Raw genomic sequence first — 56,141 nt, 5'->3', positions numbered from 1 at the left:
CGCCTCCAGAGCGGCGGCCCGGGTGGAGCCCAGCAACGCGGCCAGCGGGTCACTCGACGGCAGTTGCTCCATCGACGCCTGCCGCAGGATCCCGGGCGCATGCTGAATGGGGTAGACCAGGATCGGTGTGAGATCCGGGTCCCGCAGCTTGGTCGGTACCTGCCAGCAGAACGCCGAAGGCTGCAACTCGATTCCCCTGCCATCGAGATACAGATCTCGGTCGTTCATGTCCAGCACCTGCAGCACCGGTGGTACCCACCGGACCCGCGGATGCAAGGACGACAACAATCGGTCCACACCGTGCCGGGCCAGCGCCTCCCCGCGATGGGCGTGGTCGGCGGACACGTGCGTCCCGATCGACTTCCAGTACGGCGCGATCGCCGCGTCGTGGTACGTCCGGATGGCCCGGCCGAGCTTCTGCAGCGACGCCCGGCCGCCCTGCGCCAGCTCGCGCGTCCACGGCGACGGCGGCCGGTACTGCGCGAGCAGGTCGAGCTGGCTGCGGAGCTGCTGCGGCGGCGTCGCCAGCGTCTGCTCCAGCGCGGTGTCGAAGTCCGGTGCGGCCCCGGCCGGGGTCAGGAAGTCCGGCGAGTAACCCTTCGACGGGGTCAGCTCGAGCAGCAGCCGCATCTGGTCCGGAGCGACCGTGGCGCGGACGTGCCGCCGCCAGTCCTCGAAGATCAGCCGGCCCTCGGAGTGCTGCAGCATGTGCAGGCTCAGCAGCACCTCCCACAACGGCGCCGGCGTGATCGCGACCGTGACCCGGGTCAGGTCGCGGGGCGTGAAGTGAATGCGCAGCACCGCGATCCCCTCCCGTCCAACGTCAAATGGTCGCGGAAAGTAATCAATTCCTGACCGAATGCGATTCCGGAATTCAATCAAGGCAGCAGAACCCGGGACAACCGTTTGAACATTCCAATCCGGGAGGACTTTCGGCCATGGCAAAAGGTTGCCAAGTCACCCGACCGGCGCGGAGCGAACTCCGGGTTCAGAGCCAGTGGTTCCGCTTGAACAACCGGTAAAGCACGAAACACGCGCCGAGCATCACGCCGAGCACGACGAAGTAGGCGTACTTGAGCCGCAACTCCGGCATGTAGTCGAAGTTCATCCCGTAGATCCCGGCGATCATCGTCGGCACCGCCAGGATCGCGACCCAGGCCGAGATCCGCCGCATGTCCTCGTTCTCGGCCACCTGGACCTGGGCGAGCCCGGCCTGCAGGATCGAGCTGAGCAGCTCGTCGAACGAGATCACCTGCTCCTTGACCCGCTGCAGATGGTCGTCGACGTCGCGGAAGTAGTTCCTGGTCTCCTCGGCGATCAGCGGATGCCGCAGCGTGGCCAGCGCGCGCATCGGGCCGGTCAGCGGCGCCACCGCCCGCTTGAGCTCCAGCACCTCACGCTTCAGCTGGTAGACCCGGTCGATGCTGCGCCAGCCGCGCGGGGTGAACATGGACGTCTCGATCAGGTCGATGTCGGCCTGGACGGCGTCCGCGACCTCCAGGTAGCGGTCGACGACGTGGTCCGCGATGGCGTGCAGTACGGCGCCGGGGCCGGTGGCCAGCCGGTGCGGCTCCTGCTCCAGCTCCTGACGCAGCCCGGTCAGCTCGCTGTGCTCACCATGGCGGACCGTCACCACGAAGCCCGGCCCGCAGAACACCATGACCTCACCGGTCGCGACCACCTCGCTGGTCGCGGTCAGGTCGCCGTGCGGGACGTACGTGACCGTCTTGAACACCGCGAACAGCGTCTCGCCGTACCGCTCCAGCTTGGGGCGCTGATGCGCCTCGGACGCGTCCTCCAGGGCCAGCGGGTGCAGGCCGAACTCCGCGCCGATGATGGCGAGCTGATGGGCGGTCGGCTGGAACAGGCCGATCCACACGAAGCCCTGTCCGCGCTGCGCCCGGTCCAAGGCCTCGGTGTAGGAGTTGACGCGCCGGTCGCGGACGCCGTCGCGATACAGCCCCCAGTCGACCAGGGCACCCTCGAGCTTGCCGGTCATCACATCGTCCGGGGGACGGCCGGTGCCGCCGCCACGCCGGGCGAAGACCCGTCCGACACGGCGTGTCGCGCCCATGTCCCATCGTCGCCCGGTCATCACCGGCGAGGCTATCAAGACGCAGTAACCAGCCGTCGGCAATGATGGGGGTGGACGCACGTGGAGAGGAACGACGATGACCACGCAGGGCATGCCCTCGATGGACCCCAGGCCGACCGGCCTCACGATCGGGACGTACGACACCTACCGGGAGGCGCAGCGAGCCGTCGACTACCTCTCGGACGAGAAGTTCCCGGTCGAGCACACGACCATCGTCGGTAACAACCTCCGTCAGGTCGAGAAGATCACCGGCCGGCTCACCTGGGGCCGGGCGCTGACCGCGGGCCTGGCCAGTGGCGCCTGGTTCGGTCTGTTCGTCGGTCTGCTGCTGGGGTTGTTCACGACCGGCAACTGGCTCGCGGCGCTGCTCACCGGCGTCGTGCTGGGCGCCTTCTTCGGGCTGGTGTTCGGTGGCCTGAGCTACGCGCAGTCGGCCGGCCGCCGCGACTTCACCTCGCGGACCGCGGTGGTGGCGACGACGTACGACGTGCTGTGCGACTTCAAGTTCGCCGAAGAGGCCCGCAACCACCTGGCCAAGCTGGCGCTGAAGGGCGAGGTGCACCCGCTGCTGCCGAACCACGTGGACCAGCCGGTCCAGGAGACGACGCAGCGCCCCACCGACTGAGGTGACCTATCTCTCCCGCCGGTGAGAGCCAGGCCACGGTCCGGATCCGCCCGGAGGCGGCAGCATGGGGATTCCAGCAGCCGAGGAGGAACCGCGATGCAGTTCGGGCGCAGTTACGAGGAGTTCGAGGTCGGTGCGGTCTACAAGCACTGGCCGGGCAAGACCGTGACCGAGTACGACGACCACCTGTTCTGCCTGCTCACCATGAACCACCATCCGCTGCACCTGGACACGCACTACGCGGAGGGGACCACGCAGTTCGGCAAGAACGTTGTGGTCGGCAACTACATCTACTCGATCCTGCTCGGTATGTCGGTCCCGGACGTGAGCGGCAAGGCGATCGCGAACCTCGAGATCGAGTCCCTGCGCCACGTCGCGCCGACCTTCCACGGTGACACGATCTACGGCGAGACCGTCGTGCTGGACAAGTGGGAGTCCAAGTCCAAGGACGACCGCGGCGTCGTTCACGTCGAGACCAAGGGCTACAAGCAGGACGGCACCGTCGTGTGCCTGTTCCGCCGCAAGGTCATGGTGCCGAAGCAGAGCTACCTGGACGCCCGCGGCGGCGAGCAGCCGGGCCGCCCGGTCCCGGCCGAATAAGGCCGAGTAGTCAGGACATGACGAGCGGCCCGTCCGGGGAGGGGAGACCGGACGGACCGCGCGCCGACCGCGGACCGGTCGTCTAGAGGAACAGCTCGATCACCGGAACGAGCACGTTCGGCTTCTGGATCGGGAGTTTCAGGGTGAGCGTCTGCGACGAGACCCCGCCCATCGTGGTGTTCTGGGCCTGCTGGTGCGGGTCGTTGACGATCCGCTTGATCTCGGACGCGTCGTTGAGCAGTTGGGCGTACTTGACCTTGCCGGCCAGCCCGTCCAGGTGGATGTGCCCCATCGGCCACGAGAACAGGTGCAGGTAGAGCCGGTCGCCCTTCTGCGTGAAGCGGCAGTCGACCGGAGCCGAGTACTCCGACGACGGACGCGCACCGCGGATCGCACGTTCGTGCAGCCGCATCCACTCGCCGATCGACGCCAGCGTCGCCAGCGCGCGCGGGTCGAACTCGCCGCGGCCGGTCGGCCCCACGTTCAGCAGCAGGTTGCCGTCCTTGGAGACCGAGTCGACGAGCATCTTCACCAGCGTCTCCGGCGACTTCCAGTCCAGGTTGTCCCGGTCGTAGCCCCAGCTGCCGTTCAGCGTCTGGCACGCCTCCCACAGCACCGGTACGCCGTCGCGCTCCATCGGGCCGTCCGGCTGGTACTGCTCCGGCGTCACGAAGTCACCCGGGATGTCCAGCCGGTCGTTGATCAGGATGTCCGGCTGCAGCTCCCGGACCATCGCCATCAGCTCCTCGGAGCGCCAGTCGTCGCGGCCCTTGCCGTGGCCGTCGCGCCCGTCCTCGTACGTCCGGCCCGGGTAGGAGAAGTCGAACCACATGATGTCGATCGGGCCGTAGTTGGTCAGCAGCTCACGGGTCTGGGCGTGCAGGTAGTCGGCGTACACCTGGACGTCCCGCCCGGCCGCCTTCGCGATCGCCTCCTCGTCGTCGCGCTGCGGGTGCACGAGGTCGATCGGGAACTCCGGGTGATGCCAGTCGATCAGCGAGTGGTAGAAACCGACCCCGAGCCCCTCGGCCCGGCAGGCCTCGACGAACCGCTTGACCAGGTCGTTGTCCTTGGTGTCCTTGCCCCACGCGGTGTGCGCGACGGTGTAGTCCGACACCTCGGAGTCCCACAGACAGAATCCCTCGTGGTGCTTGGTGGTCAGTACGGCGTACCGCATGCCGGCCTCGCGGGCGGCCTTGGCCCACTTGCGCGGGTCGTACAGGTCCGGCTCGTAGTGGTCGAAGTACGGCTGGTAGTCCTCGTCGGTCAGCCGTTCGCGGTTCTTCACCCACTCGTGCCGGGCCGGCAGCGAGTACAGGCCCCAGTGGACGAACAGGCCGAACCGCCAGTCGCGGAACTTCGCAACCGAAGCCGCGGGAGGCGTATCAGTCATGATCAGATCTCCTTCAGGATTAACGGCCGCCGAGGCCGGTGACGAGCAGACCGCGGACGAGATGCTTCTGCAACAGGACGACGAGCAGGACGGTCGGGATCATCGCCATCACCGACGCGGCCATCATCAGGTTCCACTGGGTGCCCTGCTGGCCGATGAACTGCGCCAGGCCGAGCGGGACGGTGCCCTTGTCGGCGACGCTGTTCACGATGATCAACGGCCACAGGAAGCTGCCCCAGAAGCTGATGAAGGTGAAGACGGTCAGTACGGCGATGGCCGGCCGGGCGAGCGGCAGCATGATCCGCAGGAACGAGCCGAACGGCCCGCACCCGTCCACCCGGGCCGCCTCCTCCAGCTCGGCCGGGACGGTCAGGAAGAACTGCCGCAGCAGGAAGGTGCCGAACGCGGTGAACGCCCACGGCAGGATCAGCGCCCAGTAGCTGTCCACCCAGCCGAGCGACTGCATCAGCCAGTACATCGGCACGATCAGGACCTCCTGCGGCACCATCAAGGTCCCGAGGAACAGCACGAACAGTTGCTCGCGGCCCCGGAACCGCAACCGGGCGAAGGCGTACGCCGACATGCTCGACGCGATCACCACGACCAGCGTGCCGGCGACCGCGACGAACAGGCTGTTCAGGAAGTACCGGCCGAACGGTGCGAACTCGAACGCGTCGGCGTAGTTCTGCCAGCGGATCTCGGACCCGAACAGGTGCGGGGTCGGCGTGAACACCTCGTCGGCGGGCTTCAGCGACGTCGAAACGGCGTACACCAAAGGCCCGAGGAACAGGATCGCGACCAGGATCAGCAAGACGTGCGAGACGCTGCTGCGCACCCGGCGAGCGGCCACGGAGGTCTCAGACATCGTAGTTCACCCACTTCCGCTGGCCGACGAACTGGATCGCGGTGATGCCCATGATGATCACGAACAGCACCCAGCCGGCCGCCGACGCCAGACCCATGGTGAGGAACTGCCAGCCCTGGTTGTAGACGTACATGACGATCGTCTGGGTGGACACGCCCGGCCCGCCCTGGGTCAGGATGAACGGCTGCGCGAACACCTGGAACGAGGTGATCAGCGTCATCGTGGTGGCGAAGAAGATCGACGGCGTGATCATCGGCCAGGTGACGTAGCGGAACCGCTGGAACGGCCCGGCGCCGTCGATCTGCGCCGACTCCAGCTGCGACTGCGGCACCTGGTCGAGGGCGGCCGAGAAGACCAGGAAGTTGTACCCGAACCCCTGCCAGATCGACATCGCGACGATCGCCGGCATCGCCCAGCTCGACGAGCCGAGGAAGTTCGGCGCGTCGATGCCGAACCAGCTGTTCAGGCCGGCGTCGAGCAGACCGCCGGGCTGGAACAGCAGCCGCCAGACCATCACGTTGGCGACCATCGGCGTCATCACCGGGATGAAGAACAGCACCCGGAACGCCTGCCGGCCCTTGATCTTCGGTCCGAGCCAGGTCGCCAGCCCGAGCGAGAGGACCACGTTCAGCGGCACATACAGCACCACGAACAGCGCCGTGTTCAACACCACCCGGCGGAACACCGGATCGCCGAACAGGTGTGAGTAGTTGCCGAACCCGAGGAACTTGCGCTCGCCGAACACCGGCCAGTCGAACAGGCTGATCCCCAGTGCCATCGCGGTCGGGAACAACGTGAACAGGGCGAGGCCGGCGAGACTCGGCGCGAGGAAGACCGACGCGTACCGCCCGTCCCTGCGTAACGCGGGCCGGCGCCCCGGCCGGACGCCGCGCGCAGGCGACGTACCGGTCGGGGCGACGGTGGTGTCAGTGGCCATCAGGAACCAGCGCCCGCCTGGTCCTGGATGGTCTTCAGCGCCTGGTCCGGTGGGACCTCGCCGTTCAGCGCCTGGGTGCCGAACCGGGTGAGCAGGTCGGCGACCTGGACCCAGTTCTTCGAGGTGGTCAGCGCGATCGAGTTCTCCGACGCGTACTCGATGACCTCCTTGGCCTCCGGGATCTTCGCCGCGGTGAACCAGGCCGGGTGCGCCGCGGTCCGGGCCGGGTACGCGCGGCCGGCGGCGGCCAGCGTGGTCAGCGGCTTGTCACTGGTCATCGACATGATCGCCTGGAACGCGGCGTCCGGCGTCTTGCAGGACCGGGAGATGCCGAAGCCGGAGCCCGCGGTGTAGGTCTTCGAACCGTCCGCACCGGCGGGGATCGGCGCGATGCCGAGGTTGAACTTGACCTTGCCGAGGGTGTCGATCAGCGACCACGGACCGTTCAGCTGCATCGCGGACTTGCCGGAGACGAACTGCGTGGTCTCGAAGTCGGTGTTGCCGGACGGCACCTGCGGCGCGATCTTGTCGGTCCGGACGAAGTCCGTCCAGCCCTTGAACCCGTCGACGAACTTGGAGTCGGTCAGGTTCAGCTTGCCGTCGGCCAGCGGCTCGGCGCCGGTCATGGTGCGCACCCAGGAAGCCACGCCGAGGTCTCCGGGCGTCGTCACCAGGCCGGTCCGGCCCGCGGTCGTGAGCTTCTTCGCGGCCGCCTTGAACTCGTCCATCGTCCACCCGGGCTTCGGGTCCGCGATGCCGGCCGCCTTGAACAGGTCCTTGTTGTAGAAGATCACCATCGGGCCGGAGTCGTACGGGATCGCGATCTGCTTCCCGTCCGCCTTCAGGCCGTCCATGATCGGCTTGTCGAAGTCCTCGGGTTTCAGGCCGTACTTCGTGATCAGGTCGTCGAGCGGCAGCAGCGCGTTCGCGTACGACGCCAGCCGCAGCGACTGCATGCCGATGATGCAGGGGGCCTTGCCGCTGGCCAGCAGGGTGCCGATCTTCGACCAGTAGTTGTTCCAGTCGGTGCCCTGCAGCTTGACGGTGATGCCGGAGTGGTCGGTGTGCGCCTGGTCGGCGACCTTCTGCCAGGCGGCCTGGTCCTCGGTCCCGCCGACCCAGAACTGCCAGGTCAGGTCGGCCTTGTCGGCCGACCCGGACCCGCTGCCGCCGCTGCCGTCGTTGCCGCCGCCACAGGCGGCAACGGCCGTCAGCGCCAGCACCGCACAGGTGGCGGTGAGCCAGCGGCGCGCCCGAGCTGGTGTTCCTCTCATCCTGACCTCCAAGGAGAGCTGTGAGTCATCCGATCAATATGTCGGGATCTTGACGAGAGTCAACAGTTCGGCCCCTTATTTCAGGAAGAAAATCAACTCTCCACGCTCTAGCGCACTACCCAGACCTCCGATGTATGGTCCAAAGACATCGGAGGTTTCGGGCGAAGGGAGGGGTGCGCATGGCGGTGACCGACGCGGCGATCGACAGCATCAAGCAGATGATCGTGGCCGGCGAGCTGCAGCCCGGCGACCGGCTGCCGCGCGAGGCCGACCTGGCCGCCAGACTCGGGCTGTCCCGCAACTCGCTGCGCGAGGCGGTCAAGGCGCTGGCCCTGATCCGGGTGCTCGAGGTCCGGCAGGGGGACGGGACCTACGTGACCAGCCTCGATCCACCGCTGCTGATGGAGACGCTGGGCTTCGTCCTGGACCTGCACCAGGACGCCTCGGTGCTGGAGTTCTTCGAGGTCCGGCGGATCCTCGAGCCGGCCGCCGCGGCCCGGGCGGCGCTCCGGATGCCCGACGACGAGATCGCCGTGATGCGCGCGCTGCTGGACGACCTCGGCGACGACCCGTCGGCCGACGACCAGCTCGCCTGTGACGTCGAGTTCCACCGGCTGCTCGCGATCGGCAGCGGGAACCGGACACTGGCCTCGATCATCGAGAGCCTGCGGCAGCCGACCTACCGGGCCCGGATCTGGCGCGGCCTGACCCAGACCGGCGCGGTGAACCGCTCGGTCGCCGAGCACCGCTCGATCCTGGACGCGATCACCGCCCGCGAGCCCGAGGTCGCCCAGGCCTGGGCGACCGTGCACATCGCGGGCGTCGAACGCTGGCTCAACGAGGCGGTCAGACTCGAGGTGGACGGAGTTCCAGCAGCACAGCGGCCGGCGTCGGCAGCGTCACCTCGACCGCTGAACCATTCCACTCGAGCGGGACACTGACCAGCTGGGTGCGCTCCGCCAGGTCGGCCATCAGGTAGCCCGCTGCGCCGTCCATCGGCGACCAGTCGATCGTCACCTGGCCGACGCCGCCGACCGCCGTGACCTCCTTCGGCGGATCGAGGTCGGGCATCTACGCGACTCCCGATTCGAACTGCTCCATCGCGATCAACGGCCGGATCCGCTGCTCGACCGTCCGGCTCGCGAAGCTCCGCCGGATCAGGTCGTTGCCGAACACGTTGCCGATCGCACCCATCACCATGGCCTGGTCGAGCGACAGGTACCGCTTCGCGATCAGCCCCGACCGCACCGCGACCGAGTCGTAGAACCCGCCGGCACCGTACGCGTGCAGGGTGCGCTCGATCTTGCTCAGGTTGTCGATCGCCTGCCGCGGCGCGTACGCCATCGCGAGGAAGGCCGCGTGCGGGGTGACCACGCCGTCGCCGTAGGTCGGGTTCGGGTTGGTGCCCTCGCGGCAGCCCTCGAAGCCGCCGTCGAAGTTGGTGCCCTCGAGGTCGGACGGGTAGCCGCCCGGGTCCATGCCGAGCGCCTCGACGCCGTAGACGGCGTACCCGCCCTTGGGATTCGACGCGGGCGAGAAGCCCCAGTAGCCGTACTTCGCGTCGTCCAGGCCGTGCTCGATGTGCGCGCGGACGGTCAGCGGATGGTTGATGCCCCAGCTGCGCGGCGCCCAGGTGGACTCGGGGACGAACAGGTCGGGCATCAGCGACTCGAACATGTCGCCGCCCCAGGACGGGACGATCCGCATGCCGCGGTACGAGTAGGTGCCCTCGAAGACGTCGAGGCCGAGATACGTCCGGTGCACGCCCTCCGGCTTCTGCTCGACCCACGACCAGTCGCAGCTGTCCGGGAAGGTGCGGTACGTCGCGAAGTACTGCGTGTGCGGGACCTGGTTCAGGGCGAACCCGACGTACCCGGCGATCCGGGCCTCGGTGTTGCAGGTGTCGTAGTGGAACTTGCGGTAGTACACGTCCGGGCCGACGCCGGCGTGGTTGCCCTGATCGGTTTCCTCGTCCGGCGGCGGGGTCTCGAAGAAGCCGCCGCGCATCAGGCCGCCCGGGCGGGCCGCGGGGTTGTAGTAGAAGGTGAAGTTCATCTTGTTCAGCAAGGACTCCGCGAGCGCCCGGGCGCGCGGCTCGGCGTTGCGGACCACCATCAGCGCGCAGGCGAGCCAGGCGTTGTCGACACTCGACACGAACGGCGTGATCGGCCTGGTGCCGTCCGGGTCGGTGCGCAGCACCTCGCCGGTCGCCTCGTCGTACCAGTTGAAGTACATGCCGCTCGGCTCGTGGTGGACGACGTTCTTCATCGTCGTCAGCGTCTGCGTGACACGGCGCAGCGACTCCTGCGGCGAGATGATGCCGAGGTGCCGGGCGACGACCGTGCTCCAGAGGTAGCCGCCGATATTGGTGGGGGAGGTGTACTTGCTGCGCACCGGGTTCGTCACGGACTCGCCGATGTTGTCCGCGGGCAGCCCGGTCCGTTCGTCGGTCATCGCGACGAGACTGCGCCAGGTGTCCCGGGCCCACCGGCCGGCCAGAGCCCTGTCGGCCGGGCTCGGCACCCACCCGCCTTTCAGCAGGTCGGCGGGGGCGGGCGTCCCGCCGTACGCGGAGGATCCGGCCCCCGCCAGCGCGAGAGCTCCAGTAGAAGCGAGTAAGGTCCGGCGACTGATGAAGGCGGTCATCTGAGGTCTCCTATTTCAGTCCGGTAATGGCGATGCCCTTGGTCACGTGCCGCTGGAACGCCAGGAACATGACGAGCACCGGTACGACGACCACGACCGCGCCGGCCATCAGCAGGCCGAAGTTCTGCGCGTTCTGCCCGGTCGAGTACAGGGCGAGGGCGACGGGAAGGGTGTACTTGTCCTCGGTCTGGGCGATCACCAGCGGCCAGAGGAAGTTGTTCCAGGATCCGAGGAAGGTGAGGATGCCGAGCGTGGCCAGCGCGGGCCGGGTCAGCGGCAGCATGATCCGGGCGAAGATGCCCAGCTCGGTGGTGCCGTCGACGCGGCCGGCATCGATCAGGTCGTCGGGCAGCCCCTGGAAGAACTGCCGCATCAGGAACACCCCGAACGGCGAGACCAGGAACGGCAGGATCAGGCCGGGGTAGGAGTTCGCGAGCCCGGCGTTGGTGACCAGGACGAACAGCGGGACGAACGTGACCATGCCGGGAATCATCAGCGTGGCCATCACCAGCACGAACAGAGCGTTGCGGCCCTTGAACCGCAGCTTCGCCAGCGCGTAGCCGATCATCGAGCAGAAGGCCAGGTTGCCGGCCGTGACGGCGAGCGCGACCACCGTCGAGTTCAGGAAGTAGCGCGGGAAGTTCGCCTTGCTGAACAGATCCGCGTAGTTCTGGTTCGTCGGCTCGTCCGGCCACCAGGTCGGCGGCACCCGGAGCAGCTCGCCCTGGGTCTTGAAGCTGCCGAGCACCATCCACAGGAACGGCGCCGCGACGGCGACCAGGCCGAGTACTCCGATCAGGTAGATCCACCAGGTACGGCGCATCACTTCTCCCTCAGCAGCCGGAACTGGATGAACGTGATGACCGCGATGACGACGAACAGGATGTACGCCATCGACGTCGCCAGCCCGTAGTTCCCGAAGCCGAACTGGTTGTAGGTGTACATCGACACCGAGAGCGTGCTGTCCAGCGGACCGCCCTTGGTCATCACGAACGGCTCCTCGAAGAACTGCAGGTAGCCGATGCCGGTGGTGACGCTGGTGAACAGGACGGTCGGCCTGAGCAGCGGCAGGATCAGGTACCGGAAGCGTTGCCACGCGCCGGCGCCGTCGATCTGCCCGGCCTCCTCGACCGACTGCGGGATGCCCTGCAGCCCGGCCAGGAAGATGATCATCGCGGAGCCGAAGTTCCGCCAGACCGCCATCGCGATCAGCGACGGCATCGCCCAGGTCCTGGACGCCAGCCAGTTCGGGCCGTCGATCCCGACCCAGCCGAGCACCGTGTTCAGCAGTCCGTTGTCCGGTGACAGCACGAACCGCCAGATCACCGCGATCGCGACGATCGACGTCACCACGGGCAGGTAGTAGCCGACCTTGAACAGTGCCTGGAACCGCTTGATCCCGCGGTCCAGCAGCACCGCCGCGGCCAGCGCCACGACCAGCGTGAGCGGGACGCCGACGATCACGAAGTACGCCGTGTTGAACGCCGCCTTGCGGAACGTGTCGTCCGACAGCGCCTTCACGTAGTTGTCGAACCCGACCCCGTTCACCGAGAACGGCGTCCGCAGGTCCCGCTGCTTGATATCGGTGAACGACATCCCCAGCGACCCGAGCACCGGCCCCGCGGTAAATGCGAGGAAAAGAAGGACGAACGGGAGGACGAGCACCCACGCAGCAAGCGTCTGCCGGTCAAGCCGCCCTCGCTCCGCCCGGCGGCCACCGTCAACCGGACCACTGGCCGGGCCACCTGCTGGTGCGGCTCGCCCTTCCTGCCTTCCACCCGGCGAGGTGCGCAGCGCCTCGCCGGGTGCTGTCTTTTCACTCATCGTGCTCAGCTACCGCCGGTCCCGATGGCAGATGCCTTGGTTTGGATGGCCTTGGCGGTGTCGGCGGGGGACTGGCCGGACTTCGCCATCTTCTCGACCTCGGTGTCGAACGCCTTGGCCACCTGCTCCCAGTTCACGATCGCCGGCGGCGCCTTCGCGTCCTCGAGCTGCTTGCCGAAGACCGGCAGCAGCGGGTCGGAGGCGATGCTCGAGTCCTCCCAGGCGCTCTTCACCGCCGGCAGGTCGGACGACATCTTGAACCACGCCGCCTGCGTCTTCGGGTCGGACAGGAACTTGACCAGCTTCCACGCGCTGTCCTTGTTCTTCGACGACTTGAACACGACGAAGTCCGACCCGCCGACGAACGACGTCGAGGTCTTGTTCTTCGGGATCTGGAAGACCCCGATGTTCGGCTTGATCGCGTCCCCGCCGGCCTTCGCCACCGACCCGGCCATCCACGGCCCGGAGATGAACATCGGCACCTGGCCGTTCACGAACTGCGCCTCGGTCTGGTTCGGCGGCAGGTCGGTGCCGGCCAGCTTCTCGGTGAAGAAGCTCTGGTAGTACTTCAGCCCCTCCTGCATCTCCGGGGTGTCGAAGGTGAACTCCTTCTGGTCGTCCCCGGTGATGTTCGCACCGGCCGACCACGCGAACGGCATCACGGTCTGCCAGGAGCCGTCACCACCCGGCTGCAGGTTGATCCCGTACTTCGCGCCGGCCTTCTCCTTCATCGCCTTGGCCATCGCCTTCAGCCCGTCCCAGTCCGTCGGGGGCGTGCTGACACCGGCCTTCGCGGCCAGATCCTTGCGGTAGTAGACCAGCCGCGTCTCGACGTACCACGGCACGCCGTACTGCGTCCCGCCGACCTTCGTGGTGTCGAGCGCGCCGGGGAAGAAGCCGGAGTTGTCGAAGCCCTGCGGTGTCGGGTCGAGCGCGCCGAGGTCGGCGAACTCGCCCATCCAGGTGGTGCCGACCATGGCGGCGTCGGGCAGCGTGTTCGCGGTGATCGCGGTGGTGAACTTGTTGTGCGCCGCGTCCCACGGGATCGGCGTGACGGTGACGTTGACGCCGGGGTTGGCCTGCTTGAACTGCTCCATCAGCTTCGGCAGGTTCTCGCCCTCGGTGCCCATCGCCCAGACGGTCAGGTTGCCGGTCGCCGGGCCCTCGCTGACGGTGGTGGTCGCCTGGGACCCGCCGCTCGGCGTGTCCGCGGACCGTCCACAACCGGCCAGCGCGAGCGCTGTGGCGGTGAGTGCAGCGCTGCCGATCACCAGCCGGCGGCGGATGCTGTGGGTGAACATGTGGTGTCTCCTCACTGGATTACTTCTGCATCCCCCGCTTGGTGCCACAGCTGTCCCGCAGCACCAGTTGTGTTGCCAGTACGTCGTTACGCGCCCGGGTCCGGACCCCGGTCACCCGCTCGTGCAGCCGCTCCGCGGCCACCCGCCCCAACTCGGCCATCGGCTGCCGCACAGTGGTCAGCCCCGGCGACACGTACCGCGCCGCCATCACGTCGTCCCACCCCGTCACCACGATGTCCCCCGGCACACGAACCCCCTGAGCCGCAAACATCGCCATGGCCGCCAACGCCAACTCGTCATTCGCACAAACCAGCCCATCAGGCCGCACACCCGCGCCGTGCGCTCCGCTCACCGACCCGACCCCGAATCCCCTGCTGTGCGGGCCCTCGTTCTCTTCCCCGCCCGCCCCGCGCGCAGCGCGGGGCGGGCGGGTGGTTGCCTGGAGCACCTTCTCGGCGACGGTCCGGCCGGCTTCCTCCGTCAGGGCGACCCGTACCGGCTTCGGCACCTGCAGCCCGCGGAGCTCGTACGCCTTCGCGAACCCGGCGTAGCGCTCGGACACGTCGTACGAGCTGGCCGGATCGCCGACGAAGACGAGGTTCCGGCGGCCGTGTTCGAGCAGCCGGGTCGTGAGCTGCTCCGCGCTGGCGGCGCTCTCACTCCGGACGGAGTCGCAGCCGGTGACGGGCGGATGCGCGATCAGCACCGCCGGTACGCCGGCCTTGCGCAGGCCCTGCACCGTCGGCAGCTCCAGAGCGTTGCCATGGACAACTATCCCGTCGACCCGCCCGGCCAGGTCCATCACGGTGCGTCGTGGATCGGGGTTGCCGTGCGTGACGGTGATGACGACGCTCTGGCCGTGCTCACCGGCCCACCGCTCGTACCCCATCAGCAGGTCGCCGTAGAACGGACCGGCGAGATCGGGCAGCACCAGCCCGTGCGCCTCGTGCCGCTGGACGGCGAGGCTCCGCGCCGCCCGCAGCGGTACGTAGTTGAGCTCCTGCGCCGCCTGGTCCACCCGCGCCCGCGCCTTCGCCGACACCGGTCCGGTCCCTTGCAGGACACGCGAAACCGTCGCGATCGACAGCTTCGCGCGGGCCGCGACGTCGTAGATCGTCGCCGGCCGGCCGGTCGGTCCGGAAGGCATCGGGGCTGGCTCCTCAGGGGCGGTAACGGCTGAGTGGAAGCGCTTACAGTTTCGATACCCTGCCGTGGATCGTTCAAACGGTCAAGACCTCGGGACCGGTTTGAGAGGATGCGGGGGTGACCGCACAGGAGCGAAAGGACCGGGTCTTCCTCGTCCGGCACGGGGAGACCGAGTGGAGCAGGTCGGGACGGCACACGTCCGTCACCGACCTGCCGCTGACGGCGGAGGGCGAACGTGTCGCGGCGGGTCTGCGCGAGCGGCTGGCGGGGGAGTCCTTCGATCTGGTGCTGACGTCACCGCGGCAGCGCGCCCGGCGTACGGCCGAACTCGCGGGCTTCCCCGACGCGGAGGTCGACGACGACCTGGTCGAGTGGAACTACGGCGACTACGAGGGCATCACGACCGCGGAGATCCGCGAGACCGTCCCCGGCTGGACCGTCTGGGACGACCCGGTGCCGAACGGCGAAACCCCCGCCGAGGTCGCCGCCCGCCTCGACCGCGTCACCGCCCGCCTGGCCGCCGTCCCCGGAGACGTGCTGGTCTTCGGCCACTCCCACGCACTCCGCGGCCTCACCGCCCGCTGGCTCGAACTCGACGTCACCGAGGGCCGCCACTTCGTCCTCAACACCGCCACCCTCTCCACCCTCGGCTGGGAACGAGGCTCCCCCGCCATTCTCCGCTGGAACGCCTGACGGCCTACCCGGTCAGGCGGGAGACGAGGAGGTCTACGCGGGGTTTGGCGTGGGTGGGGCGTAGACGGTTGGTGTGGTTGAGGGTGGCCTGGCCGTGGAGGGCGCTCCAGAAGACTTCGGTGAGGGTTTCGGGGTCGGTGTCCGCGAATGGTTCTACGCCGGCCCGGATCTCGTCGAAGGCGTCCTTCAGCGAGGACGGGCTGTCAGGACTGCCGAACGACAGGTCGGTGGGGCGGACGAAGATCGCCTCGTAGACCGCCGGATGCTCGGCGGCGTAGTCGAGATACGCCTGGGCCAGAGCGCGCAGACCGCCGTCCTCGCGAGCGGTGCGCATCGCCACGGTCAGCTCCTCGACGCCCTGCAGTGCTACCGCGTCGGCGATCGCGTTCATGTTCTTGAAGTGGCCGTAGAGGACCGGCTGGCTGTAGTCGACGGCCTCGGCCAGGCGGCGGGTGGTGACGGCGCCCCAGCCGACGGACTCGGCGAGCTCGCGGGCGGTGCGCAGGATCAGGTCGTGGCGTTCCGCGCGGGCCCGCTCGCGGCGTGACTGGGTCGGCATGGCCGAACCCTAGCACTGCTAGACAATCTAGCGGCGACAGGTCTAGCATTGCTAGGAAAGTTAGCAGTGCTAGATCAGAGGAGCCCCACCATGCGCCGCTTCACCACCGTCCTGACCGTCCTGCTCGGGATCTTCCCGCTGACCTTCGGCTTCCGGTACCTGGTCGACGGGGCCGGCGCCGCGGCCGGGTTCGGGATCGACCCGTGGCCGACCGGCACGGCCGCCGGGTACTTCCCGGTGAAGGGCATCCGCGACATCGCCCTCGGGCTCGTCGTGCTCATCCTGTTCGTCGCCCTGCGGCAGCGCCGCACGACCGGCATCGTGATGGCGGTGCTGGCGATCATCCCGATCACGGACATGATCGTCGTCTTCAGCCACGGCGGCCCGGCCGCGACCGCGCTGGGTGTGCACGGCCTCACGGCCGCCGTCATGCTCGTCGACGCGCTGCTCCTGCTCCGCGAACGCGTCGTCACCACGGAGAAGAACCTTCAGCCGGCCCACTCGTAGAACTCGATGGAGCAGTGCTGGCGGAACCCGAGCGCCTCGTACACGGGCCGCCCGGCCGCCGACGATCCCAGTACGGCGTACTCCGCGTCGACGTCACGCAGAGCGCCGTACGTGATCGCCGCCCCGATCCCGCGCCGTCGCGCCTGCGGCACGGTCATCACGAAGTACAGCCCGGCCACGCCCGCGCCGAGGAACACCGTCGCGGTCGCCACCGGCGTACCGTCCAACCATCCGATGTAGTGCCGCCACGGGTCGTCGTACCCGAGCTTCGCGTAGACCGACGCGACCCACCGGGCCTCCCGCTCGCCCTCGCCGAATCCCTGCCCCAGCGTCGCCTCCCACGCAGCCAACGCGTCGTCGTCGCCGACCCGGGTCAACGACAACCCGGGGACGGCGCGGGGCGGGACCAGGTCCGGGATCCGCACCGCCATCCCCGGCTCCGCCCCAGCTGGGACGAACCCCGCCGCGACCAGATCGGCGCCCGCGACAAGCATCGACGGCCCGACGTGCCAGGTCCCCGGTACGCCGTGTTTCCGCAGCTCTGCCAGGGATTCGGCGATCACGTCCGCGTCGGACGCCCGCACGACCGCGTTGTGGTAGTCGAGGGGCGACCCGCCGATCGTCCACTCCGCCCGCTCGTCCGCCCGCTGCGAACCGCCGCCCGCGGCACCCATCGCCATCAGCAGCTCGGCCGCGTTGTCCTCGATCGCCCGCACCACGTCCATCTCCCCAGTGTCGCGAGTCAGGCGAAGGCGGCGCGAGCCCATTTCCGGAAGGAGCGTGGCGGTCGCCCCAGGACGCGCTCGACGTCGTCGGTCACCGTTTCCTCGCCACCGCTGCGGATCAGCTCCGCGCCCTGCAGCGCCACCGCCACCACCGGCTCGTCCACCCCTGCTGCCCGCAAGTGCTCCGCGTAGACATCCAGCGGTACGTCGGCCACGGCCAAGTCCGTCCCCAGTACGTCGGACAACACCGCGACCTGTTCCGGGACGCTGAGCGGGGAAGGCCCCGTCAGCGTGTAGATCCGCCCGTCGTGCTCGCTCGAGACCAGCGCCTCGGCGGCAACCGCGGCAACGTCGGCCGGGTCGACGAACGCGTGCCGTCCCGCCCCGGTCTGGTTCGGAATCGGTTGCCCGCTCCGGATCGCCGGCAGCCATCGCAGGGCGTTGGAGGCGAACCCGGCCGGTCGTAGGATCGTCCACGCCAGGCCGCTGTCCCGTACCGCTCGTTCGCCGGCCGCGTGCCAGTTCCCAGGACCGGTACTGCCTATCGCCGACAACTTCACGATCTTCCGCACCCCACCGTCCACCGCGGCCGCGACGAGCGCCCGGTCATGCGCCGGGACCCACGGCCCGGGCGCACTGAGCAGGAACACCGCCTCGACCCCGTCGATTGCCTTCCGCAACGACTCCGGGTCCTCGAAATCGCCTTGGAACAAACCGGGAAGGGCCTGCCGCGTCATCCCGCGGACGGGGACGTCGCGCGCGATCAACTGCTTCATGAGCTCACTGCCGATGGTGCCCGTCGCACCCGTGACCAGAATCATCCCGTCACCCTGAACCGGCCGCGCCGCCGCGGGATAGGAACTTTCGGTACTACGGAACCCGCGGACCGCCCGGCTACGCTCGAAGGCGTGCATCCGTGGATCGAGAGCGTCACGCTGCGGCCGGCGACGACGCCGATCACCGTGCTGCCGCCGGATCCCGCGGCCACGATCGTCTGGCGGATGACGCCGGCGGGGGAGAGCGACGTCCTGGTCGCGGGACCGCGCACCACGGCGGCGTACCACGTCACGAAGGATCTGCCCGTCTGTGTGCGCCTGCGGATCCGCCCGGGGCACCTGGTGCTCGCACCCCCGACCGACGAGCTCGTCGACCGGACCGTGCCGCTGGCCGACGTCTGCGGATCGTCGGCCCGGTCGCTCGCGGAGGACCTGGTCAGGTACCGGGATCGGCCCGAGCAGGCCGCCGAGTTCCTCGGAGACTATCTGTGCCGGCGATTCCCCCGCCGTTCGGCCGGCCGAGCGGACCTCGTGACGGGCGCCGTGGCAGAGCTGACCGCCGGGATCGCGTCGCACACCGTGGGTGAGACCGCCGCCCGGCTCGGTGTCAGCGAGCGGTATCTGCGGCGGGTGTTCCGGGAAGCAGTAGGCGTGTCACCGAAGCACTTCGCCCGGATCGCCCGCGTGCGCACGGTGATCGGTCAGGCGGGCCGACCCTGGGCTGAGACGGCGGCGTACGCCGGGTACTCCGACCAGTCGCACCTGATCGCGGATTTCCGCTCGCTGATGCGGGTCACCCCGCAGGCGTTCGCGGCCGGCGACGTACCGCTCAGCACCTGCTAGCCGGGCAGGGCGTTCCACTGCTCCAACGTGGAAACCAGCAGGGTGGTCGTCGGCAGCGACGCGATCTCGGCGCGGGTCACGAAGCGCGCGTCCGACGCGTCGTCACCTGGTGTGAGCCTGCCGCTCACGGCGGTGGCCTCGTAGTCGCGGATCACGTAGAGCTGTCCCCGCGGGCCGGGGCGCTCGATCTCGCCGACCAGGGTCCCGACCTCGACGGTCAGGCCGGTCTCCTCGGCGACCTCCCGCGCGACCGCCGTCGGATCGTCCTCGCCGGGCTCGACCCGCCCGCCCGGGATCGACCACAGACCGCGCCCGGGCTCGTTGGCACGACGGACCACGAGCAGCCGGTGCTGCTCGTCGTACACCAGGGCACCCACACAGTCGACGCGCTCCATGCAGCTGAAGAATAGAGCGTCTGTGCACAAGTGCCAGGTCTCGTCGGTGAACGCGGATAGCATCAGCGGTGACAGTCACCCGGCGAAGGGACCCAGGACCGCTCGTGCTCATCGACCTGCACACCCACTCGAACCGTTCCGACGGCACCGATCCGGTGGACGTCCTGATGAGGCACGCGCAGCAGGCCGGGCTCGATGTGATCGCGCTCACCGACCACGACACGGCCGACGGGTGGGTGGACAGCCGCCGGGCCGCCGAGGAGCTCGGCATCGGCTTCATCCCCGGGCTGGAGATCTCCTGCAAGTTCAACGGGATCAGCGTGCACCTGCTCGGCTACCTGCTCGACCCGGCGTACGCGCCGCTCGCGAAGGACCTGCAGGTGGTCCGCGAGGGCCGCACCGACCGGATCCCGACGATCGTCGCCCGGCTGAACAGCATCGGCGTCCCGCTCACCGTCGACGAGGTGCTGGCCCAGGCCACGGGGACGCCGTCGGTCGGCCGCCCGCACGTCGCGGACGCCCTGGTCGCCAACGGCACGGTCGCGAACCGCGGTGAGGCGTTCGACCGGTTCCTCGCCGACGGCCGCACCGGCCACGTCCCGCACTACGCGCTCGAGCCGGGCCACGCGATCGACCTGGTCCGCCAGGCCGGCGGTGTGCCGGTCATCGCGCACCCGTGGGGTCGGTCGAGCTACAAGGTGATGACCGAGGAGAACCTGGCCGCTCTGGTCGCCGACCACGGGCTGGCCGGGATCGAGGTCGACCACCAGGACCACTCGCCGGAGTCCCGGGAGGCGCTGCGCGCCATCGCCCGCAATCTCGGCATCGTGTACACCGGCTCCAGCGACCACCACGGCGCCGGCAAGATCGACCACGACCTGGGCGTGAACTCGACCGAGCCCGAGCAGTTCGAGCGCCTGCTGGAGATCGCCAAGAGCAACGCCGCCACCTCCGACGCGCAGGTCCCCGAGGCCTACCTTCCGTGAACAGTGTCATCAACCTGGGGTTGCTCAGTGAGGTCGTCGTCACGCTGTTCGTGATCATGGACCCGCCGGGCACCGTGCCGGTCTTCATCTCGCTGACCGCCGGCCAGTCCCGCGCGGTGCGGAAGAAGGCGGCCTGGCAGGCGGTGCTGGTCGCGTTCGGCGTGATCGTCGTGTTCGCGGCGTTCGGCCAGCAGATCCTGCACCACCTCGGCATCACGCTGCCCGCGCTGCAGTGCGCCGGCGGTCTGCTGCTCCTGCTGATCGCGCTGCAGCTGCTGACCGACACCGCCGAGGACCCGGTGCAGACCAAGAACGTGAACATCGCGTTCGTCCCGCTCGGTACGCCGCTGCTCGCCGGGCCGGGCGCGATCGTGGCCACGATGGTGTTCGTGCAGCGGGCGAACGGGTCGCTGCCGGACGTGGTCGCGATCTCGGTCGGCATCATCGCGATCCACCTGGTGATGTGGCTGACGCTGCGGTTCTCCGGCGTCATCATGCGGATCCTGGGGGAGAACGGCGTCCTGCTCGTCACCCGGATCGCCGGCCTGCTGCTGAGCGCCATCGCCGTCCAGCTGGTCGCGGACGCGGTCACCGACTTCATCAAGGCCGGCTGAGATGGACGACATGCTCCCCGGGATGCCGACGCGGCTGTTCGTGGCGACGCCGACGAAGCTGCTGACGTTCGCGGACTGCAAGCGGAAGTACCGCTACACCTACCTCGAGACACCGCGGCCGCCGAAGGGTCCGCCGTGGGCGCACAACACGGTCGGCGCGATCGTTCACGAGGTGCTCGCCGACTTCTTCGGCCGCTGGCCCGCGTCCCGCCGGACGCCGGACGAGGTCGTCGCGAAGATGCGGTCCAGCTGGCGCAGCGAAGGGTTCCGCGACGAGCGGCAGTCGCTGGACTGGCGGGACCGGTCGACCGACATGGTCCTCGGGTACCTGCGGGACTCCGATCCGTACTACGAGCCGCGCGGGGTCGAGCGGACGGTCGCCTTCACCACCGCACGGGCCTCGCTGCGCGGGCGGGTCGACCGGATCGACGAGCGCCCGGCCCGCGACGGGAGCGGCGGGACCGAGCTGGCCATCGTCGACTACAAGACCGGCCGCCGCCCGCTGACGTCCGTCGACGCCCGGTCGTCGCTGGCGATGGCCCTCTACGTGCTCGGCGCGCGGCGCGTGCTGCACCAGCCGTGCACGCGGGTCGAGCTCCACCACCTCCCGACGAACACGATCGCCGCCGCGGATCACGACGAGGCGTCGCTCGGGCGGCACCAGCAGCGCGCCGAGGCGATGGCCGACGACGCGGCCGCCGCCGAGGCCCGCTGGGCCGAAGGCCTCACCCCGGCAGAGGCCGACGCGGTCTTCCCGCCGGAGCCGTCGCCACTGTGCGGCTGGTGCGACTTCGCCAAGATCTGCCCGCAGGGCCGCCGCGAGTCCCCACCCCGCGACCCCTGGGCCGGCCTGGACGAAGGCGAGCAGGCCCCGACCGCCGAGGCCGGCTGACGTCTGCAGCTCGACAGTACGTATGCGCCCACTGCCCGCTCGCCGGGCGGGTGCGCACGCCTGACGGGCGGGGCGATCGGCGGACACCTCCTGTCGAGCTGCCGCCATGCCAGCGCCGTGTGCGTGGGATGCCAGCGCCGCGGTGAACCCTGAGGGTGGATGAAAGGGGCTCGCCTGATGGGTGCGAAGACTGTGAACAAGCTGGCGGTGCCGGGGGCAACGCTGCACTACGAGGTCACCGGCTCGGGGCCGGTGCTGCTGCTGATCGCGGGCGCCGGGACCGACGCCGGCGTGTTCTCCGGGATGGTCGGCCAGCTCGCCGCCGAGTACACCGTGGTCACGTACGACCCGCGCGGCAACTCCCGCAGCCGGTACGACGGTGACGCCGCGGACGAGTCCATCGAGCAGTCGGCCGCCGACGCGCTCGCCCTGATCGACGCGGTCGCCGGTCACGAGCCGGCGTACGTCTTCGGCACCAGCTCGGGCGCGATCACCGGCCTCGAGCTGATCACCCGGCACCCCGACCGGGTCCGGATGCTGGTCGCGCACGAGCCGCCCTGCACCGAGGTGCTGCCGGACGCGGATGACGCGCGCGCGTTCTTCGAGGACGTGTACGAGACGTATCGCGAGGACGGCCTGACCGCGGCCGACGTGGTGTTCATGATGGGCACCGGCATGGACGACGACGCGATGCCGCCGATGGAGGACCTGCTGCCGGAGTACCGCGAGCTCGCGGAGCGGATGCAGGCGAACGCGGCCAACTTCTACGAACACAAGCTGTTGCCCTTCACCCGGTACATGCCTGATCTCGACGCGTTGAAGCAGGTGGCCGATCGCGTCGTGCCGGCCGCCGGGCTGGAGTCGTACGCGCACCTTCCGGGGCGGCCGATCGAGGTCGTCGCGGAGCACCTCGGCTGGCCGGTGGTGATGTTCCCCGGCGGGCACGGCGGGTACTCCAGCCACCCGGCGCCGTTCGCCACCCACCTCGCCCATCTGCTGAAGACCGACACCCTGTAGGTTCCTGTTCTTCCCCCGGGCACCGGTCCGGGCGTGGGTCTGAGGGGTCCCGCGCCCGGACCGGTTATTTGTGTTGACGCCACGGCGGGATCCGGCGTACCGTCCCTCTCCTGCCTTGACAATTCGGCGTGGATTCGCACGCCTTCACAGTGGTGTCCGAACCCCCGGGTCCTTCCAGATCCGGGGCAGTTCCGCGTGCCGCTGTGCTCCTCGGACACCACCACGAGTGCGAGAGGAGGTAGGTAGTGGGTGTCTACTGGGCGATCGCCGTACGGTCCTTCCGGCGGTTCTCGACGTACCGGATCGCCACCGTGTCCGGGTTGTTCACCAACACGGTCTTCGGGTTCATCCTGTGCGGCGTCTATCTGACCCTGTGGCGCGAACGACCCGGGCTCGGCGGGTACGACGTACCTGACGCGCTCACGTTCGTGTGGTTGCAGCAGGGGTTGCTGGTGCCGGTCGGGATCTTCGGCGCGACCACCACGAACGAGCTGGGCGCGCGCGTGCGCAGCGGTGAGATCGCTGTCGACCTCTACCGGCCGACGCAGCTGCTGCTGTGGTGGCTGTCGGTCGATCTCGGCCGGGCGACGTTCGAGATGCTGGTCCGCGGCGGTGTGCCGTTGCTGGTCGGGTCGCTGGTGTTCGATCTCAAGTTTCCGTCAAGTCCCGCGATGTGGCCGGCGATCGCGCTCGGCCTGCTGCTCGGCATCACGATCAGCTTCACGATCCGGTACCTGGTCGCGTTGTCCGGGTTCTGGATCACCGACTCGCGCGGGATGGAGCAGCTGGCGCTCGTCCTCTCGCTGTTCTTCGCCGGCACGATCCTGCCGCTGGTCGCGTTCCCTGGCTGGATCGGAGTGGTCGCGCGGGCGACGCCGTGGGCCGCGACAATGCAGGTGCCGATCGACATCTGGCTCGGCCGGAACCCGGGCGGGACCGGCGCGGCGCTCTTGTTCCAGTTCGGCTGGTTGTCGGTGCTGCTGCTGGTCGGGCAACTCACCACCACGCTGGCGACCCGGAAGGTGGTGATCCAGGGTGGTTGAGCGTGTCCTTCGCGCGCCCTCGCAGTACTGGATGCTGATCGTCTTGTGGATCCGGTCCGCGCTGGCGTACCCGGCGTCGTTCGTGCTGATGCTGGTCAGCTCGACGCTGGTCACGGTGACCGACTTCATCGCGGTGCTGATGATCTTCAGTCACATCAGTTCGTTCGGCGGGTTCTCGCTCGGGGAGATGGCGTTGCTCTACGCAACGGCCTCGACGGCGCTCGGCGTCGCCGATCTGTTCACCGGCTCGATCGAACGGGTCGGTGAGCGGATCCGCACCGGCTCGTTCGACAGTTACCTGATCCGGCCGGTGCCCGCGTTCCTGCAGGCCGCCGCCGACGGGTTCGCGCTACGCCGGCTCGGCCGCCCGCTGCAGGCGACGACCGTCCTGGTGCTGGCGCTGATGAACGTCGACATCGACTGGACAGTTGCCCGCGGCATCGTATTGATCGGGTCGCTGATTGCGGGCTCGGTGATCTTCGGGACGCTGTTCGTGCTCGGCGCCGCGTTCCAGTTCATCTCGATCGACTCCGCCGAGCTGGCCAACTCGGTCACCTACGGCGGGCAGGCGATGGCGCAGTTCCCGCTGACGATCTTCGGCAAGGAGATCGTGCGGGCCGTCACGTTCGTCGTACCGATTGCCTTCGTCAACTACTACCCGGTGCTGTTCCTGCTGGGTAAGCCCGCGCCGCTCGGGCTGCCGTCCTGGATCGGGCTGCTGTCACCGCTGGTCGCCGTCGCGATGGCCGCGGTGGCGTCGCTCGCGTGGCGGGGCGGTCTCCGTCGCTATCGCAGTACAGGGAGCTGAAATGGCTGTCATCGAATTGGACAACGTGTCGCGTGCGTTCACGGTCACCTCGCGGTCCGGGCTGCGCCGGACGAAGCGCGAGGTGCGGGCGGTGGACGGGATGACGTTCAGCGTCGAGCCCGGCGAGGTGATGGGGTACATCGGGCCGAACGGGGCCGGGAAGTCCACCACGATCAAGATGCTGACCGGGATCCTGGTGCCGTCCGGCGGCTCGATCCGGGTGGCCGGCGTCGATCCGTCGCGGCACCGGCTCAAGCTGGCCAAGCGGATCGGCGTCGTCTTCGGCCAGCGCACGACCCTGTGGTGGGACCTGCCGTTGAAGGACTCGTTCGCGGTCCTGCAGAAGATGTACGACGTACCGCTCGCCCGGCACCGGGAGAACCTGGCGACGTTCGTCGAGCTGCTCGACCTCGGCGACCTGCTCGACGTGCCCGTCCGCCAGTTGTCGCTCGGGCAGCGGATGCGCGGCGACATCGCGGCGGCGCTGCTGCACGACCCCGAGATCGTCTACCTGGACGAGCCGACGATCGGGCTCGACGTGATCAGCAAGGCCCGGCTGCGCGAGTTCCTGGCGCAGGTCAACGCCGAACGCCGGACGACGATCATCCTCACCACCCACGACCTCGACGACATCGAGGCGCTCTGCAGCCGGGTGATGGTCATCGACCACGGCCACCAGATCTTCGACGGAACCCTCGACCGGCTCAAGTCCAGCCAGTCCGCGCCGCGCACCCTGGTCGTGGACCTCGCGACCTCACTGCCACCCATCGAGGTCACCGGAGCCACCGTGACCAAGGTCGACGGCCCCCGCCAGCACCTCACCTTCCCGACCACCACCAGCGCGGCACCCCTCCTGGCCGAGATCGCGGCCAACTACCCGCTGATGGACCTCTCGGTCTCCGAACCCACCATCGAATCCGTCATCACCCAGCTCTACGCACCGGCAACGCGATGACTAGCGGGTGAGACCGTTCGGCCTCTGGGCGGTCCTGGGCTGGGGTGCCCGCTCGGTGGTCGTGGCGGCGGCTTGCTCGGCCGGCGCAGGGGCGAGTCGCAGCTGTTCGTTCATCACCCGGTGGAAACCGTCCTGGCCGCGGACCATCCCGTCCAGGTCGATTGCCTGCGGCAACACCGGCGCCGCGTCGAACACCCGGGCGTGCGCCGCGACCAGGAACGTCCGCATGATCGCGTCACTGCCCCGCTTGAACTCGGGGCCCTGCACGAGGAAGTACGCCGCGTCGGTGAACGTCTTGCGTTGCTCGGGGTCGCGCGGATCCGCCGCACCCGCGGCCCGGACCTCCTCCAGCTCGGCCAGCGCGTCGAACGACGCACGCCGCAGGACCTCGCAGTCCGCCTGGTCCGCGGTCTGCGTGACCACCTGGTCCGGGTATCCCAGATACGGACCGCCGGTCGCCGGATCCCGCGGCGCAGGCAGGAAGACGAGCCGGTTCCCGTTCACGGTCGCGCCGTCGCGCAACGTCACGACGTTCTGCATGCTGTGGTCGCGACCCATCCGTTCCAGGGCAACCGCCTCCAACTCGGACAGCAACTTCCACGCCGGCGTCCCCGGCTCCCGATTCCCCGCCGACGGCGACAGGCGGTACCGCATGTGCCCCTCACCGATCGTGGCCCGCACATCGTCCGCATTCGCGTGAGGCCGCGTCCACTGCCCCTGCAGAGCGACCTGGTACCGCCACTCAGCCACATGCCGATACGCCACCTCGAACCCCGCAACCCGCTCATCCCGCGAGCCCGCCGACGCCAGCCGCTCCTCCAACACCCCCAGAGCCGCAGCAGCCTCAGCAGCCTGCACCTCCGCAAACCCACCCAACTGATCCCAAGCAGCCGGATTGTTCACGGTCTTCACCAAATCAGGCGTAGGAAAACTCCGCCCAGTAATCCACACACCCATACCCGAAACCTACAAGCCCCAGGGTCACCCGACGCTCAGGCGAGATCCGCCACCATCGAGGCGAACACCACCTCAGGATCCATACCGGCGGTGTCTTCCCGCCAGCGACGGGCCGAGTCCGGGAACTCCTGCTCGTCGACAGCACCGACCCCGGCCTGGATCAGACGCTTGGCCTCCGCGATCCCGATGTCGACGTACTGCATTCCGTTGAGGAAGTAGTAGTCGTGCCGCGCACCCTCGTTGCGATGAAACTTCCCGGTGTTCCCCACATACGTCCACACATCCTCATCCACCAACGCCGCGACCCACAGCTCCTTGTCGCCGTCCTTGACCAAGAACAACCGCGTCATCGTGATGTCCCGTTCTGTCGATGCTGAGCCTGTTGGCGGGTCTGCTCCGGTGCCTGGTTCGGCTCGCTCGCGCGGGCCGGACCTGACTTGGGGCGGTGCTGCTGACGCTTCTTACCGTAGCTAATCGTGTTCACCGGCGCGCCGCCGAGTTCTTTGAGCTCTTCGATGCCGGCCGGTTGAGTCATCTGGTCGGAGAGCGCGATGCACTCCCGCCGGGCAGCGTCACGAGCCGCAGCAGGCTGTTGGCGATCGCGCTCGATCTCGTACAGACCGGTCGTACGCTCCTTGACGTCGATCGACTCGTTCGAGTGCACCTGCAGTTCGACCGACTCGCCCTGCGCACGCAGGAAGGCATGCAGGCCCTTGTAGCGGCTGCCGTCGACGTACGAGTGATGTGCGGCCTGGGTCTGCCAGTTGCCGTCGTTGAGACGATCGATCGTTCTGATCGCAGCCTGGGTGAGCTCGTCCGGATGCTTGACGAGAGCTGTGTAGCGAAGAACGTCCTCCGGCACCTGCTGGGACCGTCGGTAGAAGTCCTCGTACGTGGCCAGTTTCCGGGCCAGGGACTGCGGCGACTTCATCCGGTTCTCCAGGTGGTACGGCGTTGCCTCCGCTCCGATCGCGGAGACGACGGCGTCCGTGAGGCGGGGCTCGACGGAGGCGGCCTTCGTCACCAGTTGCAAACTCTTCTCGGCCGTCCGCTCGCCGTAGTCGGCCGCGATCTCCGCCTTGGTCGGGATCGGGTCTCCCCAGTCGAGCGGCCGCCGCTCGGACAGCCAGGCGTGCACGTCTGCCGGTTCTGGAAGGTTGTCGAGACCGGGTTGCATCTGTCCCCCAGGCTTGGTTTGGCTTTCGATCGACCGTACGGACTCCCGAGGGGGCTGTGGGGTGGGTTTCGGGGATCTGTGGATAACTCGGGTGGGTTACGGAATGGGGTGGGGTGGTGACGTTGGGGTGGTGGGGTCGTTGAACGTCGGGTAGGGGCCAACCGGATGGGTTGATCGGGGGTAGAGAAGGTATGCCGACGATGACGGGTGAGCCGGTGGTGGGGGTGCAGGGGCCGCCGGGGGACGGGCCTGGGTTCGTGGTGTGGGTTCGGCCTCATCTGGTGGCGATGGCTCGGTTGGCGGGGCGGCTGGCGGTGGGGGCGGATCGGGACGACATCGTGCAGGAGGCGCTCGCGCGGGCCTGGGCGAAGCGGGCTCAGTACGACCCTTCGCGCGGTACGCCGTCGGCCTGGCTGCTCGCGATCACAGCGGACCAGGCCCGGAAAGCGGTCCGCCGGATGCGCTCCGGGCCGTCGTTGGCGCTGATCGAGGACGCCGGGCCGGTGGCCTCGCGGCGGCCGGATCTCGACGCGCGGATGGATGTCGACCACGCGATCATGTCGCTCTCGGCGCGGCAGCGGCTCGCGGTCGACTGCTACTACTTCGCCGACCTGTCGATCGCCGAGACCGCGGCCGTCATGGGCTGCTCCGAAGGCACCGTGAAATCCACGCTGTCCGACGCGCGCAACCGGCTCCGTACCCTACTGGAGGTGACCGAATGAACCAGACCGACGAGGTCGACGACCTGTTGACCCGTGCCGGCGCTCGTTGGCGGGCTGACCAGGAGGCGCCCCCGGAGCCCGACCTGGAGTACATGCTGAGCGGCGGCCGCAAGAACCGGCGCTGGGTGCCCGCGCTGGCGGCGGCGAGCGTCGCGGTCGTGGCGGCCGGCGTCATCTCGGTGCTGCCCGACCCCGAGCCACCGGCAACACCTGCGACCACCGCGACCACCGCGACCGGCGCCCCGCAAGCGTTTGCTCAAGGCAACGACAAGTGGCTGGTGAAGCCGGGCGACAAGGTCCAGGTGAGCGGCGAGATCATCGCCGTACCGGGCAGCACCCCGGTCTTCTGCGCACCGGTGGCGAGGACCTTGATCGGTTACCTGCCGGGCAAGGAGCCGGCGCCGAGCTGCCCGGACAACGTCGCGGTGAAGCTCAACGGCCTGGACGTCGACCGGATCCCCGGCGTGAAGACGATCAAGGGCGTCCGGACCGGCCAGGCGTCGGTCACGGGTATCTGGCGCGACCGGTCGATCGACGTGGAGCAGCAGGCAGCGCCGATCCGGCCGGCCGAGACCGGTCTGCCGAAGCTGCCGTGCGCGGCCCCGGTCGGCGGCTGGCCCTCGAAGCCGAGCAACGTCTCGTCGGCCGCGGTGAGGACGTTCCTTGCCGCGCACGCCAACCAGGCGTACGGCCCGGTCGCCTACTACCCGAACGGCACCTCCCGCAACGCCCCTGTGGTGATGATGGTCGGCGTCGCGCACGGTGACCTCGCGGCGTTCCGTACGGCGTTCGAGAAGGTCTACAGCGGCAACCTGTGCGTCACTCCGGTCCTGATGAGCAACGCCGACAGCGACCGTGTCCGGGACACGCTGAACGGCATCCTCAGCAAGCAGGACCTCGGCGTCTACCTGAGCGGAGGCGCCGACGGCATGACCGGCGGCCCCGCACCGGTCCAGCTGCTCGTCTACACCGAGCAGGTCAAGGCCACTCTGAACCCGGTCGGCCTGGACCTGCTCGACATCCAGCCGCAGGTCCGCCCGGTCAGGTAGTCGTGGCTGCCAGGTTCGGGTAGTCGTGGAAGAAGTCCACCAGGAGGCGGGCGGTCGCGGCCGGCTGGTCGATCGCGGGTGAGTGCCCGGCGCCGGGGATGACCTCGGCCGTGACGCCGAGGCGTTCGGCCATCGCCTCCTGGACCGGGATCGGCCAGCCGTCGTCGGTCTCGCCGTGCAGCACCTGTGTGCGGACGCCGGACTTGGCGAGCTGATCGGTCTTGTCCTCGGCGTCGGTCAGCCGACGGGTGATCTCGGCCAGGCTGGTCGGTACGTTGCCGGTGAACCGCTTCCGCAGGAACGCGACGACGTCGTCCGCCGGTACGACGTACCCGGGCGCCTTCCGGTCATGCTCCAGCTTCAGGTCGTACACCTGCTCGATCGGCAGGTTCTCCAGCCCGAACGCGAGCATCTGCAGGCTCTGCAGCGTCGCCTCGTCGGTGAACGCGGCCGGCCCCGAGCACAGCAGACTGATCGTCGAGAACACCGACGGGTCGGTCAGCACGGCCTCGCGCGCGACCAGTCCGCCGAACGAATGCCCGACCAGCTGGCTGTAACCGCCCAGCGCCTTGCTCATCGCCACTACGTCGGCGCCCAGCTCGGCCAGTGAGTACGCCGACGCGTCGGCCGGCCCGGCGGTCTCGTACTGACCACGCTGGTCAACGGCCACCGCCCGCCACCCGTACCGGCACAGGTGGTCGACGAGCGGAGTGAAGTCCTCCTTGCTGCCGGTCCAGCCCGGCACCAGCAGGACCGTGCCGAGCGGCGTACCGATGTCGGGTACGGCGGTCAGCGTGGCGAACGAGCCACGGTCGGTCTCGAGTGTCTCGGGGTGCACCCCGTCGGGCAGCGTCAGCGTACGCGGCGTACTCACAAGTAAAGAGACTAACCGCTCACCTGGTCCGAACCAGCTTGGCCGTGGCCGCGGCGAGGAGCAGAACCATCACAACGCTCAGCACGGCAGCCAGCTGTACGCCGTGCGTATACGCGTCCCGCGCCGTTGTGAGCAGCTCCTGGGCGAGCGGAGCGGGCAGGTGCTCAGCCTCGGCCACTGCGCTGCCCAGGGTGTCGCGTACGGAGTCCGGTGCGCCGACAGGAACCGACACCCCGGCGCGGTAGACCGCGGTGACGATGCTGCCGGCGATAGCGATGCCTAGCGCAATGCCGAGCTCCGTACCGGTCTCACCCATCCCCGACGCGACACCGGCTCGCTCCGGCGGCGCGCTACTGATGACGACGTCGTACGTGAGCGCCAGCACCAGCTGGATGCCCAGACCGGCGAGGCTCAGCCCGATGACGACAGGCCAGCGTCCGGTCGCAACAGCCATCAGTGCGAGCCCGGGCGCCGCGACCAGGAAGCCGACCGTCATCGCTGCACCGGACCGCAGTACGCGGATCACGTACGGCCCACCCAGCGTGCCGACGATCCCCGCGACCGTCGTGGGCAGCATCCACAGACCGGCCTCGAACGGGCTCATCCCGAGGACGAGCTGGAAGTACTGGACGGCGAGGAACTGCATCGCGGCCAGTACGTACAGCCCGAAGGTCTGCGCGCCGAGCGAAGCACTGAACGCGGCCCGGCGGAACAGGTGCAGATCGAGGAGCGGCTGGGACAGTCCGAGCTGGCGGCGGACGAACCACCACCCGAGCCCGACGCCGACCGCCGCGACGGCCAGCGTGCCCAGGTGCGGGCCGCCCTTCGCGGTCTCCTTGACGGCGTAGACCACCGAGATGATCGCCGCGACGGAGAGAACGACGCTGAGCAGGTCGATCCGGCCGGCGTTCTCGTTGCGGTACTCGGGGAGCAGCAGCCGTCCGACAGCGAGCAGGAGCAGCAGCGGCGGGATGCCGATCAGGAACACCGATCCCCACCAGAAGTGGTCCAGGAGTACGCCGCCGATCAGCGGACCGGCCATGCCGCCGACCATGAAGTTCGTCATCCAGATCGCGATCGCCAGCCGGCGCTGCCCGGGATCGCGGAACATGTTGCTGAGCAGCGACAGCGTCGACGGCATCAGGGTCGCGCCGGCCAGGCCCAGCAGTGCTCGCGCGGTGATCAGGAGCTCCGCACTGGTCGCGAACGCGGCGAGCAGCGAGGCGACGAGGAAACCTGTCGCGCCGATCATCAGCAGGCGGCGGCGCCCGATCCGGTCGCCGACCGTCCCCATGGTCACCAGCAGCCCGGCCACCACGAACCCGTACACGTCGACGATCCACAGCAGCTGGGACGAGCTGGGTGCGAGGTCGGCGCTGAGCGCCGGAGCGGCGAGGTGCAGCGCGGTCCCGTCCAGGCCGATCAGGACGGTCGGCAGGGCCAGTACGGCCAGCCCGAGCCACTCCCGCCTCCCCGCCCGCGCCGGGACCGCCGGCTGGTCGTCGCAGTCGGGCGTCGGGGGATCGGGGCAGATGCTCGTTCCGGTCATGTCCAGCATGCTGGGAGTTCAAGTGTCCTTGAAGTCAACAGCTCGGTCGATGTGGGCTCGCGTTCCGTGGTACGGCACAATGGCCGGGTGCCTCGCACTCTCGCGGTCGCCAATCAGAAGGGCGGCGTGGCCAAGACGACCACCGTCGCCACCCTCGGTGCAGCCCTGGTCGAGCTCGGCCAACGGGTGCTCCTGGTCGATCTCGACCCCCAGGCCTGCCTGACGTTCTCGGTCGGCATCGATCCCGAGGACCTGGACCGGTCGATCCACCACGTGATGCTCGGCGGGGTGCGCGCCCGCGACGTACTGATCGAGTCCGACGACGCCCCGGACCTGCTGCCCGCCACGATCGCGCTCGCGACCGCGGACGTCCAGCTGGCCCGGGAGAGTGGCCCGGAGCAGGTACTACGGACCGCGCTGCGGCCGCTGCGGACGTCGTACGACTGGATCATCGTCGACTGTCCGCCGACGCTCGGACTTCTCACCGTGAACGCGCTGTCCGCAGCCTCCGACGTGCTGATTCCCTTGCAGTGCGAGACGCTGGCGCATCGTGGCGTAGGGCAACTACTTGACACGGTGCACGACGTGCAGCGGCTGACGAACCCGGGCCTGCGGGTCCTCGGCGTGCTCCCGACGCTGTACGACGGCCGTACGACGCACGCCCGCACCGTCCTCGAGACGATCGCGGACACGTACTCGCTCGAGGTGCTGCAGCCGGCCATCCCGAAGTCGATCCGGTTCGCGGAGGCGCCGGCGATCGGCGACACCGTGCTCAGTACGGCGCCGGCCTCGCCCGGTGCGAAGGCCTACCGGGCGTTGGCCGGCGCACTGCTTCACTGACCGCTGTTCGGCGCCGGCGGGGGCAGCGGCGCCGGCTGCCGACGCAGCTTGTTGCGGAACAGCCACAGCGGTACGGCGATGATCGCGAGCAGCACCAGGAACGGCAGCAGCGCGCCGACGGCGGTCGCGATGGCGGAGAAGACGGCGGTGAAGGCGTTCCAGCCGCCCTTGAGGCCCGCCACGAAGCCCTTGTCCGGCTCCTCGACGGTCCGCACCGGCGGCTTGCCCTTCTCGCTCAGCGTCAGGGTGAGCGTCGCGAGGTCGGTCTGCAGGGCCAGGTTCTTCTGCTTCGCGAGCAGGGACTCCAGATCGGATTCACGCCGGGTCAGTTCGCTCTCGACCGAGACGATCTCGCCGATCGTGTTCGCCTTCGTCATCAGCGCGCGGGTGCGGTCGAGGCTGGCGCGTTGCGACTCGATCCGGCTGGCGACGTCGACGACCTGCTCGGTGACGTCGGTCGACTCCTGGTGGATCTGCAGTCGTTTGCCGAGGTCCGAGAGCTTCTGGATCGCGGTCTCGAACGACTTCGTCGGGACCTTGAGGACCAGGTTCGACCTGTTGATGTGCCCGTCAGGGTCGCTCGCGGTGTCCTCGGCGGCCACCTGACCGCCGAGGCCGGTGATCGCGGCCACCGCCTTCTGCCGCAGGGCGGAGACGTCCTCGCCCTCGACGGCCAGCGAGCCGCTCTTGATGATGGCCCGCGTGATCGCCGGTTGTTCCTTGCTGCCACCGCTGCCGCTGCCGGAAGAGTCGGTCTTGCCGGCCGCCGGCGCCTGCGGTTCCGCTGTGCCCACGGCCTCGCCGGCGCCCTGTTTCGGCGCCGACGCGGCATCGCCGCTCGTGCTGTCGTTGCCGCCGGCACTGCAACCGGCCAGCAGCACGACCCCCGCGACAGCCATCACGGCTGTTACCGCCCTGATCCGCCTCATCACCCAGCCCCTTTTCGCTCGTGGTTACCGCCCTAGGACGGCCCACGCGGGGCTGGGTGTTGCAGCGTCAGATCACCATTCGGAAACAGTCACTCCGGCGCACTGAAGATCGGCGTCGTCGCCGGCTTGCTCGCCGCGGCGGTCTTGCGGGTCCGCGTGCGCTTCACCGGCTTGTCGTCCGTGGCCGTCACCTCGGTAGCGGGCTCGGCCGCCTTGGCCTCCGCCGTCTTCCGGGCCCGGGCGCGCTTGACCGGCTTCTCGTCGGCCGTCGCCTCGCCGGCTGTGGCCTCTGCAGGCTCGGTCGCCTTCGCCGCGGCCGTCTTCCGGGTGCGGGTCCGCTTGACCGGCTTCTCATCCGCCGTCGCGTCGGCTGCAGGCTCAGCAGCCTGCGCTTCGGCTGCCGGCGCCTTGGACTCGGCGGTCTTGCGGGTGCGGGTCCGCTTGGCGGGCTTCTCGTCCGCAGCCGTCGCCTCGGCAGCAGGCTCGGCCGCCTTGGCTTCAGCTGTCTTCCGGGTCCGGGTCCGCTTGACCGGCTTCTCGTCGGCCACAGCCGCTGCCGCCTCAGCCGCCGGCTGGCCGGCCGTCGCGTCGGCTGCAGCCTCGCTCGCCTGTGCCGCAGCCGTCTTCCGGGTGCGGGTCCGCTTCGCCGGCTGCTCAACCGCCGGCTCGTCAGCCTTCGCCTCGGCGGCGGCTTCCGGCGCCTCTGCCGTCTTGCGGGTCCGGGTGCGCTTGGCCGGCTTCTCTGCCGGAGCCTCGGGCTCGGCTGCGGCGACCTCGGCGACTGCCGCCTCGGTCGTCGGGGCCTCGGTGGTCTTGCGAGTCCGGGTGCGCTTGCGTGCCTTGCGCGGTGCCCCCTCGGCGGCCGGCTCGGTCGACGGCGGGACCTCGGTCTTCGTCGTGACGTCGGCGAGTTCCTCGACCGGCTGGCCGGCGCGGGTGCGCTTGCGGGTCCGGTTGCGCTTGCGGCCCGGACGCTCGCCGTCGGCGCGGCCTTCGTCGCGGCGTCCGCGCGGCCGGTCCTCCCGTGCCTCGCGGGCCTCCTGCGGCGCCCGCGCCGTACGGATCCGGCCCTTCGCCTCGGACGGGATGCCGAGGTCGTGGTACAGCTCCGGTGACGTGGAGTAGATCTCCTGCGGCTCGTCGTACGGCAGGTCGAGCGCCTTGTTGATCACCTTCCACCGGGTCACGTCCGGCCAGTCGACGAAGGTGACGGCGATACCGCTGGCCCCCGCGCGCCCGGTCCGCCCGATCCGGTGGATGTAGGTCTTCTCGTCCTCGGGGCAGGTGTTGTTGATGACGTGCGTGACGCCCTCGACGTCGATACCGCGGGCCGCGACGTCGGTGCAGACCAGGACGTCGATCTTGTCGCCGCGGAACCGGGTCAGCGCCCGCTCGCGGGCCTGCTGGTTCAGGTCGCCGTGGATCGCGGCCGCCTTGAACCCGCGGTCCTGCAGGTCGTCGGTCAGCCGGGACGCCTCGCGCTTGGTCCGGCAGAAGATCATCACCCGGCCGCGGTCCTCGGCCTGCAGGATCCGGGCCACCACCTCGGGCTTGTCCAGCTCGTGCGCCCGGTAGACGAACTGTGCCGTGGTCGGCACCATCTGGGTGTCCTCGTGCGACTCGGCCCGGATGTTCAGCGGGTGCCGCATGTGGGTGCGGGCGAGGCCGATCACGGCCGACGGCATGGTTGCCGAGAACAACATGGTCTGGCGCAGCTCGGGCGTCTTGCGCAGGATCCGCTCGACGTCGGGCAGGAAGCCGAGGTCGAGCATCTCGTCGGCCTCGTCGAGGACCAGGACCTTGATGTGGCCGAGGTCGAGGACGCCCCGGTTCGCCAGGTCCAGCAGGCGTCCCGGCGTACCGACGACGACGTCGACGCTGCTCTTCAGCGCGTCCAGCTGCGGTTCGTACGCGACGCCGCCGTAGATGGTCAGGATCCGCACGGTGCGGACGGTGGAGGCGGTCTGCAGGTCCTTGGCGACCTGGATGGTCAGTTCCCGGGTCGGGGTGACGACCAGCGCCTGCGGCTTGCCCGGCGCGACCAGCTCGGTGTAGTCGGGTTCGTTCGGCGCGATCGTGCGCTGCAGCAACGGGATGCCGAAGCCGAGCGTCTTGCCGGTGCCGGTGCGGGCCTGCCCGATCAGGTCGGTGCCCATCAGGGCCACCGGGAGCGTCATCTCCTGGATCGGGAAGGGTTCGACGATGTCGACGCGGTCGAGCGCGTCACAGATCTCGGGCAGCACGCCGAGCTCTCGGAAGGTGGTCAGGCTGATCGCCTCTCACATGCTTGGTGCGGACAGGTGTGCTCAGTGGCCGGGCGCCTGGGGCCTTCCAGCCCCGATCGTGAGGCGCGGGGACACTGTGCAAGCACCTCGCACCAGCTTGCCCATGTGGGCGCGTCACCGGCGAATCGCCCACCAGTGTAACCGCAGCGGCTGTCAACGCCGCTTCGTGTGGCATGCGCCACTCCCGAGCGCGGCCCGATAGGGTGCCGGGCATGGAGCAGACGGCCTTTGATGATCCCGCCTACCGGGCCGCGGCGGTGGACCTGCTGGGAGTGCTCGCGTACGGCGAGCTGACCGCGTTCGAGCGGATGGCGGAGGACGCCAAGCTGGCCCCGACGCTGGACGACAAGGCGGAGCTGGCGGCGCTGGCGACCACCGAGTTCGGGCACTTCCAACGGCTCCGGGACCGGCTGGTCCAGCTCGGTGTGGACCCGATGGAGGCGATGCGGCCGTTCGTCACGCCGCTGGACGCGTTCCACGACCACACCGCGCCGTCGGACTGGCTCGAGGGTCTGGTGAAGGCGTACGTCGGGGACGGGCTGGCCAACGACTTCTACCGCGAGATCGCGTCGTTCGTGGACGCGGAGACGCGGGCGCTGGTGCTGGAGGTGTTCGCCGACTCCGGCCAGGCCGAGTTCGTGGTGGACCGGGTCCGGGCCGCGATCGACGAGGACCCGAAGCTCGGCGGCCGGCTGGCGCTGTGGGGCCGCCGCCTCGTGGGGGAGGCGCTCAGCCAGGCCCAGCGGATCGCCGCCGACCGGGACTCGCTGGCCGCGCTGCTGGCCGGCAGCGTGGACCGTCCCGGCCTGGACCTGGCCGCGATCGGCCGGATGTTCACCCGGCTCACCGAGGCGCACACGGCCCGGATGACCGCTCTGGGCCTGCAGGCCTGATCCCTGTCCGGACAGGGCAACGGCCGCCTTCCCCGTGTCAGGGGTGGCGGCCGTTTGGTGGTGCCTGAGTCAGGCGGCTTTGGGCTTGCTGTTGCGCGCGGAGATGATGGCGATGACGACCGCGGCGCAGATGATCTGGATCAGGTACTGGATCCAGTCCGGGCCGGAGGTGTCCTTGACGCCGAGGAAGTACGCGATCAGGCCACCGAGGAAGGCGCCGATGCCGCCGCCCAGGATGGTCCAGCCGAGGCTGATGTTCTGCTTGCCGGGGAGCACCAGCCGGGCCAGCGGCCCGAAGATGATGCCCGCGATGAGGCTGACGATGATCATCCAGACCCAGTACACGGTGTCCTCCTTGTGAGGGATGGTGAACCTGCGCCGGTCCGGTGCCCCGTGACAAACCAGACCACCTGAGCGCAGGTCTCACCGTCATCGTGCCCTCTCGGTGGCTTTCCGCAACCGGGACACGCGCGACTGTGTCCGGAACGCGATCAGATCGCGCCGAACCCGACCTTGCGGGTCGACACCTCGCCGATCTCGACGTACGCGAGCCGGTCGGCCGGGATCAGCACCCGGCGGCCCTTCTCGTCGGCCAGCTCGAGCAGGCCGGACTTGCCGGTGAGCGCCTCCGCGACCAGTGCCTGGACCTCATCCGGAGTCTGCTCGCTCTCCAGAACCAACTCACGATTGGCGTGCTGCACGCCGATCTTGACCTCCACGAAACCCTCCGGGCACGTTCCGACCGGCGGCTCTCGCCGGTGACGCTTCGAGCCTATCCGGTAGGGCTCGCCTGCTCTCACCCGTCCGCCGAGAGCAGAACATTCGGCGGCAGCACCTCCGGCGTCAGCCGTCGGTGCGCGGGAAGCCCCGGATGCCCCGCCAGGCGAGCGAGGCGACCAGGTCGGCGGCCTGCTGCTGCGGGAACGACGGGTCGCCGGCGCCGAGCCAGTACCGGGCGCTGACCTGGGCCATGCCGACCAGGCTGACGGCCAGCACCATCGACTGCTCCCGGCTGAGGCCGGCGTCGGCGCTGATCACCTCGGACACGGCCTCGGCGCACGCGTGCGTGACCCGGTCGACACGCTCGCGCACGGCCGGCTCGTTGGTCAGGTCCGACTCGAACACCAGCCGGAAGGCGCCCTGCGCGTTCGCCACGTAGTCGTAGAACGCGTGCATCGTCGCCGCGACCCGGAGCTTGTTGTCCTCGGTCGACTTCAGCGCGTCCTGCACCGACGCCACGATCGCGTCGCAGGAGGTGTCCAGCAGCGCCAGGTACAGCTCCAGCTTCCCGGGGAAGTGCTGGTACAGGACCGGCTTGGACACGCCCGCGCGGTCGGCGATGTCGTCCATCGCGGCGGCGTGATACCCGTTCGCGACGAAGACCTCCTGGGCCGCCTCGAGCAGTTGGGCGCGCCGGGCCAGCCGGGGCAGGCGGCTGCCACGCTTGGGTGCGGTCTCCGGTGTCGTCGACACGGTCTGCTCCTTCGGTGGTGCTCTCCGGCGGCCGGCTTCGTCCGCCACCGGGTCGTTCCCCGAATCCTACCCAGCAGTCCTTCCCGTCAGTAGCTTCCCCGCCGACCAACCGGCCGCGGTCTGTTCCATCGTGGTACTGCGGTCAGCGGTAGTCGTCCTCGCCGGCGTCGCCCACCGCGCGGCGCTGCTCCTCCACATCCGCCGGGTCCGCCTCGTTCGGGAGGCCGGACTCCTCGGACCGGTCGTCCACCACGGTCGAGGCCAGGCGCTGCTCGAGCACGTCCGCCTCGGAGGCCTCGGCGGGCAGGTTGTCGTCGCCCGGGCCCTCGTAATCGGGTCCACTGGTCATCTGGCTCGCGCTCCTCTCGTTGACGACGGTAGCGGCTTCGGGTCGTCGTACAGCCCTTCGAGTACGTCGCCGTACTCCTCGATCCGGGCGAGTACGTCGTGCGGCAGGAACCGGAGGTCCTCGGGTGAGGTCGCGGACGCCACCTCGTCCCAGTCGATCGGCGTGGACACCCGTGGCTCGTCCGAGCCGCGCAGCGAGTACGGCGCCAGCGTGGTCTTCGCGCTTGCGTTCTGACTCCAGTCGATGAACACCTTGTCGGGCCGCAGCGCCTTCGTCATGTTGGCGGTCACGCTCTCCGGCAGGGCCTCCGCCAGCTGCTCGGCGAGCTGCTTGGCGAACGCACTGGTCAGCTTGGACGGCGCGGGCTCGATCGGGACATACAGGTGCATGCCCTTGTTCCCGGACGTCTTCGGCCAGCCCTCCAGGCCGAAGTGGCCCAGCAGCTGCCGCAGCGCCAGCGCCACGTCACAGCACTCGACGATGGTCGCTCCCGGTCCCGGGTCGAGGTCGAACACGATCAGGTCCGCCCGTGGGTCCTTGCCCTGGTCGGACAGCCCGATCCGCCACTGCGGCACGTGCAGCTCCAATGCGGCCAGGTTGGCCAGCCACACCACGGTCTGTACGTCGTCGCACACCACGAAGCTCATCTCGTCGCGTCCGGTGGAGCTGCCGGGCGTCGGCAGCGTCTCGGTCCGGACCCAGGCCGGCGTACCGCGGGGAGCGTTCTTCTCGAAGAAGTACGCCGCCTCGGTGCCGTCCGGCCACCGTTTACGGGTCAGGGGCCGGTCGGACAGATGAGGCAGCAGCAGCTTCGCCACCTGGTGGTAGTAGTCGATCACCTCGGCCTTGGTGAACCCGGTCTGTGGATACAGCACCTTGCCGAGGTTGGTGAGCTTCATGGTCTGCCCGTCCACCTCGGTCGTCAGCTGCTGCTGCGCACCCGCCATACGTCCCAGTCTCCATCAGCGAAGCGGCCTAACATGGGTGCTGTGGATAGTTACGGACCAGTAACCGGAGACGGGTCGCCGCTGGCGGTCCGGGACTGGCCGGTGCGGCGGGTCCCGGTCGCCGGTGTGGATCTGGCGGTCAGAGACCTGCCCGGCGCGGCGGCGGACCTGCCGCCGGCCCTGTTCGTGCACGGCCTCGGCGGGTCGTCGCTGAACTGGACAGCCCTCGGGCTGCTCCTCAACGACTCCGTCCGGGGCATTGCGCCCGATATGCCCGGTCACGGGCGTACGCCACTGTCCGGCGTCACCGGGATCTCCGAACAGGCCGACCTCCTCGCCCAGCTCCTGGAGCGGGAGTACGCGGGCCCGGTGCATGTCTTCGGGAACTCGATGGGCGGGGCCGCCTCGGTGGCACTGGCGGCACAACGGCCGGACCTGGTCGCGTCGCTGACACTTGTCTCGCCGGCCCTGCCACATCCGCGGGTGTCGGCCAGTGCCCTCTGGTTCACCGCGCTGGCCACTCCCCGGCTCGGTCCCGCGGTGCTGGAGCGGACGAGGCGGTTGCCGTTCGACCGGCGGTTCCAGGCGTCGCTCGCGATGGTGTTCGGCGATCCACGAGGGCTGGACCCCGAGGTGCGGGCGGCGTACGAGGAGGAGCTGCACCGCCGCGACACCGACCCCTGGGTCCACCAGGCCACGGTGGACGGTGCTCGCAGCATCCTGCGGTCGTCGCTGGCGCCGCCGCGGCGATCGCTCTGGGCGGACGCGGCCAAGGTGCGGTGCCCGGTGTTGCTGATCTACGGCGGCAGGGACCGTCTGGTCGACGCGCGGATCCGGACCAAGGCCCAGCGCACGTTCCCGGATGCGCGCACGCTGTACCTGCCGCGGTCCGGACATGTCGCGCAGATGGAACACCCGGACCAGGTGGCGCGGGCGTTCCGTCAGCTGATCAGCTGATCGAGTCGAATCCGAGGCGCGGCTGAGACACGACCGAGCGGCCCGTCAGGTCAACTTGGGCGCGTGAATGGCAGAACCGCCCGAAATCTGTCGTTGGGAATCGCCGTACTGCTCGGTGTGGGGCCGCTGACCGCGACCGCCGCACCGCCAGTGGTTGCTCAAAGCAATCAATGGGACGTGCGGCCGCTCGCCAACGGATTCCAGTTGACCCTTCGTCTCGACGAGCCCGCGCCGATGCGTGCGTCCCTTCCGCTGCTGGCGGTCGACGGCAAACCGCTAGGCGTGGCCAAACAATCTCCGGACCGGAGGACGCTGACCCTCGTCAGCACCGACCCGGCCGTGCTGAAAGCGCGCGACGTACGCCTGGTCTGGTCCGGCGACCTGGGCAAGGAGGCCGCCCGGAGCCGGGCCGTCAGCCCTGCCGGACCGACCGACGCCGACTGGCTGAAGGCGCGCCGCGGGCCGCTGCTGCCGTCGGACCCCGGCGCGCTCGGCAAGTACAAGGTCGACACCGCGGAGTACGACCTCGGCGACGAGGCCGTCTACCTGCCGGGCCTCAAACACCGGTCGGAGCTGCGCGGGAAGGTCTACTCACCACGCGGAGCGGCAGGACCGCGGCCGCTGGTCGTCTTCCTGCACGGCCGCCACGAGGTCTGCTACGGCGAGTCCACGCACCCGTCCGAGGACGAGAAGCCGTGGCCGTGCCCGCCGGGGATGAAGCCCATCCCCAGCTTCCGGGGGTACGACGGGCCGGCGACGGCGCTGGCCGGCAACGGGTACCAGGTGGTCTCGATCAGCGCCAACGCGATCAACGGCTGGGACAGCGACGCGTACGATGCCGGCGCGCAGGCACGGGCCGAGCTGATCCTGGACCATCTCGCCCTGTGGCGGAAGTGGTCGACGATCGGCGGCGGCCCGTTCGGCACCCGCTTCGTCGGCAGGATGAACCTGCAGAACGTGGGCCTGATGGGGCACTCGCGCGGCGGTGAGGGCGTGGCACGGGCCGCGGTGCTGAACGCGGACCGCGGCGGTCAGTACGGGATCCGGGCGGTCCTTCCGCTGGCTCCCACGGACTTCGCGCGCGCCACGATGCCAGGGGTCGCGATGAGCGTCGTCCTGCCGTACTGCGACGGCGACGTGTCCGATCTGCAGGGCCAGAAGTTCTACGACGACACCAGGTACTCGGTCGGCGGCGACACCGCACCACGCTCGACGGTCACGGTCCTGGGTGCCAACCACAACTTCTTCAACACCGAGTGGACCCCTGGTCAGTCGGTCGCTCCGTCGAACGACGACTGGTTCGGTGACGAGAAGGCGTCGCCGTGTGGAGCCAAGTACGCGGGCCGGCTGACCGCGAAGCAGCAGCAGGCCGTCGGCACGGCGTACGTCGCGGGGTTCTTCCGTCTGCAGTTGGGACACGAGACGCAGTTCCTGCCGCAGTTCGACGGCTCCGACTCGCGGGCGGCGTCTGCCGGGAAGGCCGTCGTGCGGGTGGTGTCGCAGGCGCCGCTGAAGTCGCGGCGGGACCTGAACCACTTCGACAAGCCCCTGCCGGCCGGAGCGGTCAGCGGCAAGCTGTCAGCGACCGTGTGCGCCGGTGTGACCGCTGTCAACGTGCGGGCGACTACGCCGACGTGCATGGACACCGAGGACTGGGGCAACGCGCCGCACTGGGACACGGCGTGGTTCGCCGCGAAGACACCGACCACGGCCGTCACCAAACTGAAGTGGGCAGGTACGAACGGCGTGGTGCGGGTCGACGTACCGGCAGGGCACCGCGACGTACGGCGGTTTGCGGCCCTGACGTTCCGTGCCGCGCCTGACCCGGCTGGTGCGCCCAAGACGGACCTGAGCGTCCGCGTGGTCGACGGGCACGGACGGGCGGCAGCCGTACCGGTCTCCGCGGTCAGTGACGCGCTGGTGCGGATGCCCGGGAACAACGAGGTCGGTCTGCCGAAGAACCTGCTGCGGACGGTCCGGATCCCGGTGCCGTCGCTGAAGGGCGTGGACCTGCGCGACGTACGCGCTGTGGAGCTGCGGACGGACAGGGGCGCCAGCGGGTCGGCGTACGTGAGCGATCTGGGCTTCTCCTCGCCCGGGCTCGGCTTCTCAGCGCCGGCGGTGCTGCTGCCGAAGCTGTCCGCCTCGAGCGTCACGGTGAAGGAGGGCGACAAGGGCACGCACACCGTGGACTTCTGGGTCCGCCTGTCGCGGCCGAGCATCCGGCCGGTCAGCGTGTACGTCGAGACCAACGGCGAGCTCGGCGAATCGGTCGGGGACGTGGGGCGGCACCTGGTGTTCAAGCCCGGGCAGGTGCGGCAGAAGGTGACTGTGCCGATCACGGCGAACACCCGCGACAGCTACGACCTGCCGTTCAGCCTGGTGCTGTCGGCGCCGCAGAACGCGCTGCTGGACGAGTCGTTCGGCCACGGTCTGGTCATCGACGACGACCCGACGCCGACGCTTACCCTCGCCAACCTGAAGACGACCGAGAAGGCCGGGGCCGTCAGCTTCGGGGTGAAGCTGTCCTCGCCGAGCGACAAGTACGTGAGCTTCTCCGGCGTCCTGAAGGACGGTACGGCGGTGGTCCGCAAGGACTACACCGGCGTGAACGACGACGGCACCGGCCCCGCGGACCGCACGATCGACGGGTACGTCGAGCCCGGCAAGACCACCGGCGACCTCCAGGTCAAGATCCTCGACGACAAGCTCAAGGAACCCGCCGAGACCTTCAGCGCGGTGATCCAGCAGGTCGACGGCGCCGCCCTCGAGGTCCCGGCCACCCTGACCGCCACGATCACCGACAACGACTGAGACACGGGTACCGGGATGTGGACTCAGGCGGGGGTGGTTGGGAGTGTGCGGGAACATGGAGGTGGGAGAGATGGTTGAAAACCGGAGATCCCGTCCGACGTCTTCCTGAGGAGCCGACAACGTGTCACTGCCACCGCTGGTCGAACCGGCCGACGAGCTGACGATTGACGAGGTGCGGCGGTATTCGCGGCACCTGATCATCCCCGAGGTCGGGATGGCCGGACAGAAGCGGCTGAAGAACGCCAAGGTGCTGGTGATCGGCGCCGGCGGTCTCGGCAGCCCGGCGCTGCTCTACCTGGCCGCGGCCGGGGTCGGCACGCTCGGCATCGTCGAGTTCGACACCGTCGACGAGTCCAACCTGCAGCGTCAGGTCATCCACGGCCAGTCCGACGTGGGCAAGTCCAAGGCGCAGTCCGCCAAGGAGTCCATCCTCGAGGTCAACCCGTACACGAACGTCGTCCTGCACGAGACCCGGCTGGACAACGACAACGTGTTCGAGATCTTCGAGCCGTACGACCTGATCGTCGACGGCACCGACAACTTCGCCACCCGCTACCTGGTCAACGACGCCGCCGTCCTGCTGCACAAGCCGTACGTCTGGGGCTCGATCTTCCGCTTCGACGGCCAGGTCAGCGTGTTCTGGGCCGACAACGGCCCGTGCTACCGCTGCCTCTACCCGGAGCCCCCGCCGCCCGGCATGGTCCCGTCCTGCGCCGAGGGCGGTGTGCTCGGCGTGCTCTGCGCGTCGGTCGGCGCCGCGCAGGTCACCGAGGCGATCAAGCTGCTCACCGGCATCGGCGACCCGTCGCTCGGCCGGCTGAACATCTACGAGGCGCTCGACCTGAACTGGCGCACCCTGAAGGTCCGCAAGGACCCGAACTGCGCGATCTGCGGCGAGAACCCGACCGTCACCGAGCTGATCGACTACGAGAGCTTCTGCGGCGCCCTGACCGAGGAGGCGGCCGACGCGGCCGTCGGCTCGACCATCTCGGTGAAGCAGCTGTCGGAGTGGATCAAGCTCAAGGACAACGGCGAGAAGGACTTCGTGCTGATCGACGTCCGGGAGCCGAACGAGTACGAGATCAACAAGATCCCGGGCTCGGTGCTGATCCCGAAGGCGGACTTCCAGACCGGCGTGGCGCTGGAGAAGCTGCCGCAGGACAAGCAGCTGGTGTTCCACTGCAAGTCCGGCGTCCGCTCCGCCGAGGTGCTCGCGATCGCCAAGGGCGCGGGCTTCTCCGACGCCGTCCACGTCGGCGGCGGGGTCGTCGCCTGGGTGGACCAGATCGACCCGAGCCAGCCGTCGTACTGAGCCTGCCCGTCCTACTGAGCCGGCCGGCCTAGAACGGCATCCGGCACGACGCGACCGCCTCGGTGGCCACGGGATCACCCGTCACCACCGGGGCGTCGTCGCGTCCGGACAGCGTTCGCATGTACGCGACCGCGTCCACGGCGGCGCGACCGACCGGCTCGCCCCTCCCCAGCAGGTAGGTCCCACCTCCCGGCCCGGTGAGTTCCACCTCGACGGCGGGCCGCTCGCCCCACCACGGCCCGTCGATCACGTCGTACATCACCTGGGCGACGAGCTCCGCGGCGTTCGGTCCGGCGTCGAACGGGCGGCCGAGCGCCTGGCAGACGTCGTCGCGGTGCATCCACAGGTCCCGCGCGAGCAGGATGTCGTGGATGTAGCCGAGGCTGAGCTTCACGCTCTCGAACCCCTCGACCGTCATCGACATCCGCCGCATCAGCTCCGGCTCCTTCGAGATCTTCCGGGTCGCCTTCGCCCACACCTGGTCGAACTCGGTGCGCAGGTCAGCAGGCGGCGTACCCCGGTGCTCGTCGGCCTGGACCATCATGTGCGCGTCGATCCGCAGGACGCCCGGATAGACGCGCTTCGCCTTCCGGTACCGGCGGGGGAACGAGAACGGCCGGTTCACGTCCTCGGCCTGGCCGATCAGGTGGCCGGCGATGTCCGCCACGTCCCACTCGTCGCAGACGGTCCGGCGCTGCCACTCGTCCCCCTCGATCGACGCGAGCAGGTCGTGCCAGGCCCGGAGCTCGGCGTCCCGGTGCTGCCGGCAGCGCGGCCGGTCGGCCCGCCCGATCTGCTCCGCGAGTACTGCGGTCATTTCGTCCCCCTGTGCGGTGCGTAGTGGTGATGGAACATGTCGAGCACCGCCGGCAGCATCCGGATGAACCGCCCGTCCTCGAACGAGGCGTCCGGCTCGTTCGCCATCTGCTGGGACAACAGCCCGGCGGTGAGCGACGTGAACAGTGCGACGCCTTCTTGGCTGGCGGCGTCCGGGTGCAGGTAGCCTGCGTCCGCCGTCGCCTGCAGGTGGTCGCGGAGATCCCGCAGCGTCTCCTGCGCCGGCGCGTACGCCTCCGCGCTCGGCTCGAAGCCGGGCACCGTGCGCCAGAACATGAGCTGGGTGTAGACGGGATTCTCCAGGCACCACCGGCTGAACGCGGTCGCCGCGATCAGGTTGAGCTCCAATGGATCGTCGCTCGCGGCTGTCGCGAACGCGGCCCGGTACGCGTCCCGCTGCAGCTCACTGCCGCGCTGGAACAGCGCGTCGTAGATCGCCATCTTCGACGGGAAGTACTGGTACAGCGACGGCGGCTGCATACCGAGCCGGCGGGCCACCGCGGACAGGCTGAGCGCCGCGACGCCCTCGGCCGCCATCAGCTCGATGGCGACGTCGAGGATCTCCTCGATCGTCTGCCGGCGACGGCGGGTCCGGCGGTCCGGTGCGGTAGTGCTCATACCATGAGGAAAACCTAATGGCATTAGGGATGTCAATACCTCGTAGTTGTCCCCGGCGGCACGTACTGTCTGGAGGTATGTGCAGAAACATCACCGTGCTCCGGGGACTCGAGCCGTCCGCGACCTCCGAGGAGATCTACGCGGCCGCCCTGCAATATGTGCGCAAGGTGACGGGGGTCGGCTCGCTGAGCGCGACCACCCGCGCCCCGATCGAGCGCGCGGCCACCGAGGTCGCCCGCATCACCGAGCAACTCCTCGAGGAGATGCCGGCCCGCCGCACCCCACCGCAGACCGTGCCCCCGCTGCGCCGCCCCGAGGTCCGCGCCCGCCTCGGCCTCGACTGAGCGTGAAGCCGGGGTAATGTCGCCTCCGGGAAACGGTTACCTCTGAGTGGTTGCCTTAGGGAGGCGCGGGATGCGGTTCGCGATCAAGACCAGGCCGGAGCACACCACCTGGCAGCAGATGCGGGACGTGTGGGTCGCGGCGGACCAGTTCGAGATCTTCGAGTCCGCCTGGCACTGGGATCACTTCTACCCGCTCAGCGGTGACATGCAGGGGCCGAACCTGGAGGCCTGGACGACGCTGGCCGCGCTCGCGCAGGCGACGTCGCGGATCCGGCTGGGCTGCCAGGTGACCGGGATGATCTACCGGCACCCGGCCGTGCTCGCGAACATGGCCGCGACCACCGACATCATCAGCAACGGGCGGCTCGAGCTCGGCATCGGCGCCGGCTGGAACGAGATGGAGACCGCGGCGTACGGCATCGACCTGTATCCGTTGAAGGAGCGCTTCGACCGGTTCGACGAGGGCACCCAGGCGATCATCGCGCTGCTCACCGAGAAGGTCGCGAACTTCGACGGCACGTACGTCAAGCTCACCGACGCCTACTGCAACCCGAAGCCGGTGCAGACCCCGCACCCGCCGATCACCATCGGCGGCAAGGGCCCGAACCGGACGCTCCGCGCGGTCGCCAGGTGGGCGCAGCAGTGGAACGTCATCGTTCCGAACCCGCAGGAGTGGAAGGCGCTCAAGGACGTCCTGGTGCAGCGCTGCGAGGAGGCCGGCCGCGACGTCAACGAGATCACTTGCTCGGTGAACGTCCGGATCGACCCCGACAGCCCGCTCGACAAGGCGGTCGCCGAGGCCGCGGCGTACGGCGAGGCCGGCGTCGACCTGGTCGTGATGAACCTGCCCTTGGACGCGCCGCCGTCGGTCCTGGAGCCGCTCGCGAAGGCGCTCGCCCCGCTCGCCTAGATTGGGGCCCGTGGACAGGGAGGAGTACGTCGAGGCGGTGCTGCGGGCCGTGGAGTCGATCCCGGAAGGCAGCGTCGCGACGTACGGCGACATCGCGGAGTACGTGGGGCAGGGCGGACCGCGGCAGGTCGGCGCGATCATGCGGGAGTACGGCGCGAGTGTGCCGTGGTGGCGGGTGATCCGCGCGTCCGGCGTCCCGGCCGACGATGTCGGCGACGAGCAGCTCCACCGGCTGCGCTCCGACGGCGTGCGGATCACCAACGGCCGGGTCGACCTGCGCCAGGTCCGTTGGGATCCGCAGGACTAGGCCCTGTCTGGTGCCTCTACTCGCCGTACAGCGACGAACCCGCCTGCGACGTGCGCAGGAAGTAGATCGGGTCGTTGAACGTGCCGGGCACCTTGCCCAGGCCCTGGATGACCGTGGCGGTCCCGTTGGCGTGTCCGACCGCGTAGAGGTACGCCGACCCGCTGTCCCGGTCGACCGCGGCGAGCAGCGTGCTCTGCGTGCCGCACTTCTCCGCGACGATCGCCTCGAAGCCCTGCCAGGTCGACGTCCGCACCGCCTTCACCACGGGCGTCATCGGCGAGGTGACCGGGATCCGGATCGTGTACAGCGCGCCGCCCCGCGTCGTCGCGAGGAGCGTGTCGTACGTCGCGGTCTGGCTGATCAGCGTCATCGTCTTGACCGCGGAGAACCCGGCGTACGAACCGAGCGCGTGGAAGCCGGTGTTGTCCTGCTTCCAGCGGAACAGCACACCGTCGTTGCGCAGCCCGTACAGGTACTCGCGGGTCGGGTCGGCGCCCTTCGGGTAGCCGGACCGGGCGAGCTGGGTGAAGTCGCCCATCCCGTCCTGGATGTTCCCCTGACCCCACCACGGGCCGTCCGGCGGGCGGGCGATCAGCGTGCTGTAGAGCCAGGTTCCGTAGATCGCGAACCCGCGGTCGACGATGCCGTCGTGGCTGTCGTAGGAGTACTCCCAGGTCGCGCTGGCCTTGGTCTCGCCCGGGTCGGCGACCTGCGGGCCGACGCGACGTTCGCTCGCGGCCGGCGGACTCGCGGCGGACAGGACCTGGTCGACGTAGTTGCCGCCGCCCGTGATCGAGCCGAGGTCCAGCGAGCAGATCGACGCGCTCTTCGGGGTCGCGGCGGAGGCAGTGGTGGCGGTGGCGGTGCTGAGACCTGCCAGCAGAACAGCCGTCCCCAGGAGGGCGGCGGTGTGCCGCATCGTCCTCATTCGGTGCTCCTTGCAGTCGGTGATGCCGTCGAGGAACTCGATGCGGCGGAACTGCGGAAAGTTATGGGTCGACTACGTCCTTCTGTCCGGTTTCCGGCTATCCGGGCGACGTGCGGGGAGCCTCTTCGCGGACTGTCGGTGCCGTCTGTTGAGATGTGTCGGTGGTCAGCAGACAGGGATCCCGGTACCGGTTGGTCCGGGAGGAGCGCAGCAGCGCGGAGGCACCTGTTCTCGATGCCGACCAGCAGGCCGTCGTGCAGCACCCGGGCGGACCGCTGCTGGTGCTCGCCGGTCCCGGCACCGGCAAGACCACGACGTTGGTGGAGGCCGTCGTCGACCGGGTCCGCAACCGCGGGCTGAGTCCGGACGAGGTGCTCGTGCTGACGTTCGGCCGGAAGGCCGCGACCGAGCTCCGCGATCGCATCACCGGGCGTCTCGGGCGGACGACGCGGGTGATGCCGTCGATGACGTTCCATTCGTTCTGCTACGCGTTGCTGCGCCGGTTCACGCCGGCCGACGCGTTCGACGTACCACTGCGGCTGCCGTCCGGTCCGGAGCAGTCGCTGCGGTTGAGCGAGGCGTTGTCGGGCAGTCGTGAGGTCGGCGCGGTGCACTGGCCGGGCAGTCTGCACCCGGCGTTGAAGACACGCGGCTTCACCGACGAGGTGCAGGCCGTGATCGGCAAGGCGCGTCAGCTGGGGCTCGATCCGGAGGACCTGTCCGCGATCGGGCGGTCGGCGGAGCGGGCCGAGTGGGTCGCGGTCGGCGACTTCTTCCAGGAGTACCTGCAGATCCTCGACGCCGAGCAGGTGCTGGACTACTCCGAGCTGATCCACCGCGCGGTGATCCTCGCGCAGCAGCCGCAGGTGCAGGCGAAGCTGCGGGCCGAGTTCAAAGCGGTGTTCGTGGACGAGTACCAGGACACCGATCCCGGTCAGACCAAGCTGTTGCAGGCGATCGCCGGCGACGGTCGCGACCTGGTCGTGGTCGGCGACCCGGACCAGTCGATCTACACGTTCCGCGGCGCGGACGTGCGCGGGCTGCTGCGGTTCACCGACGAGTTCCGCACCCGCGACGGCGCGGAGGCCGCCCAGATCGCGCTGGGGACGACGCGACGCTTCGGTACGACGCTGCAACGCGTGTCGCGCAACGTCGTCAACCGGCTCGGCGTGCCGGGGTCGCTGGACCGCGACACCTTCGAGCGGTTCCGCAACCCCGACGCGTCCACGTGCGTGTTCGGCCCGGGCAAGGTCGAGGCGAACCTGTACTCGACCAGCGGCGCCGAGCTCGAGCACATCGCGGACCTGCTCCGGCGGGCGCACGTCCAGGACGGCATCGGGTGGAACGAGATGGCCGTACTGGTCCGATCCGGCAGCAGGTCGATCCCGCCGCTGCGCCGGGCGTTGTCGGCGGCCGGCATCCCGGTGGACGTCGCGGGCGACGAGCTGCCGTTGTCGCGCGAGCCCGCCGTCCGGCCGATGCTGCTGGCGTTGCGGGCGGTGGCGGATCCGGACACGTTGACCGTCGATGTCGTGCGGGCGTTGGCCCTGTCGCCGCTCGGCGCGATGGACGCTGGGCAGCTGCGGCGGCTGGCGCGGGTGCTGCGACGGCGGGACCGCGACGCGGCGGGCGGGCAGCGGTTGCCGCGGTCGTCGGACGAGCTGCTGCGCGAGGCGTTGCTGAATCCGCTGCTCCTCGACGAGGAGGCGTCGCCGGCCGAGGCCCGGTTCGCGGCGCTGGGCGAGCGGTTGCTCAAGGCAAGGAACATTGTGACCGCGGGCGCGGCGCCGGACGAGGTGATGTGGTCGCTGTGGTCGGAGTCGCCGTGGCTGCGGCGGCTGCGCGGCCAGGCCTCGTCGGGTGGCGAGACCGCGCGCACCGCGAACCGCGACCTGGACTCGTTGTGCGCGCTGTTCGACGCGGCCGGCCGGGCCGAGGAACAGGTCGGCTTCAAAGGCGTTTCGGCGTTCCTGTCCGAGCTGGAGTCGCTGGACATCGCGGGGGACAACCGGTTCGACGGGACGTATCGCGAGGCCGGCGTGCAACTGATGACGGCACACCGGTCGAAGGGCCTGCAGTGGCGGCTCGTAGTGGTCGCCTCCGTGCAGGAAGGGCAGTGGCCCGACCTGCGGCGCCGCGGTTCGTTGCTGGAGCCGGACCGGTTGGGGACCGACGGGCTGATCGATCCGTTGTCGGCGGGTGCCTTGCTCGCCGAGGAGAGACGGTTGTTCTACGTCGCGATCACCCGGGCCCGGGAGCGGTTGATCGTGACCGCCGTGCAGGCGCCCGAGGCCGACGGTGACCAGCCGTCCCGCTTCCTTGCCGAGCTCGACATTCCTTTGAAACTGGTCGCGGGGCGCCCGCGGCGGCCGTTGTCGTTGCCGGGGTTGGTGGCGGATCTGCGCTGCGTGCTGGCGGATCCGGCGTCCTCGCCGGCGTTGAAGCGGGTGGCGGCGGACCGGTTGGCGGTGCTGGCCTCGGCGGTCGACGACCGGGAGCAGCCGCTGGTGCCGACGGCCGATCCGACGCGCTGGTGGGGCGTGCGGGAGCGGACCGAGTCGGTGCGGCCGATCGCCGATCCCGCGTTGCCGGTCCCGCTGTCGGGGAGTGCGTTGACGACGATCGTGGACTGCCCGCTGCGGTGGTTCCTGACCCGGCGGGCCGGTGGCGAGACGCCGAGCACGTCGGCGATCGGGTTCGGGATGGTGCTGCACACGCTCGCCGACGCGGTCGCGACCGGCACACTGCCGCCGTCCATCGACGAGCTGAACGGGTGGCTGGACAAGGTGTGGACGCAGCTCGAGTTCGAGTCCGCGTGGATCTCGGACCGGGAGCGCGTCGAGGCCGAGCAGGCGCTGCGGCGGTTCGTCGCGTGGCACCAGGGCCGGCCGGACCGGACGCTGGTGGGAACGGAAGTGGACTTCGACGTGCTGCTGCCCGACGAGGAGCATCCGGCGGTGCGGGTGAAGGGCCGGATGGACCGCGTCGAGAAGGATCCGGAAGGCACGGTCCGAGTGGTCGACCTGAAGACCGGGCGGAACATCCCGACCAAGCCGGCGCTCGAGCGGCACGTGCAGCTGGCGATCTACCAGCGGGCGATCAACGCGCGGCAGCTGAAGAAACTCGGCGACGACGCGGTCGCCGGCGGCGCCGAGCTGGTGCAGCTCCGCCATGACGACAACGGCGGCTTCCCGAAGGTCCAGCACCAAGGCCCGCTGGAGACCGGCGACGACGGCCGGACCTGGCTCGACGAGGCCGTCGACGACGCCGAGACGATGATCCGCTCGGAAGACTTCGTCGCCAAACGCAACGACGGCTGCAACCGCTGCGAAGCCCGGGCCCTCTGCCCCATCCAACCCGAAGGCCGGGAGATCGTCTGATGCAGAACTCCCACCCGGCCCTCCACCTCCGCTTGGCCTCCCGCCCGTACCTGCGGATGGCTGGGACCTCTTGCTGTGACCTGGGACCTGTTATTCCAGGTCTCAGGTCGCTACAGGGGGTCTCAGGTCACCATGGGCGCCCGCTGCGGGGGGTCTGCTGATGCCTGCTCAGCTCACGTCGACGGCTGACCTGTGTGACCTTCTGGGGATTCCGTTCTCGGATCAGCAGTTGGCGGCGATCACTGCACCCTTGGCGCCGGGCGTGATTGTGGCCGGGGCCGGGTCGGGGAAGACGACGGCGATGGCGGCCCGCGTGGTGTGGCTGATCTGCACCGGGCAGGTGAAGCCGGAGGAAGTGCTGGGGCTGACGTTCACCAAGAAGGCGGCGAACGAGCTCGACGTCCGGATCCGTGAGGACCTGACGAAGGCCGGGGTCCTCGGATCGACGCTGCCGAAGGACCAGCACCCGATCCTCGCCGCACACCTGCGCAGCAACATCCCCAACTGGGAGCCGGAGGAGCCGGGCGAACCCGTCGTCTCGACGTACCATGCGTTCGCCGGCACGTTGATCGCGGAGCACGGCCTCCGCCTCGGCCTCGAGCCGGACTCGCGGGTGCTCGCCGACGCCACCCGGTTCCAGCTGGCCGGTCGCGTCGTCCGGCGGTCCGCCGGGCCGATCCGGTTCGCGTCGCACCACGTGCCGACGCTCGTCAACAGCCTGCTCGCGCTCGACGGCGAGCTCGCCGACCATCTGCTCCGCCCGGACGACATCCGCGACCACGACGACGCCGTACGGCGGGAGGTCGCCGCGGCGCGCAAGCAGACCGTGGAGGTCCGCAAGCTCGCCGACACCGCCTTGAAGCGCGGGGAGATCCTGCAGCTGGTCGAGGAGTACCAGGCGTACAAGGGGGAGCGCGGCGTCGTCGACTTCGCCGACCAGATGGCGCTCGGCGCGCGGCTCGCCGAGGAGTGCCCGGAGGTCGCCGCGGTCGAGCGCGCGCGGTACAAGGTCGTGCTGCTCGACGAGTACCAGGACACCTCGGTGTCGCAGCGCCGGATGCTCACCGCCCTCTTCGCCGGGCCGGACGCCGCGCACGGCCGCGGCCACCCGGTCACCGCGGTCGGCGACCCGTGCCAGGCGATCTACGGCTGGCGCGGAGCCTCCGTGGCGAACCTGGACGAATTCCCCGAGCACTTCCCGCAGGCCGACGGGTCGCCGGCCCGGCGGTACGTGCTGAGCGTGAACCGGCGCTGCGGCAGCCGGATCCTCGCCGCCGCCAACCAGCACGCGGCCGAGCTGTACGAGCAGCACCCCGGCGTCATCCCGCTCGAGGCGCCGCCGGACGCTCCCGAAGGCGCCATCACCGTCGGGCTGTTCGAGACCCGCTCGCAGGAGATCGAGTGGGTCGCCGACGCGATCGTCGCCGCGCACCGCACCCGGAACCGCCGCTGGAAGGACATCGGCATCCTGATGCGGACCAACGTCGACCTGAGCGCCGTCCACGAGGCGCTGATCGCGCGCAAGGTCCCGGTCGAGGTCGTCGGCCTCGGCGGTCTGCTCGCACTTCCCGAGGTCGTCGACGTCGTCGCGACGCTGCAGGCCGTCAACGACCTGACCGCGAACGCGGCGATGCTCCGCCTCCTCACCGGCCCGCGGTACCGGATCGGCCACCGCGACCTCGCACTGCTCGCCAACCGCGCCCGCGCGCTCGCCGACGCGGGGGAGCGGCCGGCCGCCGACGACCTGGTCGCCGCGCTCGACGCGGCCGTCGCCGGGATGGACTCGACCGAGGTCATCTCGCTGGCCGAGGCGGTCGACGACCCGGGACCGCTGGCGTACGCGCCGGAGGCCCTGACCCGCTTCAAGGAGCTGTCGGTCGAGCTCCGCGAGCTGCGCGCCCACGCCGGCGAACCGCTGCTCGACCTGGTCCGCCGGGTGATCAGCACGATCGGCCTGGACGTCGAGCTGACCGCGACACCCGACCACGTGGACGCCGGCCGCCGGGACCACCTCGCCGCGTTCCTGGATGCCGTGGGCAACTTCGTGTCGACCGAGTCGGACGGGTCGCTCGACGGTCTGCTGGCGTACCTCGCGGCCGAGGAGGAGTACGCGGCCGGCCTCGACCTCGCCGTACCGAGCGAGGCGGACTCGGTGAAGCTGCTCACCACGCACCGGTCGAAGGGGCTGGAGTGGCCGGTCGTGTTCGTGCCGACGCTGGTGGCGAAGGTGTTCCCGTCGGACCGCGGGCGGGACAAGTGGACGACGAACGCGAAGGTCCTGCCGTGGCCGTTGCGCGGCGACGCCGACACGCTCCCGGACATCCACGAGCTGACGAACGCCGGGCTGAAGGCCTTCGCCGACGAGTGCAAGGACGTGAATGCGCTGGAGGAGCGCCGGCTCGGGTATGTCGCGTTCACCCGCGCGAAGGAACAGCTGGTGGCGACAGGGCACTGGTGGGGTCCGACGCAGAAACGCCCGCGCGGCCCGTCGGCGTACCTGGACACCTTGAAGAAGCACGCCGGCGAGCGGGTGATCGCCTGGGCGGACCAGCCCGAGCTCACCGAGGAGAACCCGGAGCTCGCCGAGCAGACACAGGCGCCGTGGCCGACGCCGTACGACCTGGACTCGTACCAGCGGCGGCTCGACTCGGCTGCGCTCGTGCAGCAGGCGCGCGCGGAAGGCCCGTCGGCGGAGGCCGAGGAGTCGCTGCTGCTCGACGAGCAGGCGACCGTCGCGCGCTGGGACTCCGAGATCGAGAGATTGTTGTCCGAGGCAAGGGAAAGCCGGAGCCGGAAGGCGTACGACGTGGCGCTGCCGGCCGCGCTGTCAGCGACGCAGGTGATGCGGCTGGCCAAGGACCCGGACGGCCTGGCTGCCGAGCTGGCCCGCCCGATGCCGCGCAAACCCAACCGGGCCGCGCGATTCGGCACCCGTTTCCACGCCTGGGTGGAGAGCTACTTCGGCCAGCAACTGTTGCTCGACCCCGACGACCTCCCCGGCGCCGCGGACGAGGACATCGTCGACGACACCGACCTCACCGACCTGATGGACGCCTTCCGTGACGGCCCGTTCGGCGACACCACGCCGTACGAGATCGAGGCCCCGTTCGCCCTGGCCCTCGACGGCCGGGTGATCCGCGGCCGCATCGACGCCGTCTACCAGGTCGTCCGCCCCGACGGCTCCCGCGGCTACGACGTCATCGACTGGAAAACCACCCGCGGCGAAACCGCCGACCCCCTCCAGCTCGCCATCTACCGCGTCGCCTGGTCAGAACTCATGAACATCCCCCTCGACCACGTCACCGCAGCCTTCTACTACGTCCGCACCGGCGACATCATCCGCCCCGAAAACCTCCCCACCAAACAACAACTCACCCAACTCCTGGACGGCTGACAGCCGGTCACGAGCGGCTAGTGCAGCAGGAACAGATCTGCCGGGACGATGCGTACCGGGAAGGGCAGGCTCGCATCGAAGACGTCCTGGCCGTGGACGACATCGCGTTCGACGTACGCACCGTCCACTAGTTCGAGCACGGTCAGGCTCTCCTTGTCCGGATCGAGGATCCAGTACGACTGGACGCCTGCCTGCTCATAGACGCCCCGCTTCAGCAGGAGGTCGAGCATTCTCGAGCTGGGGGACAGAATCTCTACAGCGAGAAGCAGCGGCCGTTCGGCGTGCCGCGGATTCGTGTCGCCGGGGCCGCAAACGAGCACGTCAGGCTGCAGCGACCGCTCTGACGTCGGCTGGTAATCGAACGGCGCTGCAAAGATGTCCAAGCCGCCGGGCGACGCCAGTTTCAGTTGGAAATGCAGTTCTGCGGCGGCACGCTGGTGGATCCGTGAGGGGCCGGGCGTCACGAACAGGCCACCGTCGATGATCTCGCGCCGTCTGCCGTCGTCGGGCGCGGTCTCGAGGTAGGCCAAGGTGTAGGGCCCTGACTCAAGTGGTTCCACGGACACAATGGTGCCTCCTTCTCGGTCACAGAGCCAGCATGACCTTTCCTGAGGGGTGGTTGGTGCCGTTTCGCTGATCTGCCCCTGGATGCCCTTGGATGCCCCGCTATTTGGTCAGGTTCGCTGGGGTGAGAGTGATGGGGAACGGGTGGGTGGTGTGGAAGGTTTCTTCGGATTGGAGGACGGCTTGGCAGGTGTAGCCGGTGGGGGTTAGTTC

57 protein-coding genes (2 of these 57 only partly in view) are annotated in these 56,141 nt (G+C 69.5%); 25 read left to right on the top strand and 32 right to left on the bottom strand.

Annotated elements, in window-relative coordinates:
* Positions 1–801: the 5' portion of a winged helix-turn-helix domain-containing protein gene (locus ABZW60_RS13965; protein WP_355476638.1), read on the bottom strand. Its footprint begins 216 nt before the window's first position; the window shows 801 of its 1,017 coding nt (coding positions 1–801); the start codon lies at positions 799–801; the stop codon falls past the left edge of the window.
* Between the two features lie 187 nt (positions 802–988).
* Entirely contained in the window at positions 989–2,095 is a 1,107-nt protein-coding gene (locus ABZW60_RS13960; protein ID WP_355476636.1) for a magnesium and cobalt transport protein CorA, read from the bottom strand.
* Positions 2,096–2,171: 76 nt separating this feature from the next.
* Between ABZW60_RS13960 and ABZW60_RS13955 the strand changes: the two genes are divergently transcribed.
* Both ABZW60_RS13955 and ABZW60_RS13950 read left to right on the top strand, forming a co-directional pair.
* Positions 2,172–2,720: a general stress protein gene (locus tag ABZW60_RS13955; RefSeq protein WP_355476634.1), complete on the top strand. Its 549-nt coding sequence runs from the start codon at positions 2,172–2,174 to the stop codon at positions 2,718–2,720.
* Positions 2,721–2,816: 96 nt separating this feature from the next.
* The gene (locus ABZW60_RS13950) at positions 2,817–3,320 is read left to right on the top strand and encodes a MaoC family dehydratase (RefSeq protein WP_355476632.1); all 504 of its coding nucleotides are present in this window, start codon (positions 2,817–2,819) and stop codon (positions 3,318–3,320) included.
* A gap of 82 nt (positions 3,321–3,402) precedes the next feature.
* Here the strand turns inward: ABZW60_RS13950 and ABZW60_RS13945 are convergent, their stop codons facing one another.
* Genes ABZW60_RS13945 through ABZW60_RS13930 form a run of 4 tightly spaced genes read right to left on the bottom strand, consistent with a single transcriptional unit; the run spans position 3,403 to position 7,789 of the window.
* Entirely contained in the window at positions 3,403–4,713 is a 1,311-nt protein-coding gene (locus ABZW60_RS13945; protein WP_355476630.1) for an alpha-L-fucosidase, read from the bottom strand.
* A 19-nt stretch (positions 4,714–4,732) separates the two neighbouring features.
* Complete coding sequence (locus ABZW60_RS13940; protein WP_355476628.1) at positions 4,733–5,578, bottom strand: carbohydrate ABC transporter permease; 846 nt, start codon at positions 5,576–5,578, stop codon at positions 4,733–4,735.
* The gene (locus ABZW60_RS13935) at positions 5,571–6,515 is read right to left on the bottom strand and encodes a sugar ABC transporter permease (RefSeq protein WP_355476626.1); all 945 of its coding nucleotides are present in this window, start codon (positions 6,513–6,515) and stop codon (positions 5,571–5,573) included. The genes ABZW60_RS13940 and ABZW60_RS13935 overlap by 8 nt, the downstream gene beginning before the upstream one ends.
* Positions 6,515–7,789, bottom strand: a complete 1,275-nt coding sequence (locus ABZW60_RS13930; RefSeq protein ID WP_355476624.1) for a sugar ABC transporter substrate-binding protein — start codon at positions 7,787–7,789, stop codon at positions 6,515–6,517. Before ABZW60_RS13930 ends, ABZW60_RS13935 begins: the two co-directional genes overlap by 1 nt.
* A 179-nt stretch (positions 7,790–7,968) precedes the next feature.
* Here ABZW60_RS13930 and ABZW60_RS13925 point away from each other — a divergent pair, with 179 nt between their 5' ends.
* A complete protein-coding gene (locus ABZW60_RS13925) occupies positions 7,969–8,730 on the top strand; it encodes a FadR/GntR family transcriptional regulator (protein ID WP_355476622.1) in 762 nt (253 codons plus the stop codon).
* Positions 8,731–8,860: 130 nt separating this feature from the next.
* Here the strand turns inward: ABZW60_RS13925 and ABZW60_RS13920 are convergent, their stop codons facing one another.
* From ABZW60_RS13920 to ABZW60_RS13900, 5 genes are all read right to left on the bottom strand, one after another.
* The gene (locus ABZW60_RS13920) at positions 8,861–10,435 is read right to left on the bottom strand and encodes a glucoamylase family protein (RefSeq protein ID WP_355476620.1); all 1,575 of its coding nucleotides are present in this window, start codon (positions 10,433–10,435) and stop codon (positions 8,861–8,863) included.
* A 10-nt stretch (positions 10,436–10,445) separates the two neighbouring features.
* On the bottom strand, positions 10,446–11,258 hold the full coding sequence (locus ABZW60_RS13915) for a carbohydrate ABC transporter permease (protein ID WP_355476618.1): 813 nt from the start codon (positions 11,256–11,258) through the stop codon (positions 10,446–10,448).
* Positions 11,258–12,100: a sugar ABC transporter permease gene (locus ABZW60_RS13910; RefSeq protein WP_355476616.1), complete on the bottom strand. Its 843-nt coding sequence runs from the start codon at positions 12,098–12,100 to the stop codon at positions 11,258–11,260. The genes ABZW60_RS13915 and ABZW60_RS13910 overlap by 1 nt, the downstream gene beginning before the upstream one ends.
* Before the next feature lie 164 nt (positions 12,101–12,264).
* The gene (locus ABZW60_RS13905) at positions 12,265–13,560 is read right to left on the bottom strand and encodes a sugar ABC transporter substrate-binding protein (protein WP_355476614.1); all 1,296 of its coding nucleotides are present in this window, start codon (positions 13,558–13,560) and stop codon (positions 12,265–12,267) included.
* A 19-nt stretch (positions 13,561–13,579) separates the two neighbouring features.
* The gene (locus tag ABZW60_RS13900) at positions 13,580–14,707 is read right to left on the bottom strand and encodes a LacI family DNA-binding transcriptional regulator (protein ID WP_355476613.1); all 1,128 of its coding nucleotides are present in this window, start codon (positions 14,705–14,707) and stop codon (positions 13,580–13,582) included.
* Positions 14,708–14,823: 116 nt separating this feature from the next.
* Here ABZW60_RS13900 and ABZW60_RS13895 point away from each other — a divergent pair, with 116 nt between their 5' ends.
* A complete protein-coding gene (locus tag ABZW60_RS13895) occupies positions 14,824–15,399 on the top strand; it encodes a histidine phosphatase family protein (RefSeq protein ID WP_355476611.1) in 576 nt (191 codons plus the stop codon).
* A 4-nt stretch (positions 15,400–15,403) separates the two neighbouring features.
* Here the strand turns inward: ABZW60_RS13895 and ABZW60_RS13890 are convergent, their stop codons facing one another.
* Entirely contained in the window at positions 15,404–15,958 is a 555-nt protein-coding gene (locus ABZW60_RS13890; protein WP_355476610.1) for a TetR/AcrR family transcriptional regulator, read from the bottom strand.
* Between the two features lie 90 nt (positions 15,959–16,048).
* On the opposite strand from ABZW60_RS13890, the gene ABZW60_RS13885 reads away from it, so the two are divergent.
* The gene (locus ABZW60_RS13885; RefSeq protein WP_355476608.1) at positions 16,049–16,465 is read left to right on the top strand and encodes a DUF4267 domain-containing protein; all 417 of its coding nucleotides are present in this window, start codon (positions 16,049–16,051) and stop codon (positions 16,463–16,465) included.
* Here the strand turns inward: ABZW60_RS13885 and ABZW60_RS13880 are convergent.
* A complete protein-coding gene (locus ABZW60_RS13880) occupies positions 16,447–17,190 on the bottom strand; it encodes a GNAT family N-acetyltransferase (protein ID WP_355476606.1) in 744 nt (247 codons plus the stop codon). The two genes, ABZW60_RS13885 and ABZW60_RS13880, sit on opposite strands and share 19 nt — an antisense overlap.
* Positions 17,191–17,207: 17 nt before the next feature.
* Entirely contained in the window at positions 17,208–18,011 is an 804-nt protein-coding gene (locus tag ABZW60_RS13875) for an NAD(P)H-binding protein (RefSeq protein WP_355476604.1), read from the bottom strand.
* Between the two features lie 87 nt (positions 18,012–18,098).
* Here ABZW60_RS13875 and ABZW60_RS13870 point away from each other — a divergent pair, with 87 nt between their 5' ends.
* A complete protein-coding gene (locus ABZW60_RS13870; protein ID WP_355476602.1) occupies positions 18,099–18,809 on the top strand; it encodes a helix-turn-helix domain-containing protein in 711 nt (236 codons plus the stop codon).
* Here the strand turns inward: ABZW60_RS13870 and ABZW60_RS13865 are convergent.
* A complete protein-coding gene (locus ABZW60_RS13865) occupies positions 18,806–19,204 on the bottom strand; it encodes an NUDIX domain-containing protein (RefSeq protein ID WP_355476600.1) in 399 nt (132 codons plus the stop codon). The genes ABZW60_RS13870 and ABZW60_RS13865 overlap by 4 nt on opposite strands.
* Positions 19,205–19,308: 104 nt before the next feature.
* Between ABZW60_RS13865 and ABZW60_RS13860 the strand changes: the two genes are divergently transcribed.
* The 7 genes from ABZW60_RS13860 (at position 19,309) to ABZW60_RS13830 (ending at position 25,519) form a co-directional block, all read left to right on the top strand.
* Complete coding sequence (locus tag ABZW60_RS13860; protein ID WP_355476598.1) at positions 19,309–20,190, top strand: PHP domain-containing protein; 882 nt, start codon at positions 19,309–19,311, stop codon at positions 20,188–20,190.
* The gene (locus ABZW60_RS13855) at positions 20,187–20,804 is read left to right on the top strand and encodes a MarC family protein (protein WP_355476596.1); all 618 of its coding nucleotides are present in this window, start codon (positions 20,187–20,189) and stop codon (positions 20,802–20,804) included. The genes ABZW60_RS13860 and ABZW60_RS13855 overlap by 4 nt, the downstream gene beginning before the upstream one ends.
* Before the next feature lies 1 nt (position 20,805).
* The gene (locus tag ABZW60_RS13850; RefSeq protein ID WP_355476594.1) at positions 20,806–21,696 is read left to right on the top strand and encodes a PD-(D/E)XK nuclease family protein; all 891 of its coding nucleotides are present in this window, start codon (positions 20,806–20,808) and stop codon (positions 21,694–21,696) included.
* Between the two features lie 177 nt (positions 21,697–21,873).
* Positions 21,874–22,713, top strand: a complete 840-nt coding sequence (locus ABZW60_RS13845) for an alpha/beta hydrolase (RefSeq protein WP_355476593.1) — start codon at positions 21,874–21,876, stop codon at positions 22,711–22,713.
* A 245-nt stretch (positions 22,714–22,958) separates the two neighbouring features.
* On the top strand, positions 22,959–23,756 hold the full coding sequence (locus ABZW60_RS13840; protein ID WP_355476591.1) for an ABC-2 family transporter protein: 798 nt from the start codon (positions 22,959–22,961) through the stop codon (positions 23,754–23,756).
* Positions 23,749–24,564: an ABC-2 family transporter protein gene (locus ABZW60_RS13835; RefSeq protein ID WP_355476589.1), complete on the top strand. Its 816-nt coding sequence runs from the start codon at positions 23,749–23,751 to the stop codon at positions 24,562–24,564. The genes ABZW60_RS13840 and ABZW60_RS13835 overlap by 8 nt, the downstream gene beginning before the upstream one ends.
* 1 nt (position 24,565) lies before the next feature.
* Positions 24,566–25,519: an ATP-binding cassette domain-containing protein gene (locus ABZW60_RS13830; protein ID WP_355476587.1), complete on the top strand. Its 954-nt coding sequence runs from the start codon at positions 24,566–24,568 to the stop codon at positions 25,517–25,519.
* Here the strand turns inward: ABZW60_RS13830 and ABZW60_RS13825 are convergent, their stop codons facing one another.
* The 3 genes from ABZW60_RS13825 to ABZW60_RS13815 form a co-directional block, all read right to left on the bottom strand.
* Positions 25,520–26,269: a hypothetical protein gene (locus ABZW60_RS13825; RefSeq protein ID WP_355476585.1), complete on the bottom strand. Its 750-nt coding sequence runs from the start codon at positions 26,267–26,269 to the stop codon at positions 25,520–25,522.
* Between the two features lie 242 nt (positions 26,270–26,511).
* Positions 26,512–26,826 (bottom strand): hypothetical protein, encoded by a 315-nt coding sequence (locus ABZW60_RS13820; RefSeq protein WP_355476583.1) that lies wholly within the window; start codon positions 26,824–26,826, stop codon positions 26,512–26,514.
* A complete protein-coding gene (locus ABZW60_RS13815; protein ID WP_355476581.1) occupies positions 26,823–27,653 on the bottom strand; it encodes a hypothetical protein in 831 nt (276 codons plus the stop codon). Before ABZW60_RS13815 ends, ABZW60_RS13820 begins: the two co-directional genes overlap by 4 nt.
* Positions 27,654–27,844: 191 nt before the next feature.
* On the opposite strand from ABZW60_RS13815, the gene ABZW60_RS13810 reads away from it, so the two are divergent.
* On the top strand, positions 27,845–28,375 hold the full coding sequence (locus tag ABZW60_RS13810) for an RNA polymerase sigma factor (RefSeq protein ID WP_355476580.1): 531 nt from the start codon (positions 27,845–27,847) through the stop codon (positions 28,373–28,375).
* Entirely contained in the window at positions 28,372–29,424 is a 1,053-nt protein-coding gene (locus ABZW60_RS13805) for a hypothetical protein (protein WP_355476578.1), read from the top strand. The genes ABZW60_RS13810 and ABZW60_RS13805 overlap by 4 nt, the downstream gene beginning before the upstream one ends.
* Here ABZW60_RS13805 and ABZW60_RS13800 read toward each other — a convergent pair.
* Positions 29,417–30,298 (bottom strand): alpha/beta hydrolase, encoded by an 882-nt coding sequence (locus ABZW60_RS13800; protein ID WP_355476576.1) that lies wholly within the window; start codon positions 30,296–30,298, stop codon positions 29,417–29,419. The genes ABZW60_RS13805 and ABZW60_RS13800 overlap by 8 nt on opposite strands.
* 19 nt (positions 30,299–30,317) lie before the next feature.
* Entirely contained in the window at positions 30,318–31,847 is a 1,530-nt protein-coding gene (locus tag ABZW60_RS13795; protein ID WP_355476574.1) for an MFS transporter, read from the bottom strand.
* A gap of 87 nt (positions 31,848–31,934) precedes the next feature.
* Here ABZW60_RS13795 and ABZW60_RS13790 point away from each other — a divergent pair, with 87 nt between their 5' ends.
* Positions 31,935–32,687: an AAA family ATPase gene (locus ABZW60_RS13790; protein WP_355476572.1), complete on the top strand. Its 753-nt coding sequence runs from the start codon at positions 31,935–31,937 to the stop codon at positions 32,685–32,687.
* On the opposite strand, the gene ABZW60_RS13785 is transcribed toward ABZW60_RS13790, so the two are convergent.
* Entirely contained in the window at positions 32,681–33,616 is a 936-nt protein-coding gene (locus ABZW60_RS13785; protein WP_355476570.1) for a DUF4349 domain-containing protein, read from the bottom strand. The genes ABZW60_RS13790 and ABZW60_RS13785 overlap by 7 nt on opposite strands.
* A gap of 89 nt (positions 33,617–33,705) precedes the next feature.
* Complete coding sequence (locus ABZW60_RS13780) at positions 33,706–35,859, bottom strand: DEAD/DEAH box helicase (protein WP_355476569.1); 2,154 nt, start codon at positions 35,857–35,859, stop codon at positions 33,706–33,708.
* A gap of 254 nt (positions 35,860–36,113) precedes the next feature.
* Between ABZW60_RS13780 and ABZW60_RS13775 the strand changes: the two genes are divergently transcribed.
* Positions 36,114–36,794 carry a ferritin-like fold-containing protein gene (locus ABZW60_RS13775; RefSeq protein ID WP_355476567.1) on the top strand — a complete coding sequence of 227 codons (681 nt, stop codon included), beginning with the start codon at positions 36,114–36,116 and terminating at the stop codon, positions 36,792–36,794.
* Between the two features lie 69 nt (positions 36,795–36,863).
* On the opposite strand, the gene ABZW60_RS13770 is transcribed toward ABZW60_RS13775, so the two are convergent.
* From ABZW60_RS13770 to ligD, 5 genes are all read right to left on the bottom strand, one after another.
* Entirely contained in the window at positions 36,864–37,139 is a 276-nt protein-coding gene (locus tag ABZW60_RS13770; RefSeq protein WP_355476565.1) for a GlsB/YeaQ/YmgE family stress response membrane protein, read from the bottom strand.
* 146 nt (positions 37,140–37,285) lie between these two features.
* On the bottom strand, positions 37,286–37,513 hold the full coding sequence (locus ABZW60_RS13765) for a DUF3107 domain-containing protein (RefSeq protein ID WP_355476563.1): 228 nt from the start codon (positions 37,511–37,513) through the stop codon (positions 37,286–37,288).
* A gap of 124 nt (positions 37,514–37,637) precedes the next feature.
* A complete protein-coding gene (locus ABZW60_RS13760) occupies positions 37,638–38,267 on the bottom strand; it encodes a TetR/AcrR family transcriptional regulator (RefSeq protein WP_355476562.1) in 630 nt (209 codons plus the stop codon).
* A 142-nt stretch (positions 38,268–38,409) separates the two neighbouring features.
* Positions 38,410–38,616, bottom strand: a complete 207-nt coding sequence (locus ABZW60_RS13755; RefSeq protein ID WP_355476560.1) for a hypothetical protein — start codon at positions 38,614–38,616, stop codon at positions 38,410–38,412.
* Positions 38,613–39,563, bottom strand: a complete 951-nt coding sequence (gene ligD / locus ABZW60_RS13750; protein WP_355476559.1) for a non-homologous end-joining DNA ligase — start codon at positions 39,561–39,563, stop codon at positions 38,613–38,615. Before ligD ends, ABZW60_RS13755 begins: the two co-directional genes overlap by 4 nt.
* Before the next feature lie 42 nt (positions 39,564–39,605).
* Here ligD and ABZW60_RS13745 point away from each other — a divergent pair, with 42 nt between their 5' ends.
* The 3 genes from ABZW60_RS13745 to moeZ all read left to right on the top strand — a co-directional run bounded on the left by ABZW60_RS13745 (position 39,606) and on the right by moeZ (position 44,646).
* Positions 39,606–40,520: an alpha/beta fold hydrolase gene (locus ABZW60_RS13745; protein WP_355476557.1), complete on the top strand. Its 915-nt coding sequence runs from the start codon at positions 39,606–39,608 to the stop codon at positions 40,518–40,520.
* Positions 40,521–40,583: 63 nt separating this feature from the next.
* Entirely contained in the window at positions 40,584–43,334 is a 2,751-nt protein-coding gene (locus ABZW60_RS13740) for a Calx-beta domain-containing protein (RefSeq protein ID WP_355476556.1), read from the top strand.
* Between the two features lie 121 nt (positions 43,335–43,455).
* A complete protein-coding gene (gene moeZ, locus ABZW60_RS13735) occupies positions 43,456–44,646 on the top strand; it encodes an adenylyltransferase/sulfurtransferase MoeZ (RefSeq protein ID WP_355476554.1) in 1,191 nt (396 codons plus the stop codon).
* A gap of 28 nt (positions 44,647–44,674) precedes the next feature.
* Here the strand turns inward: moeZ and ABZW60_RS13730 are convergent, their stop codons facing one another.
* Complete coding sequence (locus tag ABZW60_RS13730) at positions 44,675–45,463, bottom strand: maleylpyruvate isomerase family mycothiol-dependent enzyme (RefSeq protein WP_355476553.1); 789 nt, start codon at positions 45,461–45,463, stop codon at positions 44,675–44,677.
* Entirely contained in the window at positions 45,460–46,101 is a 642-nt protein-coding gene (locus ABZW60_RS13725; protein WP_355476551.1) for a TetR/AcrR family transcriptional regulator, read from the bottom strand. Before ABZW60_RS13725 ends, ABZW60_RS13730 begins: the two co-directional genes overlap by 4 nt.
* Before the next feature lie 77 nt (positions 46,102–46,178).
* Between ABZW60_RS13725 and ABZW60_RS13720 the strand changes: the two genes are divergently transcribed.
* The 3 genes from ABZW60_RS13720 to ABZW60_RS13710 all read left to right on the top strand — a co-directional run bounded on the left by ABZW60_RS13720 (position 46,179) and on the right by ABZW60_RS13710 (position 47,662).
* The gene (locus tag ABZW60_RS13720; protein ID WP_209693510.1) at positions 46,179–46,445 is read left to right on the top strand and encodes a DUF2277 domain-containing protein; all 267 of its coding nucleotides are present in this window, start codon (positions 46,179–46,181) and stop codon (positions 46,443–46,445) included.
* Positions 46,446–46,515: 70 nt separating this feature from the next.
* Positions 46,516–47,355: a TIGR03560 family F420-dependent LLM class oxidoreductase gene (locus tag ABZW60_RS13715; protein WP_355476549.1), complete on the top strand. Its 840-nt coding sequence runs from the start codon at positions 46,516–46,518 to the stop codon at positions 47,353–47,355.
* A 10-nt stretch (positions 47,356–47,365) separates the two neighbouring features.
* A complete protein-coding gene (locus ABZW60_RS13710; protein WP_355476547.1) occupies positions 47,366–47,662 on the top strand; it encodes an MGMT family protein in 297 nt (98 codons plus the stop codon).
* A gap of 16 nt (positions 47,663–47,678) precedes the next feature.
* On the opposite strand, the gene ABZW60_RS13705 is transcribed toward ABZW60_RS13710, so the two are convergent.
* On the bottom strand, positions 47,679–48,590 hold the full coding sequence (locus ABZW60_RS13705; RefSeq protein ID WP_355476545.1) for a hypothetical protein: 912 nt from the start codon (positions 48,588–48,590) through the stop codon (positions 47,679–47,681).
* A 161-nt stretch (positions 48,591–48,751) separates the two neighbouring features.
* On the opposite strand from ABZW60_RS13705, the gene ABZW60_RS13700 reads away from it, so the two are divergent.
* Complete coding sequence (locus tag ABZW60_RS13700) at positions 48,752–51,970, top strand: ATP-dependent DNA helicase (protein WP_355476543.1); 3,219 nt, start codon at positions 48,752–48,754, stop codon at positions 51,968–51,970.
* A gap of 160 nt (positions 51,971–52,130) precedes the next feature.
* A complete protein-coding gene (locus tag ABZW60_RS13695; protein WP_355476541.1) occupies positions 52,131–55,364 on the top strand; it encodes an ATP-dependent DNA helicase in 3,234 nt (1,077 codons plus the stop codon).
* 17 nt (positions 55,365–55,381) lie between these two features.
* Here the strand turns inward: ABZW60_RS13695 and ABZW60_RS13690 are convergent, their stop codons facing one another.
* Both ABZW60_RS13690 and ABZW60_RS13685 read right to left on the bottom strand, forming a co-directional pair.
* Positions 55,382–55,924 carry a Uma2 family endonuclease gene (locus tag ABZW60_RS13690; protein WP_355476539.1) on the bottom strand — a complete coding sequence of 181 codons (543 nt, stop codon included), beginning with the start codon at positions 55,922–55,924 and terminating at the stop codon, positions 55,382–55,384.
* 106 nt (positions 55,925–56,030) lie between these two features.
* Positions 56,031–56,141: the 3' portion of a Uma2 family endonuclease gene (locus ABZW60_RS13685; protein WP_355476537.1), read on the bottom strand. The gene runs 393 nt beyond the window's last position; the window shows 111 of its 504 coding nt (coding positions 394–504); the start codon falls outside the window, past its right edge; its stop codon occupies positions 56,031–56,033.

Source organism: Kribbella sp. NPDC003557, assembly GCF_040610805.1.
In the GTDB taxonomy this organism is placed as follows: domain Bacteria; phylum Actinomycetota; class Actinomycetes; order Propionibacteriales; family Kribbellaceae; genus Kribbella.
The sequence above is the reverse complement of the archived record's forward strand: the minus strand, read 5'-3'. Positions and strand labels throughout refer to the sequence as shown.

Coding starts and splice junctions, on each gene's coding strand:
- ABZW60_RS13915 (WP_355476618.1), bottom strand. CDS start 11,258: ATGCGCCGTACCTGGTGGATCTACCTGATCGGAGTACTCGGCCTGGTC.
- ABZW60_RS13950 (WP_355476632.1), top strand. CDS start 2,817: ATGCAGTTCGGGCGCAGTTACGAGGAGTTCGAGGTCGGTGCGGTCTAC.
- ABZW60_RS13945 (WP_355476630.1), bottom strand. CDS start 4,713: ATGACTGATACGCCTCCCGCGGCTTCGGTTGCGAAGTTCCGCGACTGG.
- ABZW60_RS13705 (WP_355476545.1), bottom strand. CDS start 48,590: ATGAGGACGATGCGGCACACCGCCGCCCTCCTGGGGACGGCTGTTCTG.
- ABZW60_RS13815 (WP_355476581.1), bottom strand. CDS start 27,653: ATGCAACCCGGTCTCGACAACCTTCCAGAACCGGCAGACGTGCACGCC.
- ABZW60_RS13955 (WP_355476634.1), top strand. CDS start 2,172: ATGACCACGCAGGGCATGCCCTCGATGGACCCCAGGCCGACCGGCCTC.
- ABZW60_RS13820 (WP_355476583.1), bottom strand. CDS start 26,826: ATGACGCGGTTGTTCTTGGTCAAGGACGGCGACAAGGAGCTGTGGGTC.
- ABZW60_RS13785 (WP_355476570.1), bottom strand. CDS start 33,616: ATGAGGCGGATCAGGGCGGTAACAGCCGTGATGGCTGTCGCGGGGGTC.
- ABZW60_RS13775 (WP_355476567.1), top strand. CDS start 36,114: ATGGAGCAGACGGCCTTTGATGATCCCGCCTACCGGGCCGCGGCGGTG.
- ABZW60_RS13920 (WP_355476620.1), bottom strand. CDS start 10,435: ATGACCGCCTTCATCAGTCGCCGGACCTTACTCGCTTCTACTGGAGCT.
- ABZW60_RS13805 (WP_355476578.1), top strand. CDS start 28,372: ATGAACCAGACCGACGAGGTCGACGACCTGTTGACCCGTGCCGGCGCT.
- ABZW60_RS13830 (WP_355476587.1), top strand. CDS start 24,566: ATGGCTGTCATCGAATTGGACAACGTGTCGCGTGCGTTCACGGTCACC.
- ABZW60_RS13730 (WP_355476553.1), bottom strand. CDS start 45,463: ATGACCGCAGTACTCGCGGAGCAGATCGGGCGGGCCGACCGGCCGCGC.
- ABZW60_RS13890 (WP_355476610.1), bottom strand. CDS start 15,958: ATGCCGACCCAGTCACGCCGCGAGCGGGCCCGCGCGGAACGCCACGAC.
- ABZW60_RS13845 (WP_355476593.1), top strand. CDS start 21,874: ATGGGTGCGAAGACTGTGAACAAGCTGGCGGTGCCGGGGGCAACGCTG.
- ABZW60_RS13880 (WP_355476606.1), bottom strand. CDS start 17,190: ATGGACGTGGTGCGGGCGATCGAGGACAACGCGGCCGAGCTGCTGATG.
- ABZW60_RS13930 (WP_355476624.1), bottom strand. CDS start 7,789: ATGAGAGGAACACCAGCTCGGGCGCGCCGCTGGCTCACCGCCACCTGT.
- ABZW60_RS13900 (WP_355476613.1), bottom strand. CDS start 14,707: ATGCCTTCCGGACCGACCGGCCGGCCGGCGACGATCTACGACGTCGCG.
- ABZW60_RS13715 (WP_355476549.1), top strand. CDS start 46,516: ATGCGGTTCGCGATCAAGACCAGGCCGGAGCACACCACCTGGCAGCAG.
- ABZW60_RS13755 (WP_355476560.1), bottom strand. CDS start 38,616: ATGACCAGTGGACCCGATTACGAGGGCCCGGGCGACGACAACCTGCCC.
- ABZW60_RS13810 (WP_355476580.1), top strand. CDS start 27,845: ATGCCGACGATGACGGGTGAGCCGGTGGTGGGGGTGCAGGGGCCGCCG.
- ABZW60_RS13885 (WP_355476608.1), top strand. CDS start 16,049: ATGCGCCGCTTCACCACCGTCCTGACCGTCCTGCTCGGGATCTTCCCG.
- ABZW60_RS13720 (WP_209693510.1), top strand. CDS start 46,179: ATGTGCAGAAACATCACCGTGCTCCGGGGACTCGAGCCGTCCGCGACC.
- ABZW60_RS13850 (WP_355476594.1), top strand. CDS start 20,806: ATGGACGACATGCTCCCCGGGATGCCGACGCGGCTGTTCGTGGCGACG.
- ABZW60_RS13865 (WP_355476600.1), bottom strand. CDS start 19,204: ATGGAGCGCGTCGACTGTGTGGGTGCCCTGGTGTACGACGAGCAGCAC.
- ABZW60_RS13905 (WP_355476614.1), bottom strand. CDS start 13,560: ATGTTCACCCACAGCATCCGCCGCCGGCTGGTGATCGGCAGCGCTGCA.
- ABZW60_RS13940 (WP_355476628.1), bottom strand. CDS start 5,578: ATGTCTGAGACCTCCGTGGCCGCTCGCCGGGTGCGCAGCAGCGTCTCG.
- ABZW60_RS13925 (WP_355476622.1), top strand. CDS start 7,969: ATGGCGGTGACCGACGCGGCGATCGACAGCATCAAGCAGATGATCGTG.
- ABZW60_RS13960 (WP_355476636.1), bottom strand. CDS start 2,095: ATGACCGGGCGACGATGGGACATGGGCGCGACACGCCGTGTCGGACGG.
- ABZW60_RS13875 (WP_355476604.1), bottom strand. CDS start 18,011: ATGATTCTGGTCACGGGTGCGACGGGCACCATCGGCAGTGAGCTCATG.
- ABZW60_RS13795 (WP_355476574.1), bottom strand. CDS start 31,847: ATGACCGGAACGAGCATCTGCCCCGATCCCCCGACGCCCGACTGCGAC.
- ligD (WP_355476559.1), bottom strand. CDS start 39,563: ATGGCGGGTGCGCAGCAGCAGCTGACGACCGAGGTGGACGGGCAGACC.
- ABZW60_RS13725 (WP_355476551.1), bottom strand. CDS start 46,101: ATGAGCACTACCGCACCGGACCGCCGGACCCGCCGTCGCCGGCAGACG.
- ABZW60_RS13935 (WP_355476626.1), bottom strand. CDS start 6,515: ATGGCCACTGACACCACCGTCGCCCCGACCGGTACGTCGCCTGCGCGC.
- ABZW60_RS13695 (WP_355476541.1), top strand. CDS start 52,131: ATGCCTGCTCAGCTCACGTCGACGGCTGACCTGTGTGACCTTCTGGGG.